This is a genomic window from Cryobacterium sp. Hh11 (genome assembly GCF_004404045.1).
Lineage (GTDB): Bacteria > Actinomycetota > Actinomycetes > Actinomycetales > Microbacteriaceae > Cryobacterium > Cryobacterium levicorallinum.
Window position 1 is genome coordinate 56390 of record NZ_SOHF01000011.1, and the last position, 57671, is coordinate 114060.

General features: G+C 65.1%; 50 protein-coding genes and 1 riboswitch (2 of these 51 running past the window's edge). Of the genes, 30 read left to right on the top strand and 20 right to left on the bottom strand.

The window, feature by feature from the left end:
* Window positions 1-1013: the 3' portion of a helix-turn-helix domain-containing protein gene (locus E3T46_RS03950; RefSeq protein ID WP_206751474.1), read on the top strand. The gene continues 679 nt to the left of window position 1, outside the view; 1013 of the gene's 1692 nt are visible here — the last part of the coding sequence; its start codon lies beyond the left edge, outside the window; it ends in the stop codon at window positions 1011-1013.
* Window positions 1014-1031: 18 nt separating this feature from the next.
* Here E3T46_RS03950 and E3T46_RS03955 read toward each other — a convergent pair whose 3' ends face one another.
* On the bottom strand, window positions 1032-2285 hold the full coding sequence (locus tag E3T46_RS03955; RefSeq protein ID WP_241980443.1) for an MFS transporter: 1254 nt from the start codon (window positions 2283-2285) through the stop codon (window positions 1032-1034).
* Between the two features lie 140 nt (window positions 2286-2425).
* On the opposite strand from E3T46_RS03955, the gene E3T46_RS03960 reads away from it, so the two are divergent.
* Both E3T46_RS03960 and E3T46_RS03965 read left to right on the top strand, forming a co-directional pair.
* On the top strand, window positions 2426-3097 hold the full coding sequence (locus E3T46_RS03960; protein WP_134441497.1) for a class I SAM-dependent methyltransferase: 672 nt from the start codon (window positions 2426-2428) through the stop codon (window positions 3095-3097).
* A 40-nt stretch (window positions 3098-3137) separates the two neighbouring features.
* Window positions 3138-4802, top strand: coding sequence for an ABC-F family ATP-binding cassette domain-containing protein (locus E3T46_RS03965; protein WP_134577551.1), 1665 nt, complete (start codon window positions 3138-3140; stop codon window positions 4800-4802).
* 18 nt (window positions 4803-4820) lie between these two features.
* Here E3T46_RS03965 and E3T46_RS03970 read toward each other — a convergent pair whose 3' ends face one another.
* On the bottom strand, window positions 4821-5762 hold the full coding sequence (locus E3T46_RS03970) for a Brp/Blh family beta-carotene 15,15'-dioxygenase (RefSeq protein WP_134577552.1): 942 nt from the start codon (window positions 5760-5762) through the stop codon (window positions 4821-4823).
* Window positions 5759-6967 (bottom strand): lycopene cyclase family protein, encoded by a 1209-nt coding sequence (locus E3T46_RS03975; RefSeq protein ID WP_134577553.1) that lies wholly within the window; start codon window positions 6965-6967, stop codon window positions 5759-5761. The genes E3T46_RS03970 and E3T46_RS03975 overlap by 4 nt, the downstream gene beginning before the upstream one ends.
* A gap of 234 nt (window positions 6968-7201) precedes the next feature.
* On the opposite strand from E3T46_RS03975, the gene E3T46_RS03980 reads away from it, so the two are divergent.
* On the top strand, window positions 7202-8020 hold the full coding sequence (locus tag E3T46_RS03980) for a bacteriorhodopsin-like (protein ID WP_241980444.1): 819 nt from the start codon (window positions 7202-7204) through the stop codon (window positions 8018-8020).
* Between the two features lie 100 nt (window positions 8021-8120).
* Here the strand turns inward: E3T46_RS03980 and E3T46_RS03985 are convergent, their stop codons facing one another.
* Window positions 8121-8492, bottom strand: a complete 372-nt coding sequence (locus E3T46_RS03985; protein ID WP_134577554.1) for a LysR family transcriptional regulator — start codon at window positions 8490-8492, stop codon at window positions 8121-8123.
* Between the two features lie 174 nt (window positions 8493-8666).
* Here E3T46_RS03985 and E3T46_RS03990 point away from each other — a divergent pair, with 174 nt between their 5' ends.
* From E3T46_RS03990 to gcvP, 5 genes are all read left to right on the top strand, one after another.
* Window positions 8667-9266, top strand: a complete 600-nt coding sequence (locus tag E3T46_RS03990) for an LON peptidase substrate-binding domain-containing protein (protein WP_092450307.1) — start codon at window positions 8667-8669, stop codon at window positions 9264-9266.
* 281 nt (window positions 9267-9547) lie between these two features.
* Entirely contained in the window at window positions 9548-10156 is a 609-nt protein-coding gene (locus E3T46_RS03995; RefSeq protein ID WP_134577555.1) for a DNA-3-methyladenine glycosylase I, read from the top strand.
* A gap of 33 nt (window positions 10157-10189) precedes the next feature.
* Window positions 10190-10285, top strand: a riboswitch (glycine riboswitch).
* A gap of 156 nt (window positions 10286-10441) precedes the next feature.
* Complete coding sequence (gene gcvT / locus E3T46_RS04000) at window positions 10442-11605, top strand: glycine cleavage system aminomethyltransferase GcvT (RefSeq protein ID WP_134577556.1); 1164 nt, start codon at window positions 10442-10444, stop codon at window positions 11603-11605.
* Window positions 11606-11631: 26 nt separating this feature from the next.
* Window positions 11632-12018 carry a glycine cleavage system protein GcvH gene (gene gcvH / locus E3T46_RS04005; RefSeq protein WP_092450303.1) on the top strand — a complete coding sequence of 129 codons (387 nt, stop codon included), beginning with the start codon at window positions 11632-11634 and terminating at the stop codon, window positions 12016-12018.
* Between the two features lie 7 nt (window positions 12019-12025).
* On the top strand, window positions 12026-14926 hold the full coding sequence (gene gcvP, locus E3T46_RS04010; RefSeq protein ID WP_134577557.1) for an aminomethyl-transferring glycine dehydrogenase: 2901 nt from the start codon (window positions 12026-12028) through the stop codon (window positions 14924-14926).
* Window positions 14927-14935: 9 nt separating this feature from the next.
* Here gcvP and E3T46_RS04015 read toward each other — a convergent pair whose 3' ends face one another.
* Window positions 14936-15727 (bottom strand): CPBP family intramembrane glutamic endopeptidase, encoded by a 792-nt coding sequence (locus E3T46_RS04015; RefSeq protein WP_092450299.1) that lies wholly within the window; start codon window positions 15725-15727, stop codon window positions 14936-14938.
* Window positions 15728-16049: 322 nt separating this feature from the next.
* On the opposite strand from E3T46_RS04015, the gene E3T46_RS04020 reads away from it, so the two are divergent.
* The 7 genes from E3T46_RS04020 (at window position 16050) to E3T46_RS04050 (ending at window position 26308) form a co-directional block, all read left to right on the top strand.
* Window positions 16050-17708 carry an ABC transporter substrate-binding protein gene (locus E3T46_RS04020; protein ID WP_241979009.1) on the top strand — a complete coding sequence of 553 codons (1659 nt, stop codon included), beginning with the start codon at window positions 16050-16052 and terminating at the stop codon, window positions 17706-17708.
* Window positions 17709-17853: 145 nt separating this feature from the next.
* Window positions 17854-18783: an ABC transporter permease gene (locus tag E3T46_RS04025; protein ID WP_134577558.1), complete on the top strand. Its 930-nt coding sequence runs from the start codon at window positions 17854-17856 to the stop codon at window positions 18781-18783.
* Window positions 18773-19720, top strand: a complete 948-nt coding sequence (locus E3T46_RS04030) for an ABC transporter permease (RefSeq protein ID WP_092450294.1) — start codon at window positions 18773-18775, stop codon at window positions 19718-19720. The genes E3T46_RS04025 and E3T46_RS04030 overlap by 11 nt, the downstream gene beginning before the upstream one ends.
* The gene (locus tag E3T46_RS04035; protein WP_134442004.1) at window positions 19717-21465 is read left to right on the top strand and encodes an ABC transporter ATP-binding protein; all 1749 of its coding nucleotides are present in this window, start codon (window positions 19717-19719) and stop codon (window positions 21463-21465) included. The genes E3T46_RS04030 and E3T46_RS04035 overlap by 4 nt, the downstream gene beginning before the upstream one ends.
* A gap of 330 nt (window positions 21466-21795) precedes the next feature.
* Window positions 21796-23583, top strand: a complete 1788-nt coding sequence (locus tag E3T46_RS04040) for an ABC transporter family substrate-binding protein (RefSeq protein ID WP_134442002.1) — start codon at window positions 21796-21798, stop codon at window positions 23581-23583.
* A 145-nt stretch (window positions 23584-23728) separates the two neighbouring features.
* Complete coding sequence (locus E3T46_RS04045) at window positions 23729-25261, top strand: ABC transporter permease (RefSeq protein ID WP_134442001.1); 1533 nt, start codon at window positions 23729-23731, stop codon at window positions 25259-25261.
* Window positions 25262-26308, top strand: a complete 1047-nt coding sequence (locus E3T46_RS04050) for an ABC transporter permease (protein ID WP_134441999.1) — start codon at window positions 25262-25264, stop codon at window positions 26306-26308. It begins immediately after the preceding gene.
* 29 nt (window positions 26309-26337) lie between these two features.
* On the opposite strand, the gene E3T46_RS04055 is transcribed toward E3T46_RS04050, so the two are convergent.
* Window positions 26338-26937: a PH domain-containing protein gene (locus E3T46_RS04055; RefSeq protein WP_134577559.1), complete on the bottom strand. Its 600-nt coding sequence runs from the start codon at window positions 26935-26937 to the stop codon at window positions 26338-26340.
* Between the two features lie 68 nt (window positions 26938-27005).
* Here E3T46_RS04055 and E3T46_RS04060 point away from each other — a divergent pair, with 68 nt between their 5' ends.
* Window positions 27006-28793, top strand: coding sequence for an ABC transporter ATP-binding protein (locus tag E3T46_RS04060; RefSeq protein WP_134577560.1), 1788 nt, complete (start codon window positions 27006-27008; stop codon window positions 28791-28793).
* Between the two features lie 133 nt (window positions 28794-28926).
* Window positions 28927-30837, top strand: a complete 1911-nt coding sequence (typA, locus tag E3T46_RS04065) for a translational GTPase TypA (RefSeq protein ID WP_092450276.1) — start codon at window positions 28927-28929, stop codon at window positions 30835-30837.
* Between the two features lie 190 nt (window positions 30838-31027).
* Here typA and efeB read toward each other — a convergent pair whose 3' ends face one another.
* From efeB to efeU, 4 genes are read right to left on the bottom strand one after another with little or no spacing between them, the layout of a single operon-like run.
* The gene (efeB, locus tag E3T46_RS04070; protein ID WP_134577561.1) at window positions 31028-32359 is read right to left on the bottom strand and encodes an iron uptake transporter deferrochelatase/peroxidase subunit; all 1332 of its coding nucleotides are present in this window, start codon (window positions 32357-32359) and stop codon (window positions 31028-31030) included.
* Window positions 32356-32940, bottom strand: a complete 585-nt coding sequence (locus E3T46_RS18805; RefSeq protein ID WP_347232605.1) for an EfeM/EfeO family lipoprotein — start codon at window positions 32938-32940, stop codon at window positions 32356-32358. Before E3T46_RS18805 ends, efeB begins: the two co-directional genes overlap by 4 nt.
* A 15-nt stretch (window positions 32941-32955) precedes the next feature.
* Window positions 32956-33525 (bottom strand): hypothetical protein, encoded by a 570-nt coding sequence (locus tag E3T46_RS18810; RefSeq protein ID WP_347232602.1) that lies wholly within the window; start codon window positions 33523-33525, stop codon window positions 32956-32958.
* 28 nt (window positions 33526-33553) lie between these two features.
* Complete coding sequence (gene efeU, locus E3T46_RS04080; protein WP_134441990.1) at window positions 33554-34423, bottom strand: iron uptake transporter permease EfeU; 870 nt, start codon at window positions 34421-34423, stop codon at window positions 33554-33556.
* A 150-nt stretch (window positions 34424-34573) separates the two neighbouring features.
* Here efeU and E3T46_RS04085 point away from each other — a divergent pair, with 150 nt between their 5' ends.
* The 4 genes from E3T46_RS04085 to E3T46_RS04100 all read left to right on the top strand — a co-directional run bounded on the left by E3T46_RS04085 (window position 34574) and on the right by E3T46_RS04100 (window position 38516).
* Window positions 34574-35551, top strand: a complete 978-nt coding sequence (locus E3T46_RS04085; protein WP_134577562.1) for a hypothetical protein — start codon at window positions 34574-34576, stop codon at window positions 35549-35551.
* A gap of 36 nt (window positions 35552-35587) precedes the next feature.
* On the top strand, window positions 35588-35911 hold the full coding sequence (fdxA, locus tag E3T46_RS04090; protein WP_134464104.1) for a ferredoxin: 324 nt from the start codon (window positions 35588-35590) through the stop codon (window positions 35909-35911).
* A 9-nt stretch (window positions 35912-35920) separates the two neighbouring features.
* A complete protein-coding gene (gene dapC, locus E3T46_RS04095; protein ID WP_277870915.1) occupies window positions 35921-37021 on the top strand; it encodes a succinyldiaminopimelate transaminase in 1101 nt (366 codons plus the stop codon).
* A gap of 208 nt (window positions 37022-37229) precedes the next feature.
* Window positions 37230-38516 carry a citrate synthase gene (locus E3T46_RS04100; RefSeq protein WP_134442015.1) on the top strand — a complete coding sequence of 429 codons (1287 nt, stop codon included), beginning with the start codon at window positions 37230-37232 and terminating at the stop codon, window positions 38514-38516.
* A gap of 328 nt (window positions 38517-38844) precedes the next feature.
* On the opposite strand, the gene E3T46_RS04105 is transcribed toward E3T46_RS04100, so the two are convergent.
* The 3 genes from E3T46_RS04105 to dapD form a co-directional block, all read right to left on the bottom strand.
* Entirely contained in the window at window positions 38845-39711 is an 867-nt protein-coding gene (locus E3T46_RS04105) for a hypothetical protein (RefSeq protein ID WP_134577563.1), read from the bottom strand.
* A gap of 693 nt (window positions 39712-40404) precedes the next feature.
* On the bottom strand, window positions 40405-43074 hold the full coding sequence (locus E3T46_RS04110; protein WP_198419099.1) for a penicillin acylase family protein: 2670 nt from the start codon (window positions 43072-43074) through the stop codon (window positions 40405-40407).
* A gap of 67 nt (window positions 43075-43141) precedes the next feature.
* Window positions 43142-44131, bottom strand: a complete 990-nt coding sequence (gene dapD / locus E3T46_RS04115) for a 2,3,4,5-tetrahydropyridine-2,6-dicarboxylate N-succinyltransferase (RefSeq protein ID WP_092450260.1) — start codon at window positions 44129-44131, stop codon at window positions 43142-43144.
* Window positions 44132-44148: 17 nt separating this feature from the next.
* Here dapD and dapE point away from each other — a divergent pair, with 17 nt between their 5' ends.
* The 3 genes from dapE to E3T46_RS04130 all read left to right on the top strand — a co-directional run bounded on the left by dapE (window position 44149) and on the right by E3T46_RS04130 (window position 46798).
* Window positions 44149-45261, top strand: a complete 1113-nt coding sequence (dapE, locus tag E3T46_RS04120) for a succinyl-diaminopimelate desuccinylase (protein ID WP_277870916.1) — start codon at window positions 44149-44151, stop codon at window positions 45259-45261.
* 15 nt (window positions 45262-45276) lie between these two features.
* Entirely contained in the window at window positions 45277-46539 is a 1263-nt protein-coding gene (locus E3T46_RS04125; protein ID WP_241980445.1) for a hypothetical protein, read from the top strand.
* A gap of 82 nt (window positions 46540-46621) precedes the next feature.
* Window positions 46622-46798 carry a DUF3117 domain-containing protein gene (locus tag E3T46_RS04130; RefSeq protein ID WP_092108645.1) on the top strand — a complete coding sequence of 59 codons (177 nt, stop codon included), beginning with the start codon at window positions 46622-46624 and terminating at the stop codon, window positions 46796-46798.
* Between the two features lie 67 nt (window positions 46799-46865).
* Here E3T46_RS04130 and E3T46_RS04135 read toward each other — a convergent pair whose 3' ends face one another.
* A complete protein-coding gene (locus tag E3T46_RS04135) occupies window positions 46866-47498 on the bottom strand; it encodes an O-methyltransferase (protein ID WP_092450256.1) in 633 nt (210 codons plus the stop codon).
* Between the two features lie 86 nt (window positions 47499-47584).
* On the opposite strand from E3T46_RS04135, the gene E3T46_RS04140 reads away from it, so the two are divergent.
* Together E3T46_RS04140 and ppk2 are read left to right on the top strand one after the other, a co-directional pair.
* Window positions 47585-47974: a sec-independent translocase gene (locus E3T46_RS04140; protein WP_092450254.1), complete on the top strand. Its 390-nt coding sequence runs from the start codon at window positions 47585-47587 to the stop codon at window positions 47972-47974.
* A 17-nt stretch (window positions 47975-47991) separates the two neighbouring features.
* Window positions 47992-48813 carry a polyphosphate kinase 2 gene (gene ppk2 / locus E3T46_RS04145; protein ID WP_134577564.1) on the top strand — a complete coding sequence of 274 codons (822 nt, stop codon included), beginning with the start codon at window positions 47992-47994 and terminating at the stop codon, window positions 48811-48813.
* A 28-nt stretch (window positions 48814-48841) separates the two neighbouring features.
* On the opposite strand, the gene E3T46_RS04150 is transcribed toward ppk2, so the two are convergent.
* From E3T46_RS04150 to E3T46_RS04160, 3 genes are read right to left on the bottom strand one after another with little or no spacing between them, the layout of a single operon-like run.
* Window positions 48842-50023: an Mrp/NBP35 family ATP-binding protein gene (locus E3T46_RS04150; protein WP_134577565.1), complete on the bottom strand. Its 1182-nt coding sequence runs from the start codon at window positions 50021-50023 to the stop codon at window positions 48842-48844.
* On the bottom strand, window positions 50020-50586 hold the full coding sequence (locus E3T46_RS04155; RefSeq protein ID WP_134577566.1) for a DUF1003 domain-containing protein: 567 nt from the start codon (window positions 50584-50586) through the stop codon (window positions 50020-50022). Before E3T46_RS04155 ends, E3T46_RS04150 begins: the two co-directional genes overlap by 4 nt.
* Entirely contained in the window at window positions 50573-51904 is a 1332-nt protein-coding gene (locus E3T46_RS04160; protein ID WP_092450442.1) for a CBS domain-containing protein, read from the bottom strand. The genes E3T46_RS04155 and E3T46_RS04160 overlap by 14 nt, the downstream gene beginning before the upstream one ends.
* Before the next feature lie 251 nt (window positions 51905-52155).
* Here E3T46_RS04160 and E3T46_RS04165 point away from each other — a divergent pair, with 251 nt between their 5' ends.
* Both E3T46_RS04165 and E3T46_RS04170 read left to right on the top strand, forming a co-directional pair.
* Window positions 52156-52683 (top strand): hypothetical protein, encoded by a 528-nt coding sequence (locus E3T46_RS04165; protein ID WP_134577567.1) that lies wholly within the window; start codon window positions 52156-52158, stop codon window positions 52681-52683.
* 48 nt (window positions 52684-52731) lie between these two features.
* Window positions 52732-53280, top strand: a complete 549-nt coding sequence (locus E3T46_RS04170) for a general stress protein (protein ID WP_134577568.1) — start codon at window positions 52732-52734, stop codon at window positions 53278-53280.
* Window positions 53281-53351: 71 nt separating this feature from the next.
* On the opposite strand, the gene E3T46_RS04175 is transcribed toward E3T46_RS04170, so the two are convergent.
* A complete protein-coding gene (locus E3T46_RS04175; protein ID WP_134577569.1) occupies window positions 53352-54896 on the bottom strand; it encodes an aminopeptidase P family protein in 1545 nt (514 codons plus the stop codon).
* Between the two features lie 87 nt (window positions 54897-54983).
* Window positions 54984-56030 (bottom strand): endonuclease/exonuclease/phosphatase family protein, encoded by a 1047-nt coding sequence (locus E3T46_RS04180; protein ID WP_134577570.1) that lies wholly within the window; start codon window positions 56028-56030, stop codon window positions 54984-54986.
* Window positions 56031-56117: 87 nt separating this feature from the next.
* Here E3T46_RS04180 and E3T46_RS04185 point away from each other — a divergent pair, with 87 nt between their 5' ends.
* Entirely contained in the window at window positions 56118-56987 is an 870-nt protein-coding gene (locus E3T46_RS04185; RefSeq protein ID WP_134472951.1) for a PHP domain-containing protein, read from the top strand.
* 112 nt (window positions 56988-57099) lie between these two features.
* Here E3T46_RS04185 and E3T46_RS04190 read toward each other — a convergent pair whose 3' ends face one another.
* Window positions 57100-57671, bottom strand: the final stretch of a protein-coding gene (locus tag E3T46_RS04190; protein ID WP_134577571.1) for a DEAD/DEAH box helicase. The gene runs 1006 nt beyond the window's last position; the window shows 572 of its 1578 coding nt (coding positions 1007-1578); its start codon lies beyond the right edge, outside the window; its stop codon occupies window positions 57100-57102.

Genomic DNA, 57671 nt, shown 5'->3' on the forward strand with positions numbered 1-57671 from the left:
TCGTGCATGTTCGGGGCAAACGTGTCGTGGTGGGCCCGGACGTCGCCGGCATCGTTGTGGTGGTCGAAATCGTCTCCGAGCCCGCACCGGTACCGGTGCCCGCATCGAGGCTGACCCTGCCGCCGCTGCGGAGGCACCGGTTGAAGAAACCCATTCCTGCTGACTCTTCGGCGATTCTGCACGATGCGGAATCCTTGCTCGGCAAACGCGCCTCGAGCGGAGTGGTCACCGCGCTCACCGCCGGCGCGCCCCTGCTCGTGCTGGGGGAGGCCGGCGGCGGCAAGGTGTCGCTGCTCGCCGAACTATATCGCCAGATTGTTCCGCTGGGTCGAAGCGTCGTATTCGGTGCCGAGCAGCTCAATCAGCACGGCGTACACTCGGCCATTAATAACGACCTGATCAGCGCCCTGGCCCGGCCAACGCTTTACGTCTTTCGCAATATCGATCGGTTCACCGAGGCAGCGACCGCCGAACTTGAGGCGTTTCTGGTGACCCGCGAAGCCGGTCCTGGCGGCCTGGCCGTCACCGTGTCGCAACCCGATCTTCAGGCTGACCTGGCCGCTGCCCGCCCGTACACGGCCCTACTGCAGCACTTCACAACCTCGGTCACGGTTGCGCCGCTGCGGCACCGCCAGGGAGACCTGCCCGACATCGTCACCCGGGTGCTCGCGCGACGGGCCGGTTTACGTCCGGCCACTGTGAGCGCCGGAGCGATGCGGGTGATCTCCCGCTATCCGTGGCCGGGCAATATTCGTCAGCTCGAAGAAGCGCTCGACACCGCCCTGCTCACGCGACCGGTCGGCGCCATCCAGGCCGAAGACCTGCCCGCCTACTGCCACGGCGGTGCACCGCGCCTGTTGTCGGCGATCGAAGCGGGGGAGCGTGACCTCATCGTCGGTGCCCTGCACAAAGCCGACGGCAATCGGATGCGCGCGGCCGAGTCCCTGGGAATAGCTCGGTCCTCCCTCTACCGCAAGCTAAAAACCTTCGGTATCACCGTCACCGACTCGTAGCCGGGCTGCGGCATCCGCTTACTGGCGGTGTGTGGCGCGCAGGCGAATCACAGACCAGACGACCACGACGGCGACGAGTGCCATGGCGCACAGTCCGAGTCCGGAGTAGCCGGCCAGCGCCAGGATCGGCCCGGCAATTGCGCCGCCGAGAGCTCCGGCCGCGTTCATCGAGAGGTCGGAGAAGCCCTGCAGCGAAGATCGATCCTCGATCTCGACGGCCTCGGCGACGAGCGCAGAGCCGGCGACAACGGATGCCGACCAGCCCAGGCCCAACAGCACCAGACTTACCGTCATCGTGCCCTGCGACCCGTCACTGAGCCAGGCCGCTCCCAGCGCCCCGAGCAGCAGGGCCTGCCCGCCGAGGATCACCCGAAGCCGGCCGAACCGGTCGGCGAGCGCCCCGAACGCCGGGGAGAGGGCGTACATGCCGGCCACATGCAGGCTTATCGTCAGCCCGACGATGGTCAGGGTCGCGCCGTGGTCCCGCAGGTGCACCGGCGCCATGGACATCAGGGCCACCATGGTCGCGTGGCTGAGCGCGATCACGACAACGGCATACCTGGCCGCTGTGTTGCCGCGCAGAATCGCCAGACCGCCCCTGGCCCGACGGATGCCCACGCTTGTCGTGCGCGCCGCCAGCGCGGTCAGCAGCGGGTCGGGTCGCAGCCCAAGCGCGTAGACGAAGGCGGCGGCGACCGTGGCGCCGAGCGAAAAGGCGAACGCCCCGGTCATCGCCGGAAGCCCGAGGGTGGCACCGAGCGCCTCGCCCGGTCCGAACAGATTCGGGCCGAGCACGGCGCCAATGGTGGTGGACCAGACCACGATGGACAGGTCCCGCGCTCGAAAGCGCTGGCTGGCCAGGTCGGTCGCTGCAAAGCGGGCCTGGAGGTTCGTTGCTGAGCCGGCGCCGAGCAGCATCAGGGCCAGCAGTAGCAGGGGGAAGTTGTCGACGGACACCGACACGATCGCGAGCACCGCACCCGCGCCGGCCATAAGCGAACCGGTCGCGAGCGACACGCGACGCCCGCGCGCCTGCGCCAGGCGGGCGAGCGGAACGGCCACGATCGCGGCCCCGAGGGTGCTCATGGTGGCGGCCATGCCCGACCAGGCGCTGGACCCCGAGAGTTCGGCGGCGAGTAGCGCGCCCAGCGACAGGGTTGCTCCCATGCCGATACCGCCCAGAATCTGCCCGGCGATGAGCACTCGCACGACGCGCTTCTGCAGGTTCGGTGCGGGTGACGAAGTCGTCGTGCGTGTGCTGGCGTGCTTCACTGTCTGTTCCCCCAGTTGGTCGCACCGTCGGGCGTGCGACTCGAGTGCTCGCGAGGCTCACTCTACCGAGCGGCCGACCGGTCTGATCGACGCCGGCCGCGAAAGTTGCGCCGTGCCGCCACACCGGGCATCGTGGGATCATGACGAATCCCGGCGAGCACACTGCCGCACTGCACGACGAGCCTTCACAGGATCCCGCAACCTTCTGGGAAAACCGCTATCGCGAAAGCGATCGTTCCTGGAGCGGGCGCGCGAACGCGGCGCTCGAACGCGAGGCCGCCGGCCTCGCGCCGGGCACGGCGCTCGACCTCGGCAGCGGGGAGGGTGGCGACGCCCTCTGGCTTGCCCAAAACGGATGGTCCGTCACCGCCGTCGACATCTCGCCGACCGCGCTCGCCCGCGGCCAGGCCGCCGCCGAAGGGGCTGGCCTCGCGGAACGCATCCGCTGGATCGCCGCCGACCTGGCCACCTGGCAGCCGGACGGCCCGTTCGACCTCGTCACGGCACACTTTCTGCAATCACCGGTCGAGCTGCCCCGCGAGGTCATCCTGCGCCGCGCCGCCGCAACGGTCGCCCCCGGCGGCGTGCTGCTCGTCGTGGGCCACGCCCAGTTTCCGCCGTGGTCGAAGCACAAGCCAGACGGCGTTCCGTTGCCGACCGCCGACGACGTGCTCGCCTCGCTCGAGCTGCTCGCCGAGCACTGGGAGATCGTCACCAAAGCTGCTGTTGAGCGGGAAGCCATCGGCCCGGACGGCCAGGTCGCCACCCTCGTGGACAGCGTGCTGACCCTCCGTCGCACCCACTCGATCTGAGCCGGTCGCCCTACGCCTGCGGCAATGAGAACATTGGGTAATGACCGGAACACTCGTGGCCAAGGGCCTGGCCGGCGGCTACGCGCACCGCACCCTCTTTGAATCGCTCGACCTGACCGTCGCCCCCGGTGATGTGATCGGCGTGGTCGGCGCCAACGGCGCGGGCAAATCCACCCTGTTGAACCTGCTGGCGGGGCTTACCGAGCCGCAAGCCGGCACCATCGCGCTCAGCCCAGCGGATGCCTTCGTCGGCGCGCTCCCGCAGGAACACGAACGGGTGCCCGGGGAAACCATCGCCGGCTACATCGGCCGGCGCACAGGCTGCGCCGAGGCGACCCGCGAAATGGATGCCGCGGCATCCGCTCTCGGAGCCGCTCAGCCGCGCGCCGGAGGGATCGACCCGGCCGACGCCTATTCGAGCGCGCTCGAGCGTTGGCTGGCCAGCGGTGCCGCCGACCTCGACGAGCGGCTGCCGATCGTGCTCGCCGACCTCGGCCTCACCCTCGGCAGCACACTCACCGCCGATAGCCTGATGACCGCGCTTTCCGGCGGCCAGGCTGCCAGGGTTGGCCTGGCCGCTCTGCTGCTCTCTCGCTTTGACATCGTGCTGCTCGATGAGCCGACGAATGATCTCGACCTCGACGGGCTCGAACGCCTCGAAACCTTCGTTACCGGGCTGCGCGGCGGCGTCGTGCTGGTCAGCCACGACCGCGAATTCCTCGCCCGCTGCGTCACCCGGGTGCTCGAACTCGACCTCGCGCAGGGCGCGAACCGGGTGTTCGGCGGCGGCTACGACTCCTACCTCGAGGAACGCGAAACCGCGCGCCGGCACAACCGTGAGAACTACGACGAGTTCGCCGCCAAGAAAGCCGACCTTGTCGGGCGGGCCAGAACTCAGCGGGAATGGTCGAGCCAGGGCGTGCGCAATGCCATGAAGAAGGCACCGGACAACGACAAGATCCGCCGCAAGGCTTCGGTCGAATCGAGCGAGAAGCAGGGCCAGAAGGTGCGGCAGATGGAGAGCCGTATTGCGCGCATGGAAGAAGTCGAGGAACCCCGCAAGGAATGGCAGCTCGAGTTCACCATCGGCGCCGCCCCGCGCTCGAGCGCCGTCGTGGCCACCCTCAATAACGCCGAATTCCGGCAGGGCGACTTCGTGCTCGGCCCGGTATCCCTGCAGATCAACGGCGGAGAACGCATCGGCATCACCGGCCCGAACGGCGCCGGTAAGTCCACCCTGCTGCGCGCTCTGCTGGGACGTCAGAAAGCGGATGCCGGCAGCGCTCACCTCGGCGCCAGCGTTGCGATCGGAGAAATCGACCAGGCCCGGGCGCTCCTGGCCGGCGCCCGGCCCCTGGCCGCGAGTTTCGAGCTACTCGTACCCGATCTGTCCCCGGCCGAAGTGCGCACCCTGCTGGCTAAGTTCGGCCTGAAAGCCGACCATGTGAACCGCCCGGTCGACGATCTGTCGCCGGGGGAGCGCACCCGGGCCGGGCTCGCGCTGCTGCAGGCGCGTGGTGTGAACCTGCTCGTGCTCGACGAGCCGACCAACCACCTCGACCTCGCGGCGATTGAGCAACTGGAACAGGCGCTCGACAGTTATGAAGGCACGCTGCTTCTGGTCACCCACGACCGGCGCATGCTGGCCAACGTGCGCACCGACCGGCACTGGAACGTCGAAGCGGGCCAGGTTCTCGAGGGCTGACGGTCACGTCCGAACAGCTCACGCGGGCAGGGCCATCAACTTCTTTTGGTGCCGCTTTTCGTGGGTGACCACGATCATGTGCGGCACGGTGAGGCCGGCCAGGCCGATGAACAACACTTGCAGAATCTGCTCCGGCATAGCGCCGCTGGGGCCGATGACGAACAGCAAAGCACCGGCCGCGAGGATCGGCACCACGGTATACACGACCACGATCAGGAGCGGTAGTCGCCCTCCGCCACGTTCTTCGGCAAACCCCGCCCTCAAATGCCGAAAGCTGTGCAGCGCACAGAAATACACCAAAAAGAACACCAGCGGTTCGCAGGCCAATGCGAGCACCGACGTGAGCACGATTTCCACGCTCTCATGCGGCCGATGCCGCATGGCGGCGACGGCCGCCACCAGCAGCCCGGCCAGAGCGAGCGGTGCCAGTTCTGCCTGCACGCCCGACACCATCGCGCCGTCGGCACCGGCAAGCACCACGTAGGCAGCGCCCACCTGATCCGGATGTGAGAAGGCCGGTACGCTCAGCAGTCCGAATCCGGCGAGAAAGCGTAGCCACAACCCACGATCAGCGTTCCAATCAGACCCGAAATGCAGCGCCGACACGATCAGGAACGCAACCAAGCTCAGCACCGGGGCGACCAGCCAGAGCAGCACGACACCGACCACAATCACGAGGTATACCGTGTTGAACGCAGCAAAACCCAGCGGGGTTCGCCAGACGCCGACGCGACGCGCGATCAATGGATCGAGGGCACCGTGCGGCAGACCCAGCACGGCGACGAGCACGCCGAGAAGTACGACCTGAAGCGTAGGTGAGAGCATCGGCAGGCCGAACTCGAGCATGGCCAGCGTGGTCAGCGCCAGACCGGAGAACACCACCGTTTCAATGGGGACGTGGCGGATCCGGGCCGTTGCGCGGGCGGTACCGACTCGGGGCGCGGCGACCTGCTCCATCATTGTGTCTCGCCCGAGCACACGGTCCCAGTGGGCGTGGCGACGAGTAAGGCCTGTGCAGCCGATGCAGACGTGAAGGCTGTGGGTGCGGCTACCTGGGCGATAAACGGGCTCCAGGGCAGGCTGAATATGATTTTGGCATAGTCTGCGGCCCGGGCGCCGTCACTGAGGAAACGCACCAGGGTGGCCGGCGGCACACCGCGGGCCAGGGCGAGAAAATACTCTGCAGTACGTTCCGGATGCGCGCGAACGGCCTGGAGAAAGATGCGGTCGAAGGTGCGACGCAGCCACGGTTCTTCGGGATGCCCCACCGCTTCCCGCCCCGCCAGGAGGCGATCCGTGCACACTTGCGCCCACCGTTGAATGCGCAAGAATCCATAGCCTGAGGCGGCTCGCAAGGCACCGCCCGCATTTCCGGCAAGCACCACCCCGGGTATCTCCGGCGCGGTCTGACGGCCCCGTCCCATGGCCAGCACCCCACCCTCGGTGCGCACCCGACGAACGTCATCCAGACCCAGGCCCGTTAAAACGTGGTCCAACTCACCGGCCAGAAGTTCCCGTTTGATCGGCGTTGTGCCGAAGCGGGTCCACTCCACGATGGCCCGGTTCGGACCCAATGGCAGCGCGTAAACGAAGCTCAGGCCTTCCTCATTGGCGGCAAGCGACCCCATCAATGTCACCTCGGTCGGGTCGAACGGATGCGGCCCGTCACACTCGAATTCAACGCCCACAAAACTTTGATAGAGCATCGCCGCAGCGGGCCGTGGTCGCGTATCGATCACCTGACGGGCCAGCAGTGTGCCGCCACTGGTTTCGACCCGCACACCGTCCGGCACCGCGCTCACCATTTCGGCGCGTACGCCGAGACGCAGGTCTACACGCGGCGACTGAGCGATGTCGGTCTGCGCGCTGGAATAGAAGTCGATGCCACGAATGTACTGGTATGACAATGCCGGAACCTCGTGCCGAACCGCGCTACCTTCGGCATCAGTAAAGGTCCACGTCGGCCAGCGTTGGGAAACCAAGTGCGAGAGTTCGTGTTGTTCTTGCTGCCAAAAGCACCAGCTGCGGTCGTCCTGGTACGCGGTGCGCGGTTCGACGACGACAACGCGCGGCCCGGCTGGCGCGCGCGCCAGCCGGGCCGCCAGGCTGAGCCCGGCCAGTCCCGCACCAAGCACCACAACGTCAACGTCTTCGAGAGAGTTCATTTGTGCTCTATTTCTCTTAACCACATGCTGAGGTGTGGTGCTTCTGTGGACCGATCGAGTCGGCTGCAACAGCTGAAGAAATCTACGGATGAATCACTACTACCTCTGAACGTCGATTTGGAGTAGGTTTCCTAATATACCTAGCTAGGTTACCTAAGTACGTGCTTTATCTCCCGTACCGTCAGCGATTCTCGAGCATCAGAGGCTATTTTGATACCTGATTCACTAACCCAAGTGCAGTACGACACCATCTACAATATTTTTTCCCTCGTGATTGCCTCGCAGCTTTTCACCTCTATCTTTCTGGTCATCAGCCTTCCGCGCGTATTGCCGAGGTATCGCCAGGCATTGACTGTCGCGGCGATCGTTTGTGGCATCGCGGCGTATCACTACTTCCGCATTTTCAATTCATTCACGGAAGCTTTCGTGACCGAGGCGGTCGGCGGCCGCGGTGATTATGTTCAGGTCGCAGGAGCGTCGTTCAACGAGGGATACCGCTACGTTGACTGGCTGCTGACGGTTCCGCTGCTTCTCCTTGAACTCGTGGCAGTTCTGGCGCTGGCCCGGAAGGTGCAGAGCAGCCTGCTCACCCGGCTCATTCCTGCTGCTGCCCTGATGATTGCCTTGGGCTACCCCGGCGAAATGGCGTCGGACAACCTCACCCGTGGCATCTTCGGTCTGCTTTCTTCTCTTCCCTTCGCGTATATCCTCTACGTGCTCTTCGTTGAACTGACCAAGTCGCTCGACCGCCAACCCGCCACGGTGCGTAAGACCATCAGCCTGCTGCGACTGCTCCTGCTGGCAACGTGGGGCGTCTACCCGATTGCCTATCTGCTGCCCGGACTGGGTATCGACGGGTCCGATGCATGGGTCGGACTCCAGATCGGCTACTCCGTAGCAGATATCCTGGCCAAATGTCTGTACGGCCTGATCATCTTCCGGATCGCGCGGATGAAGTCCTTCTCAGACGACCAGGCCTTTGCCGAGGTCGAACTGACTCTGGAGGAGGCGACTAGCCTCAAGCAGCCTATCGTTCAGAATCGGCGGAAATAGTCGACGAAGCCGTCGATATGAACGGGACCTGCCAGACCGGTAATCGGTCCTGCGGGTCCCGTTTTGGCCGCCACGTGCATTGCTAAACAAGCGTCGCGAATCAGCGCGACTGGCGCTTCTTCCCGAGCTTCGGCTGGCCCTTCACCGCGGGGGCGCGGCCCTTGCCCTTGTTGGCCTTGGCCTTACCGCCGCCACCTGAACCGCCTGACCGGCGCGAACCGCCGCTAGCCTGCGCGCCGCGCCCGGCGGCCTCGGTCAACTCGAGGCGGGCGTCGTCCAGGAAGGCAGCCCCGATCTCAGTGAGCGTCGTGCTCTCGGCGGCACGATCGAACAGTGCATAGCCGAGTTCGGCTTCGACTCGCTTTACCGAGGCGCTGAGGGTGTCGCGGGAGACGCCGAGTGTCTGCGCGGCGCGAGCGAAATCGGGTGCCTCAGCGGCGGCCACGAAATGTGCCAGCAGGGTGATGTCCACGTAAAGCCTCTCGTCCGCTGCGCGGGAGGCGAGCAGCCCTTCTAGGCTACGCGCCGAAACCGACCGAACCCACCGCTGCACGCACGGATGTCCGACCGCTGCACCCAACGAGTGTTCACCGCGAACACGTGCCTGGGGCTAGGCGCGGCGGCGTCAACGTGGTTCGCTGGGTGTATGACGACCCTGCCGATGTTCCCTCTGGGATCCGTGCTGTTCCCCTACATGCCGCTGCAACTGCGCGTGTTCGAGGAACGCTACCTCGTGATGCTGGCCCGGGTGCTCGATGCCGAGCCGGCCGAGTTCGGCATCGTGCTGATCGAACGCGGCCAGGAAGTGGGCGGCGGCGAACGTCGGTTCAGCGTCGGCACCGTCGCCCGGGTTACTCAGCTCGAAGCCCCCGAGGGTTACCTCGGGCTGGTGGTGCAGGGTGAGCGCAGAATCGAGGTGACCGAGTGGATGCCGGAGGACCCGCATCCGCTCGCGACGGTTCGTGCACTACCCGACCTGGAATGGGACGATGCGCTGCTGCCGCGCCGCGAACAGGCCGAGCAACTTGTGCGCCGCACCCTGTCACTCGCGAGCGAGTTCAGCGACCAGGAGTGGTCGCCCGATGTCGCGCTCTCGCACGACCCGACCGCCGCCGCCTGGCAGCTCGCCGCGATCGCCCCGGTCGGACCGCTCGATCAGATCGTGCTGCTGCGCTCGCCCACCATGGAAGCATTGCTCGACAACATCATCGAGCTGACCCAGGCCGCGGCTGCGACCTGGGCCTAGTGACTCACACGCCGATGTCGCGTTGGCGCAGGGCGATGGCTGCCGCCGCCGCCAGTAGGAGCGAGACGGCGTAGAACACGACGATCGTCGTCACGTTCGCCCCGGTGCTCAGCGGGCTGTCACCGAACGCCCAGAAGTACGGACTCAGGATGTGCAGCCACTCCAGGTTCGCACTCTGATTGCCGAGCGCATTGAAGACGTCTCCTTGGCTCTGGCTGCGACTTTAGTCCTCTCGCTCACCTCGGCCGCAGCCTGTGGCGAGTGGTGTTCTAATGGACTGGATGACAGAAATCCCACCAGCCTCCGGCGCCATCGTCGGTCCCGACGGCCTCGCCCGACCCCGGTGGGCTGCGGTCGACCCGATGCTCCGCGACTACTACGACACCGAGTGGGGTATTCCGGTGCGCTTTGAACACGCCCTGTTCGAGCGCATCAGCCTCGAGGCGTTCCAATCCGGGCTGTCCTGGGCGATCATTCTGCGCAAGCGCCCCGGTTTTCGTGCGGCATTCGCCGACTTCGACCCCGACCGGGTCGCTGCCTTCGACGAGGACGACGTCGAACGCCTGCTGAGCGACGCGGCGATCGTACGCAACCGCCTCAAGATTCGCGCGACGATCAGCAACGCCCAGGCCACCGTCGCGCTGCGCGAGCAGGGCGGACTGGTCGACTTCGTCTGGGGGTTCCAGCCGAACGAAACCCCGCAGCCGCGAACGCAGGCCGACGTGCCGACCAGCTCCGAGGCATCCGTTTCGCTCGCGAAAGCCCTCAAGAAGGTCGGCTTCGTCTTCGTCGGACCGACCACGATGTTCGCCCTGATGGAGGCGATCGGCATGATCGATACCCACCTGCTGGACAGCCATCGACGCGGAAGCAGCGGAGTGTGGGGCTAGGCTGAGCGCTACCACAACTGAATATCGGGCTATATGGACGGTGCGGGAGAGTTCGGCGCGACAGCGTGCGAACACCGAAGGAGCAATCCTCCCCGACAATCTCTCAGGTACTCGTACCGCATCGAACTGGCCACTCTGAAAAGTAGATTGTGCGTGCCTGGCAATCTCGCCCACGGTGAAAGTCAGCGCCCGCGCGCTGGTGAAGCTCTCAGGCACGAGCGACAGAGGGGGAGTTCCCACGCGGCTCAACGAGCCGTACACACCACCCTGTGACCCGGAGAACTCATGACCACGGCCGATTCCAGCACCCCCGACTCCACCGATTCACGAAATACCGAACGCTTCTCCCCGCTGCACCAGGCGCACGTCGATGCCGGTGCCAGCTTCACCGACTTCGCCGGCTGGCAGATGCCGGTGCGCTACTCCAGCGATCTCGCCGAGCACCACGCCGTGCGCAACGCGGCCGGCCTGTTCGACCTGTCCCACATGGCCGAAATTCTGGTCGAAGGCACGGATGCCGCCGCCTACCTCGACTACGCGCTGGCCGGCGAGCTCTCGGGTATCGAACTCTGGCAGGCCAAGTACAGCCTGCTGCTGGCCGAGAACGGCGGCATCATCGACGATCTCGTCGTCTACAGCCTCGATGAAACCAAGTTTCTGGTTGTGGCCAACGCGGGCAACCGATTCGCCGCGTTCGACGCGTTGCTCGCCCGTGCCGAAGGCTTCGACGTGAGCGTCGTCGACCAGAGCGACGACTACGCGCTGATCGCCGTGCAGGGTCCGAACGCCCTCGCCATTCTGCGCGCCACCGGCGGCGTCACCGACGTCGGCACCGACCTGCTGTTCATGAAGTATTACCGCATCACGGATGCCTTCTTCCGTGGCCAGCCGCTGCTGGTCGCCCGCACCGGGTACACCGGTGAAGACGGTTTCGAGCTCTACCTCGCGGCCGACCAGGCCCGTGAACTCTGGGACGCACTCGTGGTCGCCGGCGCCGACCGAGGCCTGGTGCCGGCTGGGCTGGCCAGCCGCGATACCCTCCGCCTCGAGGCTGGCATGCCACTTTACGGTCACGAATTGACCCTCAACACCTTCCCGGTCCAGGCTGGACTCGGCCGCGTCGTCAACCTGAAGAAGGAGAACGACTTCGTCGGCCGAGCGGCCAGCGTTGCGGGGCCGGAGGCTGGGGCATCCGTTTTGGTCGGTCTGATTGCCGCTGGCAAGCGTGCCGGACGCGCGGACTACGAGATCTTCCGCAGCGTCGACGCGGAAAACGCCGACGGCGTCATCACCAGCGGCGCCCTGTCGCCGACCCTCGGTTACCCGATCGCCATGGCCTACGTCAGCCCCGACCTCGCCCGTCTCGGCACCGAGGTCTATGTCGACGTGCGGGGTACCCGCATTCCGGCGACCGTCACCTCGCTCCCCTTCTATAAGCGCGTCAAGTAGACCCTCACCCTGCGAAAGGCAATCCCATGACAAACACATCTTCGCTTCAGCCGTCCGAACTTCAATACACCGCCGAGCACGAATGGGTTTTAGTCGACGGCAGCGTCGCGACCGTCGGCATCACCGCGTATGCCGCCGAAAAGCTCGGTGACGTCGTTTTCGTCGAACTGCCGGGCGTCGGCAGCACCGTCGCCAGCGGTACGGTCGTCGGCGAAATCGAATCGACCAAGTCGGTCGGTGAACTGTTCGCTCCGGTCAACGGCACCGTCACAGAAACCAACGACGCCGTCGTGGACAGCCCCGAACTGGTCAACAGCGACCCCTTCGGCGCGGGCTGGCTGATCAAGGTCGAATTCGAGACTCTCCCCACGCTGCTCAGCTTTGCCGAGTATTCCGCCCTGATCGGGGAGTAGACGCACTATGAGCCAGGCTTTCACTCAGCGTCACATCGGAACGGATGCCGACGCCCAGTCCCACATGCTCGCCACGCTCGGCTACGACTCGGTGGAACACCTCGTCTCCGCCGCCATGCCCGCGTCGATCCACGCCGACCTGTTTCGGCAGGACGGCGACAGCGCCCTGCCGCCCGCCGCAACCGAGAGCGAGGCCGTCGCGGAGTTGCGCGCCCTTGCCGGCCGCAACACGGTCAAACGCTCGATGATCGGTCAGGGCTACTACGATACGTTCACGCCCGCCGTGATCAAGCGCAACGTGTTCGAAAACCCCAGCTGGTACACCGCCTACACGCCGTACCAGCCGGAAATCTCGCAGGGCCGGCTCGAAGCCCTGATCAACTTTCAGACCATGATCGCCGACCTCACCGGGCTGACCACGGCCAACGCGTCGATGCTCGATGAGTCAACGGCCGTCGTCGAGGGCATGCTGCTCGCCCTGCGCGCGTCCAAGTCGGGCTCGCGCCGCTTCATCGTTGACACGGATGCCTTCCCCCAGACGCACGCGCTGCTCGCCAATCGCGCCGCCGTACTCGGCATCGAACTCGTCCAGGTTGACCTGAGCGAGCAGACCACGGCCGAGGATCTCGGCGACTATTTCGGTGTCTTCGTGCAGTACCCGTCCAGCTCCGGTCGCATCTGGAACCCCGAGGGCGTCATCGACCTGGCGCACGAACAGAAGGCGCTCGCCGTTGTGGCCGCTGACCTGCTCGCCCTCACCCTGCTGAAGTCGCCCGGCGACCTCGGCGCCGACGTCGCCGTCGGCACCAGCCAGCGTTTCGGTGTGCCGATGGGCTTCGGCGGACCGCACGCCGGCTACATGGCCGTGCGCAAGGGACTCGAACGCCAGCTGCCCGGCCGCCTGGTGGGAGTGAGCGTGGACGCCACCGGCCACCCCGCCTACCGCCTCGCCCTGCAGGTACGCGAACAGCATATTCGCCGCGACAAAGCCACCTCGAACATCTGCACCGCCCAGGTGCTGCTCGCCGTCATGGCCGGCATGTATGCCGTCTATCACGGGCCCGAGGGCCTGAAAACGATCGCCACCCGGGTGCACGAGCGAGCCGGTGCCCTCGTCGCCGCCCTGCGCGCGATCGACGTCGACGTGCTCACCGACGCGTTCTTTGACACGTTCCAGATCAACGTGCCGGCGGGCGCCGCCGAGGTCGTCGCGAAGGCAGCCGCGAGCGGCTACAACCTGCACCAGGTCGATGAGAACATCATCAGCGTGTCGGTGGATGAGACCACCACGCTTGCCGACCTCTCTTATATCGTCGGAGCGTTCGGCGGCCGCTCGGCATTCGGCCACGTCGACTTCGACGCCGTGCAGCACGGGCTGCCGACCGATCTCGAACGCACCAGCGATTTCCTCACCCACCCGGTGTTCAACACTCACCGCTCCGAGACCAGCATGATGCGTTACCTCAAGCGCCTCGCCGACTACGATTATGCGCTCGATCGCGGCATGATCCCGCTTGGCTCCTGCACCATGAAGCTCAACGCGGCGAGCGAGATGGAGGCCGTCAGCTGGCCCGAATTCGCCGGGATCCACCCGTTCGCACCGCGCGCCGACGTCGAGGGCTACCTGCACCTGGTGCGCCAGCTCGAAACCTGGCTGACGGATGTCACCGGTTACGATTCTGTGTCGCTCCAGCCGAACGCCGGCAGCCAGGGCGAACTGGCCGGGCTGCTCGCCATTCGCGGCTACCACCAGTCCAATGGGGAGAGTGCCCGCACAGTCTGCCTGATCCCGTCGAGCGCGCACGGCACCAACGCGGCATCCGCTGCCCTGGCCGGCATGCGTGTCGTGGTCGTGGCCTGCGACGAGCTCGGCAACGTTGACCTCGCCGATCTGCACGCCAAGATCGCCGAGCACGCCGCCGATCTGGCCGCGCTCATGATCACCTACCCGTCCACCCACGGCGTGTATGAGCACGAGGTCGCCACCATTTGTGCGGCCGTGCACGCGGCCGGTGGCCAGGTTTATGTCGACGGAGCCAACCTCAACGCGCTGCTCGGATTCGCCCGGTACGGCGATTTCGGCGGCGATGTCTCGCACCTGAACCTGCACAAAACCTTCTGCATCCCGCACGGCGGCGGTGGGCCGGGCGTCGGCCCGGTTGCGGCCAAGGCGCACCTCGCGGCGTTCCTGCCGGGGCATCCGCTTGCCCAGAGTGACGAGCATTACCTGCTCGGCAGCGGGGGAGCCTCGGCCACCGTCGTGCACGCCGGCGGACCGGTCTCGGCCGCGCCCTACGGCAGCCCGAGCATCCTGCCCATCTCCTGGGCGTATGTGCGCATGATGGGCATCGATGGCCTCAAGCAGGCTACCGGCGCCGCAGTGCTCGCGGCCAATTACGTCGCCAAGCGCCTGGAGAACAGCTACCCGCTGCTCTATTCCGGCGAAAACGGCCTGGTCGCGCACGAGTGCATCCTCGACCTGCGTCCGCTCACCGCGGCCACGGGGATCAGCGTGGACGACGTGGCCAAACGCCTCGTCGACTACGGCTTCCACTCGCCGACGATGAGTTTTCCGGTCGCCGGCACGCTCATGGTCGAGCCCACCGAGAGTGAAGACCTCGGCGAAATCGACCGCTTCTGCGACGCCATGATCGCGATCAAGGCTGAAGCGGATGCCGTCGCCGCCGGCCGCTGGCCCGCCGACGACAACCCGTTGCACAACGCTCCGCACACCGCGCAGTCCGTGATCGAGGGGGAGTGGGAGCATCCCTACGACCGGGCAACGGCGGTGTATCCGCTGGCGTCGCTCGTGCGCAACAAATACTGGCCTTCGGTCCGTCGCATCGACAACGCCTACGGCGACCGCAACCTGGTCTGTGCCTGCCCGCCGCCCGAAGCCTTCGAGTAGGGGACGGGGCTAGCTGGCCGGGGCGAGCAGTCCCGGCCACCAGGCCAGCGCGAGCGGGTACCCGACGAACGAGAGAATGTCGAGCAGCCAGTGCGTCACCACGAGCGGCATGGTGCGCCCCCAGCGGGTGTAGCACCAGCCGAACACGACTCCCATGGCCACGTTGCCGAAGAACGGTCCGACGCCCTGGTACAGGTGGTAGCTGCCACGCAGCACGGCTGAGCTCAGAATGATCGTCCAGGTCGACCAGCCGAGCTCACGCAGCCGGGTGAACAGGTAGCCGACCACGATGATCTCCTCGACCAGCGCCGCCTTCAGTGCGGCGAACACGAGAATGGGGATGGTCCACCAGAACGTGTCGAGCGGTGAGGGCACGACGGCCACGGTGAAGCCGAAGGCGCGCCCGGCCAGGTAGAGCGCGAGCCCCGGAATACCGATCACCAGCAGCAGCCCGAACCCGCCGAGTACGTCCTTACCTGGCCGGGTCAGGTCGAAGCCGAGCCGGGTGAACGGGTTCTGCCCGGGCTTCCAGAGCAGAAACAGCACCAGCGCTACCGCTGCGAGACCGAACGCGATGCCGAGAAACTGGTAGGTGAAGTCGAGCCACTCCCGCGGCGACTGCGAGCCATTGATCGTCGCTGACTGGTCGGCGAGCGGTGTCACATCGGTGAGCCGGGCCACGATCGACACGATCGAGTAAACGGCCGACGCCCCGAGCGACAGCGCGAGCACTATGCCGATCTCCCAATACAACGGTGAATTTCCGAGCCGGGAACGGTGCGGGGCGGATGCTGGCGGCATGGCCCTATCCTGCCACCCCGGCATCCGCAGACGCTCGCGTCACGATCGCGGGGGAAGCATCCGTTCGAAACCCGCCCCGCAACATATGTGCAAAATGACAGTATGTGACGCTCAATAGTTGTCAGATAGATTGCGCGTCTGTAAAATTTTTCACCGTATTGCCCAATCTGGATAAGTAACAAACTAGGGTCGTAACAACCCCCCAATATTGAGCCGGTGCTTTCGCGGCCAAAATTAGGTTGACTCTACTGGCGCGTGACCCGGTCAAGAGCTGTGTCAGGCGCCCTTTTGTGCATAGGAGCAAAAATTGAAAATCAGGAGAATGGGCATTGTTGCCATCGCTCTCGCCTCGACCGGAGCCCTCGTGCTCTCGGGTTGCGCTGGAGAATCGACGACATCGGCTGACGGCACCGCGATCATCACGACGAACGGCAGCGAGCCGCAGATGTCGCTGATCCCGACCAACACCACCGAGGTGGGCGGCGGAAAGATCATCACGTCCATCTTCGCCGGTCTGGTCTCGTACTCGGCCGACGGCGAGATTCAGAACGAGGTCGCCGAGTCAATCGAGTCCGACGACGCCACGACCTGGACCGTCACGCTGAAAGATGACTGGACTTTCACCAACGACGAGCCCGTCACGGCATCGTCCTTCGTTGATGCCTGGAACTATGGCGCGCTGTCCACCAACGCGCAGGGTTCCTCCTACTTCTTCGACAACATCGTCGGCTACTCCGACGTCTCCAACATGATCGACGACCCGACCGGCGCGACCGACGAGGACGGCAACGTTCTTCGCGTTGCCTCGCCGCTCGCCGAGACCATGTCCGGCCTGACGGTCGTCGACGACACCACGTTCACCGTGGAGCTCGCCGGAACCGAGGCCGACTGGCCGCTCCGCCTCGGCTACACGGCCTACTCGCCGCTGCCCGAGGTTGCTTTCGAAGACATGGATGCCTTTGGTCAGAACCCGATCGGCAACGGCCCGTACGAGCTCGCGAGCGAGAACGCCTGGGAGCACGAGGTGCAGATCGAACTCGTCACCAACCCGGACTACGCGGGTGTGCGCACCCCCGCCAATGATGGATTAACCATCATCTTCTATGCCTCCTTCGATGCCGCTTACGCGGCCGTGCAGGGCGGCGACCTCGACGTGCTCGATGCCATCCCCGAATCCGCCCTCGCGAGCTACGAGTCGGACTTCCCGGATACCTTCATCAATGAGCCCGCCGCGGTATTCCAGGCCTTCAACATGCCGTACTACCTCGAGCACTGGTCCGGCGATGAGGGCAAGCTGCGTCGCGCCGCCGTCTCCATGGCCATTGACCGCGCCGAGATCACCGACGTCGTCTTCCAGAACACCCGCACCCCCGCCACCGACTTCACCTCCCCGGTTATCGATGGCTACTCCGATTCCCTCGCGGGTTCCGAAGTGCTCGAATTCAACCCCGAAGAGGCCGTCGCACTCTGGGCCGAAGCCGATGCCATCTCGCCGTACACCGGCACCTTTGACATCGCGTACAACGCCGACGGACCCCACCAGGTCTGGGTCGACGCCGTCGTCAACAGCGTCAAGAACACCCTCGGCATCGACGCAGTCGGCAAGCCGTACCCGACCTTCGGCGCTGCACTTGAAGACCGTGACGCTCAGGCACTGACCGGCGCTACTCGCGCCGGATGGCAGGCCGACTACCCGTCGCTGTACAACTTCCTTGCGCCGCTGTACCAGACCGGTGCCGGCTCGAACTACGAGGGCTACAGCAGCGAGGCATTCGACACGCTCCTGAAGGAAGGCGCCGCGGCATCCAGCGTTGAAGAAGCCACCGCCAAGTACGTCGAGGCTCAGGAAGTCCTGCTGCAGGACCTCCCGACCATCCCGCTGTGGTACCAGAACACCTCCGGCGTCTGGTCTGACACGGTGAGCAACGTTGAGTTCGGCTGGGATTCCGTGCCGCTCTACCACGCGATCACCAAGAACTAATAGTTCGTTCCTAGTTCGTCGTTACGAGAGGCCCGGGGGTCATTCCCCGGGCCTCTCGAGTTCCCCTTAATGATTGCGAATCTTTCATGCACTCGACTTCACCCGTGCCAATCAGCACCGTGTCAACTGCGCCGACGGGTAGCTGATGCTCTGGTATACCGGCAAACGTCTGCTCCAGATGATCCCCGTGTTCTTCGGCGCCACGTTCCTCATCTACTTCATGGTGTTCTCCCTCCCCGGAGATCCCATTGCTGCCCTCTACGGCGAACGTCCCCCGTCGGACGCCGTCATTGCCCAAATTCGCGCCGAGTACAACCTCGACAAGCCGTTCTTCGTGCAATACCTGCTCTATATTGGTAACTTCTTCCAAGGTGACCTCGGAACGACCTATTCCGGTCGCTCCGTCTCCGACGTGATGGCCTCCGCGTTCCCGATCACGGCCCGACTGGCCATGCTCGCTCTCGCCTTCGAAGCCTTCTTCGGCATCCTCGTCGGCCTCATCGCCGGGCTCCGCAAGGGCAAGCTTTTCGATGCCAGCGCCCTCGTCGTGAGTCTGCTGCTGATCAGCGTGCCGACCTTTGTGATCGGCTTCGTGCTGCAGTTCGTCTTCGGCGTGCAACTGGGCTGGGCCCGCACGACCGTCAGTGGTGCTGCGCCGATCGGCGAACTGATTTTGCCAGCGCTGGTGCTGGCATCCGTTTCGTTTGCCTATATTGTGCGCCTCACCCGGGCGAGCGTGTCCGACAACCTCAACGCCGACTTTGTGCGCACCGCCACAGCGAAGGGGCTGTCCCGCCCCCGCGTCGTGACCGTGCACGTGCTGCGCAACTCGCTCGTACCAGTGATCACCTTTCTCGGTGTCGACATCGGCTCGCTCATGGTCGGTGCCATCGTCACCGAGGGAATCTTCAATATCAACGGGGTCGGTGGAACCGTCTTCAAGGCCATTCGCCTCGGCGAAGGACCGACCGTGGTGTCGTTCATCGCCGTCATGGTAGTGATCTTCGTGCTCGCCAACCTGCTCGTCGATCTGCTGTACGCAGCTCTGGACCCAAGGATCCGTTATGCCAAGTAAGAACCAGGGCGCGCAGCCGCACTTCGTTGCAGCGCTCGAAGACACCCCGCTCGTAGCCATCGACCACCTCGACGAGACCGCGAAAGCGCGCAGCACCTGGGCGGATGCCTGGGACGCGATGCGTCGTCGGCCCGCCTTCTGGATTTCCTCCGGACTCATCCTGCTCATCGTTCTGGTGGCGCTGGTTCCCGGATGGTTCTCGTCGGTGTCGCCGACCCAGTGCCAGTTGTCGGACAGCAACGGGGGACCGCAGTCGGGGCATCCGCTCGGCTTCACCTTCCAGGGCTGCGACGTCTATGCCCGAATCATCTTCGGCACCAGCGCCTCGGTAACCGTCGGCATGTTGGCTGCGGCGATCGTGACTCTGTTCGGCCTCATCGTCGGCGCCCTCGCCGGCTACTACGGCGGTTTCCTCGACGCCATCGTCTCGCGCATCGGCGACATCTTCTTCGCCGTTCCGACCGTGCTCGGCGCCATCGTGCTGCTCTCGGTGCTGCCCGACCGCACCCCGGTGGTCATCGCGCTCGTCATCTCGATCTTCGCCTGGCCGCAGGTCGCCCGCATCATGCGCGGCGCCGTGCTGACCGCGCGAAACTCGGACTACGTGGTGGCGTCGGTCGCACTCGGCGTGTCCAAGTTCAAGATTCTGGTGCGCCACGTGGTTCCCAACGCCATCGCCCCCGTGATCGTCATCGCGACGGTCTCACTCGGCACGTTCATCGTTGCCGAAGCCACGCTCTCGTTCCTCGGTATCGGCCTCGGGCCGGGCACAATGTCGTGGGGACGCGATATCGGCGAAGCGCAGACATCCATTCGTACGAGCCCGCAGGTGCTGCTGTATCCCTCGATCGCGCTCTCCCTGACCGTGCTGGCGTTCCTCATGCTCGGTGACGTGCTCCGCGACGCGCTCGACCCCCAAGCGAGGGCACGCCGATGACCCAGTTAGTGACCGAAACCGTGAACCAGACTCCTTCCGCCGACTCCGAACCGCTCCTGGAGATCCGCGATCTCGAGGTCGGCTTCCGCACCCAGCGCGGCATCGTGCCCGCCGTGCGCGGCGTCAGCTTCACGCTCTACCCCGGCCAGACCCTCGCGATCGTGGGGGAGTCCGGTTCGGGCAAGACCACGACGGCGCAGGCGATCATCAAGCTGCTGGCCGGCACCGGCCAGGTGACCGGCGGCCAGATCCTGTTCGAGGGTCGCGACCTGACCACCCTGAACGCCACCGAGATGCAAATCGTGCGCGGCCGCGAGATCGGCTACGTTCCGCAGGACCCGATGAGCAACCTCAACCCGGTGTGGAACATCGGGTTTCAGGTGTCCGAAGCCATCAAGGCCAACAGCGGCCTACGCGGCAAGCCACTGAAGGCGCGCACCATTGAAGTGCTGCAGGAGGCGGGTCTGGCGGATGCCGCTGACCGGCTCAAGCAGTATCCGCACCAATTCTCCGGCGGCATGCGTCAGCGTGTGCTCATCGGCATTGGGCTGTCGGCTCGGCCGAAACTGCTCATCGCCGACGAGCCGACCAGTGCGCTGGATGTCACCGTGCAGCGCCAGATCCTCGACCACCTCGCCACCCTCACCCGGGACTACGGCACGAGCGTTCTGTTCATCACCCACGACCTCGGCCTCGCGGCCGAGCGGGCCGAACAGCTCGTGGTGATGTACAAGGGCAAGATCGTCGAGTCCGGGCCGTCGCAGGAGATCCTCGCCAACCCGCAGCATCCGTACACCCAGCGTCTGGTGGCGGCCGCTCCGAGCCTCGCCTCGCGGCGCATTCAGGCGAAGAAGAATGAGGATGCCCCGGCGACCGAAATCTTCTCGGCCGGCGGCACGGACACCGCGCTGATTCGGCGCGCCACCGACCGTGAACTGGCAGCGTCGGGCAAAGACCTCATCTCGGTCGAGGGCATCACCAAGATGTACCGCATCCGTAAGTCCGGGCTGCGTTTCGACGAGCTGCTCGCCGTGAACGAGGTGTCGTTCGGGGTGAAGAAGGGCACCACCACGGCGATCGTGGGGGAGTCCGGTTCGGGCAAGTCCACCGTGGCCAAGCTCATTCTGCAGCTGGAGAGCCTCACCAGCGGGCGGATTGAATTCGAGGGGCGCGACGTTGCCGGGTTGAAAGGCAAGGAGCTGCTGAACTTCCGCCGCCGCGTGCAGCCCGTGTTCCAGGACCCGTACGGTTCGCTCGACCCGCAGTACAACGTGGGAAACACCATCGCCGAGCCGCTGCTCGCGCACAAAGTGGGCACCAAACGGGAACGGCAGAAGCGCGTGCTGCAGCTCCTCGATCAGGTGTCCCTGCCCGCGTCGACCCAGTTTCGGTACCCGAGCGAACTCTCTGGCGGCCAGCGCCAACGCATCGCGATTGCCCGCGCCTTGGCGTTGAAGCCCGACGTGCTCGTGCTCGACGAGGCCGTCTCCGCGCTCGATGTGCTCGTGCAGGGTCAGATCCTGAACCTGCTCACCGAGCTGCAGACGGAGCTTGGCCTGACCTACCTGTTCATTACGCACGACCTCGCCGTGGTGCGCCTAGTCGCCGACAATGTCTGCGTCATGCAGAAAGGGCGCATCGTCGAGGCGGCATCGACCGACGACGTGTTCGACAACCCGCGTGAGGTGTACACGCAGGAACTGCTGGCGGCAATCCCCGGAGCAAACTTCGAGTTCGGGCGGTAGCTGATCGGTGTGCACGATGCGGGCCCGACGGGGATCGATCCCCGTCGGGCCCGCAGTGTTGTGGGGGCGCCGTATCGGCCAGAGCGGTCCCCGCCGTTACTGCCAATCGGCGAATTTTTTACCGTAAACGGGTGAATCTTAGCTTGACGGGCGTGTGAGCGCAGGTTTCATGCAAAATTCCCGACTTGGACGAAAAACAATGGTTCCTTTTCATAACAGTTCGAGCATTTGCTTGTCACCGCCGTTGATACCTCTCTAGGGTCGAGTCAAACCACGATCGACTCGCGGCCCCTCGCCGTGGACCGACAATCACTTCGCTCAGGAGGAATCTTGTCCATTAGAGGAAAACTGTTCAGGAAAAAGCTCATCGGGGTCGCCGTTCTCGGTGTATCTGCCCTCGTCTTGACCGCCTGCACCACTACCGGCAGCACCGCCACCAACACGGATGCCGCGGCTAGCGGTGGTACCGTCACGGTCGCGGTGGTCAACGACTTCACGTCCTTCAATGGTCAGACTCCACAGTCCAACCTCGACACCAACGGACAAGTCGGTTACCTCATGGGCAACTACGCGTCGGCTTTCTCCTACGTTGACAACGAGTTCAATATCGTGCGCGAAGAGAAATTCGGCACCTTTGAGAAGACCAGTGACGACCCGCAGACGGTCACGTACACGCTCAATCCTGAGAACAAATGGTCAGACGGAGAGCCCGTGACCGCCGATGATATGGTGCTCGCTTGGGCTATCGGTGCCGGCTACTACAACGACTCGACCGTCGATGAGGCCACCGGAGAAGTCGCCACCGGCACCACGTATTTTGAGATCGCTGCCAGCACCGCCGGCCTCGACACCACGGCATTCCCCGAGGTCAGCGAGGATAACCTTTCGATGACCCTGGTCTACGACACTCCCTACGTCGACTGGGAGCTGGTCAACCCGATCGCCCAACCCGCCCACATTGTGGCCAAGAAGGCCGGGCTCGGCTCGGCCACCGAACTGACCGAACTGCTCAAGGGCCTTCCGAAGGGCGACCCGGCGTCCCCGGTCGACCCCAACGCCACGTTGAAGGCCGCGGCTGACTTTGTGAACACTGGCTACGACGTGACGGCGTTCCCGACCGACCCCGACCTCCTCGTGTCGAGCGGTCCCCTGGTGCCGACGGGCTGGACCCCCGGCCAGTCGTTCACGATGGAGCGCAACGAGTTCTATGTCGGTGGGATGCTGCCGAAGATCGACAAGCTGATCTTGCGCGTCATTCCTGACGCGAACGCCCAGGTGACGGCATTGCAGAACGGTGAAGTCGACATCATCAACCCGCAGGCATCCGCTGACACGCTGACTGCCCTTGAGAACACCGGTGCCGACGTCCTCACCGGCGACCAGGTCTCTTATGACCACCTCGACCTGCGTTTCGACCAGCCGGTCTTCGCCGACATCAAGGTGCGCCAAGCATTCCTCAAAACGGTCCCGCGCCAGCAGATCCTCGACTCCATCGTGACGCCGGTCAACGCCGACGCCAAGGTGCTGAACTCGCAGATCTGGGTTCCGGCCAACGAGCCCTATGACGATTCGGTGGCCAACAATGGCTCGAGCGCTTATGACGAGGTTGACATTGAGGGCGCGAAGGAGCTCCTCGCCGGTGCCACCCCCTCGGTGCGCATTCTTTACAACACCAACAACCCCAACCGGGTCGATGAGTTCCAGGCCATTCAGGAATCAGCCGCCAAGGCTGGGATCACGGTTGTCGATGCGGGTTCACCCGACTGGAGTTCCCTGCTCGAGGGCGGTGACTATGACGCCTCCATCTTCGGCTGGATCAGCCCCGGCGTCGGCTCTGCCGGCATCGCACAGATTTTCTCGACCGACGGCGGTGGAAACTACAACCAGTACGAGGGCACCAACGATGACGCCATCCTGTCCCAGACGACTCTCGATCCCGATGAACTGATCGCCATCGAGAAGCGCATGGACAAGCAGATGTTCACGGATGCCTATGGACTGCCGCTGTTCCAGCTGCCCGGCGTGTTCGGAGTCTCCAAGCGCGTGAGCGGCGTGGAGTACATGGGCAACCAGACCGGTCCGTTCTGGAACTTCTGGGAATGGTCCGTCAGTAAATAGCTAGGTCGAATGTCCTAGCCCGATCGCGAGTTGGGCTCCTGGGTTTGCTCAGGAGCCCAACTCGCGGGTTTGGCGGCATCCGTTCTGAGTCACATTGTGGCAGTCCAGCAGTCCGAACCAACTCCTACAGTGAGGTAGCCCCGGCATGGTGAGCTTCATCCTGAGACGAATTCTCGTTTCCATTCTCATCTTGATCGCCGCATCGTTTCTGATGTACGTCATGGTCGGCTATTCGGCGCAACCGCTGCAAGATCTGGAAGGCAGCAACTCTCCCAATAAACAGCAGCTGATCGATGCCCGGGTTGCGCTTCTCGACCTCGACGTGCCGCCGCCTCTTCGCTGGGTGCTCTGGCTCGGCGGCGTCGCCAAGTGCGCGATCCCCTTCGCCAATGCCTGCGACCTGGGGTCGACGATCTCGAACGCCCAGGTCGTCGATATTCTTCCCAACGCTTTGGCCGCCACCGTGCAGCTGGTCACTTTCGCCCTTGTGCTAGCTATTTTGCTCGGTGTCACGATCGGCATCATCACCGCGCTGCGTCAGTACAGTGGCCTCGACAACACCGTCACCTTCGTCAGCTTCTTCCTGTACTCGTTGCCCGTATTCCTGGTCGCCGTGCTCCTGAAAGAGTTCATCGCCATCGGCTTCAACGACTTTCTCCGTGATCCTGTTATCGGCGCTGGAGCACTGGTGGTGATCGGCCTCGTCGTCGGTGCCATCTGGCAGTCACTGCTCGGCGGTGACCGCCGGCGTCGACTGGTGGTTTTCCTGGTGTCGGGGCTGGCTACGTCCGGGGTGCTGCTCCTGATGAGCGCGACGGGCTGGTTTATGAATCCGGGCCTGGGGCCGATCCCGGTCATCCTGCTGGTCGCGGCGATCGCCCTCGGCGCTGCGACCCTGCTGGCCGGACTGCGCAACCGTCGGGCACTGATTACCGCCGGTATCAACGCTGCGGTCGCTATCGCAGCGTATTTTGTGCTCCAGCCCCTATTCGACGTTTCGAGCGCCGGAACGCTGTTCATTCTCGCACTCGCCACGATCGCGTTCGGGTTGGTCAGCGGCTTTCTGGCCGGTGGCTATGATCGCGGCCAGAATATGCGCGTCGGTCTCGTTACCGCGCTCTTTTCCGGCGCGGTCGTGCTGGTTGACCGGTTCATGCAGTCCTGGGGTGCCCTCCTGACGGCGACCAACGGGCGCCCGATCGCCACCGTGGGTTCAAAGACTCCGGGACTGTCCGGGGACGTGTGGCTCGCTGGCCTCGACACGTTTGTCCACCTCACCCTGCCAATTATTGCCCTCTTGCTGATTTCCTTCGCCGGGTACACCCGGTATTCCCGCGCGGGCATGCTCGAGGTGCTCAGCCTCGACTACATCCGTACCGCGCGCGCCAAGGGGCTTCCGGAGCGCACGGTGATCGTGCGGCACGCGTTCCGGAACATGCTCATCCCGCTGACGACTCTCGTCGCTTTTGATGTCGGGGCCCTGCTCGGTGGCGCAATCATCACCGAACGGATCTTCGCCATTCCCGGCATGGGCAGCCTGTTCAACGCCGGCTTGTTTCGGGGTGACCTCAATCCGGTGATGGGCTATTTTCTCATCGTCGCCGCGATGGCGATCACCTTCAATTTTCTGGCCGACATGGCCTATGCCGGGCTCGACCCGAGAGTGAGGATCCGTTAAATGTCCACACCAATTGGTTCGGGGCCTACCCCGTCGCCCACCGAAATCCCTGCCGACGAACTCGCCGCGGCGAGTTCGGTACCCGAGAGTCAAGGCCGCCTGATTTGGCGCCGATTTATCGGCAACAAGGTCGCCGTGGCGTCGATCATCATTCTTCTCGTCATCATCTTGTTCTCCTTTTCTGCTATCGGCATTGGTCCGATTTCCGGCTGGTGGAAGTTCGGGTTTAAAGAACTCAACCCGCAGATGAACGGGGGCGACCCCACGCTCTCGCTCGTGCCGCAGTTTCTCGGAGGCGACGGTGTTTCCCTCGGGGAACATCCGTTCGGTCAAGACCGCATCGGCAAGGACTACTTCGCCATGACCATGCGGGGTATTCAGAACTCCGCGCTCGTCATGGTCGTTCTGGGCCTCATCGCGACCGTTCTGGGCGTGGTGGTCGGGGCCGTCGCCGGCTATTACCGCGGCATGGTCGATGCCGTGTTGATGCGCATCACGGACGTCTTCATCGTGATTCCCGCGCTCGTGATCGGCTCGGTCGTGGGCCAATGGTTCGGCAGCCTGGGTGCCCCGGTTCTGGCGATCATGCTGGGGTTCTTCTCCTGGATGGGCATTGCCCGGCTGGTGCGCGGTGAGTTCCTGTCACTGCGCGAACGTGAGTTCGTCGAGGCAGCCCGGGTCGCCGGGGCGTCCGACGCGCGCATCATTTTCAAGCACATCCTTCCTAATGCCATGGGCGTGGTCATCGTGTCGGCGACGCTCATTATGGCCTCGGCCATTCTGCTCGAGACAGCGCTGAGCTTTCTTGGCTACGGCATCCGCTCTCCCGACGTATCGCTGGGACTGCTGATCAGCTCCAACCAGTCGGCGTTCCAGACTCGGCCGTGGCTGTTCTGGTGGCCCGGTGCGTTCATCGTGTCACTGGCGCTGCTGGTCAACTTTGTCGGCGATGGTTTGCGCGATGCTTTCGACCCGCGCCACCGCAGGTTCAAGCTCAGCAAGATGCGCGAAACCCAGCCCGAACCGGAACTGGAGCGCGAACCGTGATGCCGATCACGGGCACACCGGTGCTGCGCTCAGGCCAGAAGAAGAGCCACAATGGATGCCGCAGTGACGGCTGCAAGCACGCCCGCACGACCCCAAGCCCAGACGACCGTAACGGGAGTCCGGGCCGCGAGGCCGCCATCGACCCGGCCACTCTTTTTCAGCGCGTCCCAGCGCGAGCGCACCAGTTGCGCCGCCTCGCCGGACTCACTCCCCGGCAGGTCGCCGGGCCGCGGGGAGCCGCTGACATAGGGCACGGGGTCGGTGGTTTTGCGGCGGCCGGCACTGGTCAGGCTCCGACCAGGAGCCGGGGCGCAGAAGACCGCGAACTTCTTTCCGGGCGTGTACAGGGTGAGTGCAAACTTGGTATCGACGTGCACGAGAGCCGCCCACGGCACCACGATGGTGCGCAGCGGATTGCGAATGGTCACGGCGGTATCACTCACCCGCAGGTCGGGCCGCCAGAGTACCTCCCAGACGAACAGCATCACGAACAGGGCCGGAACGACCAGAGCGCGGTTCGACGCGGTCGGCAGCAGGAACAGGCTCAGCGCGCTCAGTGCGGCCACCGCGGCGAAGATGGCGGCGATGACGCGATTGAACCGCGAGTAGAAGACATCCGGGTCTGGCATGCAGCCATGCTGCCAGATTTTGGTGGCAGCCACCGTACGAGCAGCAGGATCGACGAAAGCAGGACTTCATGACCGACCAGGTGACGCCCCCATCCTCCGGTCCGGTGCTGCAGGTCAGCGACCTCACCGTGCACTTCGGCGTGGACAATGTCTGGGTACCGGCCGCGCTCAAACTGAACTACTCGATCGAGCGTGGCAAGGTGCTCGCCATTGTCGGCGAGTCTGGCTCGGGCAAGAGTGCGAGCTCCATGGCCATTCTGGATCTGCTGCCCGAGAACAGCCGCATTTCCGGCAGTGTCAAGCTCAGCGGCCGCGAACTCATGGGGCTGAAGCCCGCGCAGATGCACAAGGTGCGCGGCGGTCAGATCGCCATGATCTTCCAGGAGCCGATGACGGCGCTCAACCCGGTCTATACGATCGGATTTCAGATCATTGAAACCCTGCGGGCCCACTTCGGCATGTCGCCCTCCCAGGCCAAGACGCGCGCTCTGGAACTGCTTGACATGGTCGAGCTGCCAGATCCGCTGAAAGCCTTCAACTCCTATCCGCACCAACTGTCTGGCGGGCAACGCCAGCGGGCCATGATCGCCCAGTCGATCTCCTGCGATCCGCAACTGCTCATCGCCGATGAGCCAACGACCGCCCTCGACGTGACGGTGCAGGCCGAGATTCTCGACCTCCTCCGCAGCCTGCGCGATCGCCTCGACAGCGCCATCCTGCTGATCACCCATGACATGGGCGTCGTGGCCGACCTGGCCGACGACATCGCCGTCATGCGTCGCGGTGTCATCGTCGAGCGCGGCACGGTCGACCAGATCTTCAACGAACCGACCCACCCGTACACGATCGCCCTGCTCCAGGCCGTTCCGCACCTCGGGCAGCGCGGAGACGACGCGATCGATATGACCGCGGCGCTCGCCATCGGCACCGACATCGTCGTCGACGCGGTCCTGGCCGCGCGCATCGAGGTCAATGAGCGTCTGGCGAATGAGGCGGCGACCGCTGCGCGACGTGACAGCCGCGAGGTGGTCGTCAAGTTCGACGATGTGGTCATCGAGTATCCCAAGCACGGTCGCGTCGCGGCGTTCCGCGCCGTCGATAAGGTCAACCTGTTCGTGCGTCAGGGGGAGGTGCTCGGGCTGGTGGGGGAGTCCGGCTCCGGCAAGACCACGCTCGGCCGCGCAGCGATCGCACTGCTGCCCATTACGGAAGGCCAGCTGCACGTGGCCGGCCAGGATATCTCGAAGGCCAGCCGCGACGAGATTCGCCGACTGCATAAGAGTGTTGGAATCGTATTTCAGGACCCGTCCTCCTCGCTGAACCCGCGGATGCCTATCGGTGACAGCATCGGAGAACCGCTCAAGCTGGCGAAGGGACTCAAGGGGGCGGCCCTGAGCGCACAGGTCGAGCGGCTGCTCGACAGCGTTGAGCTTCCGCGCGCCTACCGCAGCCGGTTTCCGCACGAACTTTCCGGCGGGCAGAAGCAGCGCGTCGGCATCGCCCGCGCACTCTCGCTTGAACCCAAGGTGCTCATTGCCGATGAGCCGACCAGTGCCCTCGACGTGTCGGTGCAGGCGCGCGTACTCGACTTGATTCAGTCGCTGCAGAAGCAGATGAATTTCGCCTGCCTGTTCATCACGCACGACCTCGCCGTCATCGACGTGCTCGCCGATCGCATCGCGGTGATGCACCACGGTCGCATCGTGGAAACCGGCACGCGAGATGAGATTCTGCGCTACCCGAAGGACCCGTATACCCAGCGTCTGCTGGCCGCCGTGCCGATCCCGGATCCTACCGAACAGCGTGCCCGGCGGGAGCTGCGCCGCGAGTTGCTGGCCGCGGGCAACGACGTCTAGCTGTGTGAGCCCCACCAGTTGGGGCCAAATAATACGGTAGGATAGTACTTTGGGTCACATTATGACCCCTGGTATCCATTCTTCGTCGCGCGCGAGACTCTGCGGCACTCATTCTTCGTAAGGATCTATTTTTATGGCGATTGCTACACGCAATAACCTCCGAAATGTTGCAATCGTTGCTCACGTTGACCACGGTAAGACAACGCTGGTTGACGCGATGCTCAAGCAGACCGACTCCTTTGCAGACCACTCACACGTTGAAGAGCGCGCGATGGACTCGAATGAACTCGAGCGCGAAAAGGGCATCACGATTCTCGCCAAGAACACGGCGGTCTCGTACAAGGGCATCCACGCCACCGAGGGGCCCATCACCATCAACGTGATCGACACCCCGGGCCACGCTGACTTCGGTGGTGAGGTCGAACGTGGCCTGTCCATGGTCGACGGTGTTGTTCTGCTGGTTGACGCTTCCGAGGGCCCGCTGCCGCAGACCCGCTTCGTGCTCCGCAAGGCGCTGGAGGCCAAGCTTCCCGTCATCCTCCTGGTCAACAAGACCGACCGTCCCGACGCGCGCATCGATGAGGTCGTGGCCGAAAGCCAGGACCTGCTCATCGGCCTCGCGAGCGACATGGCCGACGACTTTCCCGACCTCGACCTCGACGCCGTCCTCGACGTGCCCGTCGTCTACGCGTCCGGTCGTAACGGTGCTGCCAGCTGGAACAAGCCCGAAGACGGTACGCTGCCCGACAACGATGACCTCGAGCCGCTGTTCGATGCGATCCTCAAGCACATTCCGGCACCGACCTACGATGACACGCACCCGCTTCAGGCGCACGTCACCAACCTCGACGCCTCGCCGTTCCTCGGCCGCCTCGCGCTGCTGCGCATCTTCCAGGGCACCATTAAGAAGGGCCAGACCGTGGCCTGGGTGCAGCAGGACGGCACCGTCAGCAACGTGAAGATCACCGAGCTGCTCATCACCAAGGCGCTGGACCGCTACCCGACCGAGAGCGCCGGCCCCGGCGACATCGTGGCCGTGGCCGGTATCGAGAACATCACCATTGGTGAGACCCTCGCCGACCCCGACGACGTGCGCCCGTTGCCGACCATTACGGTTGACGACCCGGCCATCTCGATGACCATCGGAACCAACACCTCGCCGCTCATGGGCAAGGTCAAGGGCCACAAGCTCACCGCTCGCATGGTCAAGGACCGCCTCGACCGCGAACTCGTCGGTAACGTCTCGCTCAAGGTCGTCGACATCGGACGCCCGGACGCCTGGGAGGTGCAGGGTCGTGGAGAACTGGCCCTCGCCATCCTGGTCGAGCAGATGCGTCGCGAGGGCTTCGAGCTCACCGTCGGCAAGCCGCAGGTAGTTGTGAAGCGCGTCGACGGCAAGGTACACGAGCCCTTCGAGCACCTCACCATTGACGCTCCGGAAGAGTACCTCGGCGCCATCACGCAGCTGCTCGCCGCCCGCAAGGGTCGCATGGAGAACATGGCGAACCACGGCACCGGCTGGGTTCGCATGGAATTCATCGTTCCATCGCGCGGCCTGATCGGCTTCCGCACGCAGTTCCTCACCGACACGCGCGGTACCGGTATCGCCAACGCGATCCTGCACGGCTACGAGCCCTGGGCTGGCACCATCAACACCCGCACGAACGGTTCCATCGTGGCCGACCGTTCGGGAGCGGTCACCCCGTTCGCGATCATCAACCTGCAGGAGCGCATGTCGTTCTTCGTGCAGCCGACCTCCGAGGTCTACGAAGGCATGGTCATCGGTGAGAACTCGCGCGCCGACGACATGGACGTGAACATCACCAAGGAAAAGAAACTGACCAACATGCGTCAGTCCAGCTCCGACACGTTCGAGTCGATGACACCGCCCAAGCAGCTCTCGCTCGAGCAGTGCCTCGAATTCGCCCGTGAAGACGAGTGCGTCGAGGTCACCCCCGCCGCCGTGCGTATTCGCAAGGTCGAGCTCACCGCATCCGCTCGCTCGCGCCAGGTTTCGCGCGTGAAGAAGATGGACGCGAACTAACTCGCACCTGCTTTCTCGCAGAAGCCCCCGCAGCCTCGGCTGCGGGGGCTTCCCGCATTAATCCTCGCCGACGCGTGAATCTCGGCCCCAAGAATCGCTCAAATGGCCCCGAAACTCACGGCTTGGTTGAGAACCCACTCTTTGCGTCATTGCATTTTTGCGTCTTTGAATCTCTTGGCTTTGAGTCCTTTTAGGCGAACAGAGCCGCGCCCACGTAGCTCCTTGCGCTTGCCCCGGCCGGCACCGCGAACAGCGCGCTCCCGACGTGCCGAATGTACTCGTTGAGCGCATCGTGCTTGGCCAGGTTGAGCTGCACCGCGGTGAACTGTGCCGGAGAGCGCTGAAAGCTGATGAAGAAAAGACCGGCGTCGAGCCGCCCCAGGTCATCGTTGCCGTCGACGAAGTTGTAGCCACGACGCAGCAGCTTCATGCCGTGGTTCTGGGTCGGATGCGCGAGCCGCACGTGGGCTGCAGCACCGATGAGCGGCTCATTCTCGCGGCCGGCCAGAGTGAAATCTGGCTCGCTGAACTCGGTTCCGCCGGACAGCGGAGCACCGGCACCCTTGGTGCGGCCGAACACAGCCTCCTGCTCGCGAAGAATCGTGCGATCCCAGGTTTCAATGGTCATCCGGATGCGCCGCGCCACCAGGTAGGAGCCGCCGGCCAGCCAGGCGGGTCCGTCGTCCGCGGACACCCAGACCTGGTCGGTGACGACCGCGGGCTCCTCGGCCTTAATGTTGGCGGTACCGTCCTTGAATCCGAACAGGTTGCGCGGGGTGGCCTGGGCCGTTGATGTCGATGAGGTGCGTCCGAATCCGAGCTGGGACCAGCGCAGGGCCGCCCGGCCGAAGGCGATGCGGGACAGATTGCGAATGGCGTGCACGGCCACCTGCGGATCATTGGAACAGGCCTGGATGCACAGGTCTCCGTCGCTGCGCCCGACATCGAGGTCGTCCCCGGGAAAGTGCGGAAGCGGCGTCAGATTGGCCGGGCGGCGGGCGACGATGCCGAAGCGATCGACGCCATCCGCTGTTTCAAACAGGGTCGGACCGAAGCCGAACGTGATCGTGAGGCCGGCCGTGGGCAGCCCCTGCGCCTCACCGGTGTCCTCGGGTGGGGCATCGTAGGGGCCGCTGACGGCGCCGTACTCGCCGATATCCGCTCCGGCGCACATCGCGGCCGCCGCGACCGTCCAGTCCTGGAGCAGCTCGATCAGCTCGGCTCGCGTCACGCCCACCGAGACGTCGAACGCGGCAAAGTGCAGGCGATCCTGGGCGGGCGTGACAATGCCGGCCTGGTGGTTGCCATAGAACGGGTAGACCGCCGAAGCGGATGCCTCACCCGGCGACGCCGACGCCGCCAGCGCTACCCGGTCCCCGGCTGCGCCCAGCCCGATGCCGGCGACGCTGGCGCCGGCGAGGCCGAGTAGCCCGCGCCGGGAGAGGCCTCGTGCGGTGCCGGCCGGTTCGGTGGACCCGGCTTCGCTGGATTCTGCCCGCTTAGAACGGGTCCAGCCCGTCACAACACGAGCGCGGCCGTGAGCTGGTTGAGCGGCTCGCCGAGCGCGTTGACCTGGTCGGCGAGGGCGCGAATCTCGGCCGGAGTGAGGTCGGTGTAGAGCCTGAAGCCCTCATCAATGCGTTGGGCGTCGAGCAGTGTCTGCAGCGAATCGAACTCGGTGTCGAGCGAAGCGGCCAGGTCGGCATCCGTTTTGAGCAGTACCGGTCGCACCCCGTCGTAAAGCACTTTGGCGCCGTCGACGTTGGCCTGGAAATCCCAGAGGTCGGTGTGCGACCAGGCTTCTTCCTCGCCGGTGACCTTGCCGGTGGCGACCTCGTCGAGCAGGCCGATGGCCCCGTTGGTCTGCTGCGACAGGGTGAACGTGAGGCCCTGCACCTTCTCGTGCAGGGTGGCGGTGTCGGCGACGAGCTGTTCGGTGAGTGCCGCACGCTTTTCGGCGGTGTAGGCCACGAAACCCGCCTCAGCGTCGTGCGGCCAGAGATCCTTCTCGATGGCGTGCCAGCCGGTCCAGTTTTGGCCCGCTTCGAGGTCAGCTTCGCGCAGGTCGAGCTTGGGGTCGAGGTCGCCGAACGATTCGGCGATGGTTTCGACGCGTTCCTAGTGCACCCGGGTGGAGGCGTACAGGCTGCGGGCGGTGTCGTCGTCCCCGGCTGAATAGGCGGCGGCGAACGCGTCGGTGCCGGTGACGAGCTGGTCGATCTGGTCGCTGACGTAGGAGGCGTAGTTGGTGTTCGAGGTGTCGATCTGGGTGACGAGGTCGACGTCGTCGGTGGCGGCGGCATCCGTTTTGGTGGCGGTGAACTCGGCCTTGCCGACGCCGTCGCCGGTCATGCCCGGTTTGCAGGCGGTGAAGTAGCTGCCCTCGGTGAGCTGCACGACCAGGTCGCGGGTGAGTCCTGGACCGATATTCTCCGCCTCACCCACGATGCGCAGGCCGTCTGCGGCCAGCAGGTAGAACTCGGTCACCTGGTCACCGGAATTGGTAACCGAGAAACGGATGCTGCCGGCCGGCGCCTCGTTCGCGCTCACCGCGCAGTCGGTCGCGCTGCTGTCCACCGTGAGCGCGGTGTGGGTGGCCGCGGGGCTGTTGGCGACGCAGCCGCTCAGCAGGCCGATACCGAGAACGCCGAGGCCGAGCAGGCTGGCGGAACGTAAGACACGGGGCATGGAGATCCTTTGAGCTGGGCGAGAAGAGTTAGTGCGCGGCGACGGGCGTGGTCGCCGGTGCGGTTGGTAGAGCCAGGGCCGGGCGGGCGCTCGGGCGGCCGTGACGGCTCTTTCTGATGAACACCGTCAGGGTGGGCACGGCATAGGCCAGCCAGGCGAACATCTCCAGCCAGGTGGTGGCGGGGGAGAAGTTCAGGGTGCCCTTGAGCAGCGTGCCGTACCAGCTGTCCGGGGGCACGGCGGCGCTCACATTGAAGGCGAGGGCGTGCAGCCCGGGCAGTAGGCCGGCCTCCTGCAGGTCGTGCACGCCGTAGGAAAGCACACCAGCCGCCACGACGATGAGGATGGCGCCGGTATAGGTGAAGAACTTCGCCAGGTTGATCTTGAGCATGCCGGCGTAGATCAGAGCGCCGAGGCCGATTGCCGTCAGGATACCGAGCGCCGCACCGAACAACGGCAGGGTCGTGGCGCCGGTGGCCTGCACGGCCGCCCAGATGAACAGGGCCGTTTCGATGCCCTCCCGGCCGACGGCAAGGAATGCCACGAGCACGAGTCCGAGGCCTGCACCGACGAGGTGTTTGTCGATGTTGCCCTGCAGGTGGCCCTTGAGATCGCGTGCGGTGCGCAGCATCCAGAACACCATCCAGGTCACCAGCCCGGTCGCGACGATCGAGAGCACGCCGCCGATGGTCTCCTGTGCGGTGAACGACAGGCCGTAGGTGCCGAAGGTCAGCAGCGCGCCGATGCCAAGGGCGAGCAGTACGGCCAGGGCCACACCGAGCCAGATGCGCGGCAGCACGTCACGTCGACCGATTTTCACGACGTAGGCGATGAGAATTGTCACGATCAGCGCGGCCTCAAGGCCTTCGCGCAGGCCGATCAGGTAGTTTGCGAGCACAGGGGTTCCTCGTCGGGTTCGGGCGTCGATTTTGGTAAGGCTAACCTTACCGAATTTGACTCTAGCCCGTGGATCGTGACCGTGTCTAGTTACGATTGGATTCTGAGCCCGTAATCAATAGCCAGCAGAGCAGAAACGGTGCGTGCGCCCATGGTCATGTCCGGCAGCGGTGAGCGGATCCTGTTCGTGCATGACCGACCGGGCGACGAATCCGCGCTGACCGGCGGCACGATTGCCCGATTGCGCGCCGACGGGGCGAGGGTCGTCGTGCTCTACGCCACAACGCTGACCGAAACGGATGCCGCAGCGGTGCAGGCCGCGCTGGCCGCGCTTAGCGCGCGCAGCTGGCATGAGCTGCCGCGCGGGCTGGAGCCCAGCAGCGCTCTGCACAACGAAATCGATGAACTCGGTGCGACCGCCCTGGTCGTCGGCGCCGTTGACGATGTTCTGCGCGACGCCGCGACCGTGGCCGCACACGCGGCCGGCCTGCCCGTGTTTCTGGCCCGCACGGTGCGACAGTCGCCCGGCCAGCGCCTCGTGGCGATCGACGTGGGCGCTCAGCTCGAGCAGAAGCTGCGGGCGCTGGCGCATTTTCCCGCGCGCTGGAACGTCACCGACCACAGGCGCGCCCTGGTCGACGGCACGACCGACGTGATCACCGACACCGAAACGTTTCTGCAAACGAATGCCCCTCACCCCGCCCCGCCGCAGCTCGCCTCCCGGCCCGCTCGCCTCACTCTGGCGAACCGATCGCTGGCCGGCCTCGGCGGCCTGCTCGTGGGCATCCTCTTTGGTGTGTTGGGAACCATCGCGCACCAGGCCACGCTCACGCTGTTCGGCATCGCGCTGCCGATCGGACTGACGATCGCGTTCGTGGCGATCGCTGCGCTGTTGCTCGGCCTGCGCCTCGTGATCGGCGACCGGTTCGTCGTCGGGCTGGCCGCTACCGGGCTGCTGGTGACCATTTTCGTGCTGTCGCTGCGCGGTTCCGGGGGGTCGGTGCTCGTGCCTGCGGGTTTGCCGGGAACCTTGTGGACCGTGGTTCCGGCATTGATCGCGGCCTTTGTGCTGGCCTGGCCGAAGCTGCCGCCGCGCCTCCGGGCGCCGCACCAGGGCGGTGGGGCGTAGAATCAGGAGTCCGCTCTCGAAGGGAATCCCAAGCCTGTGACGTATGTGATCGCTCTTCCGTGCGTCGATGTGAAAGATCGTGCCTGCATCGACGAATGCCCGGTGGACTGCATTTATGAGGGCGAACGCTCCCTCTATATTCACCCGGATGAGTGCGTCGACTGTGGTGCCTGCGAACCGGTCTGCCCGGTCGAGGCCATTTACTACGAGGACGACTTGCCCGAACAGTGGGCCGACTATTACAAGGCCAACGTCGAATTCTTCGACGACATCGGCTCTCCGGGCGGCGCGGCCAAGGTCGGCGTGCTCGCCAAGGACCACCCCGTCATCTCCGCGCTGCCGCCGCAGGTTCAGCACTAAGCGGTCTTCGTGCTGAAGCCGCTCCCGGATTACCCCTGGGACCAGATGGTGCCGTTTGCCGCTCAGGCCCGGCAACACCCCGATGGAATCGTCGACCTGTCGATAGGTTCGCCGGTCGATGCAACGCCCCACGTGGTGCAGCAGTCGCTGCGCGCGGCGACGGATGCCCACGCCTACCCGCAGACCGTCGGCACGCCTGCCCTGCAGCAGGCGATCATCGCCTGGTATGCCCGGCGCCGCGGGGTGACCGGCCTGGAGTCGAACAACGTGCTGCCCACGATCGGTTCCAAGGAACTCGTCGCGCTCATGCCGTTCATGCTCGGCGTCGGCGAGGGTGACACGATCGTGCATCCGCTTGCCGCCTACCCGACCTACGCGATCGGCGCCGCGATCGCGGGCGCCACGCCCCTGGCCGCCGACGACCCTGCCGAATGGCCGGACTCGACCAAGTTGATCTGGCTGAACAGCCCGGGCAACCCTGATGGGCGGGTACTCTCGGTTGACGAGCTGCGCGCCGCCGTCGACCGCGCGCGCGAACTCGACGCCGTGATCGTGAACGATGAGTGCTACGCCGAACTCGGCTGGGACGCCCCGTATGACACCGAACCGATCCCGAGCATTCTCGACCCCCGCGTCATCGAGGGCGATCAGCGCAAGGTCGTCGCGATCTATTCCCTGAGCAAACAGTCCAACATGGCCGGGTACCGTGCGGCCTTCGCTGCCGGTGACAGCGACGTGCTGGGCCGGGTGCTCACCGTGCGCAAGCACGCCGGACTCATGCTGCCGGCACCGCTGCAGGCTGCCATGATCGCTGCCCTCGGCGACGACGAGCACGTCGCCGCGCAAAAGGAACGCTATCGAGCGCGCCGCGCTGTGCTCCGGCCGGCGCTCGAACAGGCCGGTTTTCGAATCGACCGCAGCGAAGCCGGCCTGTATCTGTGGGCGACCGAGGGCCGACCAGCCTGGCAATCCATCGAACGGATGGCCTCCCTCGGGATCCTCGCCGGCCCCGGCCCGTTCTATGGTGACGTCTACCCGGAGCACATACGGTTCTCGCTGACCGCGACCGACGAACGCATCGCCGCAGCTGCCGCTCGCTTGCGCGCCTGACCTGTGGATGATCACCAACGAACCGCCCGAACTCTTAGCTGATGCAACAGTAGGCGGCCGGGCGGATTAGGCTGTAGTCGCGGCGGAGTCGACCACGGCAGTAAGTTAAAGTGCCGACTCAGTGACGCGTCGCCACATTTCATCCGTCAGTGAGACCCGAGGAGGTTCCGTGACCGACGTTGCGCAGCACATTACAACCGGCGAACCGATGAGCGCTGACCCCAACAAGGTCACGCTTACCTTTCCCGGCGGCAGCGCAGAGTTCCCGATCCTGACCAGCGTGGACGGCGTGTCGAGCATCGACATCTCAACCCTGACCAAGAAGACCGGCCTCACCACGCTGGACTACGGCTTCGTGAACACGGCGGCCACCCGCTCCGCGATCACCTACATCGACGGCGATGCCGGCATCCTGCGCTATCGCGGGTATCCGATCGAACAGATCGCCAAGAACTCGAACTTTCTCGAGACGGCCTGGCTGCTCATCTACGGTGAGCTGCCCAGCGCGAGTGAACTCGCAAACTTTGACGATCGCATCCGTCACCACACTCTTCTGCACGAAGACATGCGCCGCTTCTTCGACTCCCTGCCGCACAAGGCCCACCCGATGAGCGTTCTCGCGTCCGGTGTCTCGGCACTGTCGACGTTCTATCAGGACTCGCTCGACCCGAAGGATCCGGAGCAGGTCGAGATCTCGACCATCCGTCTGCTGGCCAAGCTGCCGGTCATGGCCGCCTACGCGCACAAGAAGAGCATTGGGCAGGCGTTTCTCTACCCCGATAACTCGCTGAGCTTCGTCGACAACTTTCTCAAGCTCAACTTCGGCAATATGGCCGAACCGTACGAGGTCAACCCGGTCGTCAGCAAGGCGCTTGAACGCCTGCTCATGCTGCACGAAGACCACGAGCAGAACGCGAGCACCTCGACGGTGCGCCTGGTCGGTTCGACCGAGGCCAACCTGTTCGCGTCCGTTTCGGCCGGCATCAACGCCCTGTTCGGTCCGCTGCACGGTGGCGCCAACGAAGCAGTGCTCGCGATGCTCGGCGAGATCCAGGCATCCGGTCAGGGCGTCGAGAAGTACGTCGAACGCGTCAAGAACAAAGAGCACGGCGTGAAGCTGATGGGCTTCGGCCACCGGGTCTACAAGAACTACGACCCGCGCGCCACCCTGGTCAAGGAGAGCGCCCACGAGGTGCTCGCGGCTCTCGGCGTCAAGGACGACCTGCTCGACATCGCGCAGGAACTCGAGCACATTGCGCTGAGCGACGACTACTTCAAGGAACGTCGTCTGTACCCCAACGTCGACTTCTACACCGGCGTCATCTACAAGGCGATGGGCTTTCCGACCCGCATGTTCACCGTGCTCTTCGCGATCGGTCGGTTGCCTGGCTGGGTCGCGCACTGGCGTGAAATGAACGAGGATCCGGCCACCAAGATCGGTCGCCCGCAGCAGCTCTACGTGGGCTCCCCGGCCCGGGACTACCCGCGCCGTTAGCGGGTCGGCTGTTTGCCGCCGCGCTGTCCGATCTCAAGTCGTCACCAAGTGGGTTGCGGTGGCTTCTCGCCGTCGCTGTGCGCCTGCCTAACCGCCCGACGTGCGTGAGGTGCCACTTTTGGCCCCTTGACCGGGTGAGTTCGAAGGTGAGGTGCCACTTTTGGCCCCTTGCGACCTCGCCATGGGGCAAAAGATGGCGTGTCGCAAGAACGATGGGACCAGAGTTCGCGTCTCGGGCGTCTCGGGCGTCTCGTGCGGCCAGAGTTGGCCGGGACAGTTTCGGCGAGCATCCGCTGCACGGTCAGGCGGGGGAGGCGCGCCGCTGTGGTCAGCAGCCGGGGCCGTGGGGGTTGGTGAGGCAGTCTTCGGCGACGAGTACGGTGGATTCGTTTGCGGCCATGACGGTGAATGGGGCTGAGGGCATGGTTATGGTGCCGTCGACGGGGCGCCAGCCTTGGTCGCCGAAGCTGTAGTCGGCGTGGTAGTTGATGGTGAGGACGATGGAGTAGGTGCCCTTGGCCGTGTACTTGTGGCTGGTGTCGGTGGTGGTGAATTCGGCAAGTCCGAGGGCTTCCCAGCTGGCGCCTCCGTTCGGGGAGATGGCGGTGTTTCCGTCGCCGAAGTTCCAGTGGTAGCTGATCGGGGTGAACATGACTTGCGCGGGTTGGCCGAGGAGGATTCCTTCGCTGATGTGGGTGGATGCGCCGGTCCAGAAGTTGGCGGCGAGTCCGATGATGGCCCAGCCGTTGGGTTCCATGCCTGTTGGGGCGGTCGGCGCGGGGAAGTTCTGCAGGTCGGAGATGCGGACGATGGTCGCGGCGGAGCAGAGTGGGCAGGCTGCCGTGGGTGCGGCGATGGTGGGTAGGAGCTGGGGGTGTCGTTCCACTATGTCGCTGAGGCCGCCGGTGTTGCAGGGAACCCATTGGCTGGGTTCCGTCGTCGATTTGTGGCTCACGCACATGGCCGGTCGTTTCAGGTCGCGCGCCGAGCCAGTCCCACGGCCTGAGGCAGAGCGCTTGCCGCCTGCGTTTTGGCCATCCGTTTTGCTGGTGTAGCCCGCCAAGAGGTCAACCCCATTTCCATGCGCTATGCCGTCGGAATCCGGTGGTGATTCGAGGGGAACTCCGAGCTCCACGGTCGCGATCAGGCGGGCCTTCTCTTGAGCAGTTGCCGGAGCAACAAACATTTGGGGCATGGCAATAGCCGAGAGGCTGGCCAGGATTAGCAGAAGTCTGATCCGGACCATATTTCCGATTTCTCGAGGAGAAGTTGGCTATTTTCATTATTCTGAACGAGTGTCACGACGAGTGGATATCGTGTGGGCCTGTCTGGTGGCGCTACCGAATTGCCATTGGCGCCAACTACTTCGCCATGGGAAACGTCTAAACACATGTATAGGTTTATTGACCCTGCCTGGAGATTTGCGGATTGAACAGTCATGGAGTCAAAACCAATATCGCCGACGAGGTGGACTCCGCGAGCCGTCAATCTTTCATAAGTCGCGATTTCTCCTGGAAGCATGTCTTCGGTAACGAATGGCTCTATTCGATTCGGGTCGGCACCACCTTCGCGCGAAATTGTGTTGGCCATTGCCTGATACGACGAATAGAACGAAGTCGCGGCAGCGAGGGCTTCGTCGTTCGAAGCGAAGATCGGGGGAGCTTCAGCGGGAGCGGCCGTAGCTTTCGCGACGGGTGATGCCGTGTTGGGCGGGACGGGAGCGGCCAGGCATCCGTTCAGCGTGCCGGCAAGGAAAAGTACGGCAGCGGTGAGCACAGCTCTGTGCACGGGGCGGCGTCGCGGCGGGTTACGCATGGGGTCACCATAGACCGGATTGCTACAACACCGTCAAAGTTCTCCACAGGCTGGTGTTCAGGCCAGAATCAGGCTACGCGGCGGGCTCGAGGGTGAGCGTGTCGGCCGCGTCGTCGTTGATGGCGGCGGGGGTGAACAGCCACGGGCGCGTCTCATGGTCGCGCCAGAGCGGTGCTTGATCGGTGTAGTTGGAATGAAAGGCGTGACCGGATGCCCCGGTGAGATTGATCCAGGTGGAGTCGTCGAAGTTCTCCAGGCTGATCACCTGCCGCATCGACGGCACCCAGTCGACCTGGTAGCCCTGGGTGGCATCCCAGCCGACGGCGTTCACGACGGCGGATCCGCCCGCCAACTCGTAGGGTCCGCGGTTGAACAGCCACTCCAGCGGGGCGATCCCCGACTCACCGAAGCTCGCGTTCTTGAGGTCGAGCGTGTGGATGCTGCCCCACTGCCAGTCGGTCGGGTCGGATCCCATCAGATCGGCACTCTCGGCGGCGGCGCTCGTCATGACCCGCCGCAACATGCTCTCCTGGCCGACGGTGCCATAGGTGGGGTTGGACCACCACGGCGAGTCAGGCTGGCCGAGCAGGCTCGTCACGACGGAGAACGCTCGGTCACCACCGGTGAGGTGGGCGCCGTCATCGACCTTTCCGGTGAACATGTCCTTCAGCAACGTGCGCCAGATCACGTTGAAGTAGGCGGCCGCCGCGCTGTCGGCATCCACCTGGTAGTCCCAACCATCGAGCAGCTGCTGCGCCTCAGCTGCTGAACCGGTAAGGCGCACCTCCTGTAGCCGAGGCACCAGCGCAGCCGCGATCGCACTGTAGTTGTCGCCCTGAATGTCGCTCATTAGCTCCGCGGTGAGCGGAGTTCCGACCGCGATGAGTTCTTGCAGTCGAGCGGTGATCTGGTTTGCCCGGTATCCGAGATCCCAGTCGGCGGTCAGCAGGTTCGGGGAGCCCGGGTCGGCGGCGGCGTTATTGGCCGTGACGATGTATCCGCTCGGCGGATTGAACGTACTCGGCAGCGCATCAAAGGGGATGTAGCCGGTCCAGCCGTATTCACTGGTCCAGCCCGGCACCGGGAGGGTGCCGTTACCGCTGGCTCGAATGGGGATGAGCCCGGGAGCCTGATAGCCGATATTGCCCTCGACGTCGGCGTAGGTCAGGTTTTGCGCCGGAACCTCAAACAGTTCAGCGGCCGCCCGAAAGCTGGTCCAGTCGGTCGCCTGGTTGAGTGCGAAAATAGCGGATGCCGTTCGCCCCGGTGTCAGCGCGGTCCACTGCAGGGACAGCTCATACGTCGTTAGGTCAACACCGCTGGCCTCGGCGTCGGACTCTGCCCCGGAGGAAGCGGTCGGCAGCCCAGCCGCTTTCGGATAGTCGCTGGCGATGCGTTGGTACGTGGTGCCGTCGAATCCGCTGAGTAACGGTCCGTGTTCGGTCGAGCGAATCTCGATCTTCACGTCATCGCCGCCGGCCACCGAGATCTTCTCGTCGCGCAGCAGGAGCGGCTTCGCCGCGCCGTCGAATTCGTAGCTGTCGCCGGTGATTTTTTCAATGTAGAGGTCGGCGACGTCGGGTCCGAGGTTGGTGAAACCCCAGGCGATGCGCTCGGTGTGACCGATGATGACGCCGGGCAAACCGGAGAAGCTGTATCCGGCGACGTCGAACGGGCAGTCGGCGGTGATCGACTGGCAGCGCAGCCCGACCTGGTACCAGACCGAGGGCAGCGCCGGCCCGAGGTGCGGGTCGTTGGCCAACAGTGGCATGCCGGTGTTGGTGAGGGAGCCGGCGACGACCCAGGAGTTGGAACCGATCTCGCCGCCGGCCGGCCCGAGCAGCTCCGGAATTGCCCCGAGTACGGCGCGCAACTCGGTGAGCGCCCCCGCGTAAGAGTCGACGGACGCGGACTCGACGGTCGAATCGAGGCCGGTGCTGGCGGACGGCTCAGCCGTTGGTTCACCGGCCGGCTCGGCCGGCTCGGCAGCCTCCGGCGCCCCGGCCGACGGAACGACGACTGTCTGGCTGCCGGTGATGGTCGGGTGTGCTCCCGCGGGGTACTCGGGGTGCAGCTGGTTCACCTCGGTCGGGGTGAGCGTCGTCGACAGCAGTGCCCGGTCGATCTCATCATCCAGGTTGGAACGCAGGTCCCAGGCCATTGCCTTGAGCCAGGCGACCGAATCCGCCGGAGTCCACGGTTCGACCTCATACCCGGGGTTCTGCAGGCCCAAAACGGCATACTCCAGCGACAGATCGGCGCCGTCGTGGGTGTCGAGGTAGGCGTTCACCCCGTCGGCGTAGGACTGGTAATAGCCGAGCGCGACCGGGTCGAGCAGTGCTACCTCCTGTTCGGCGACGGCTCGCCAGCCGAGCGTCCGCACAAACGTGTCGGTGCCCACCTGGCTCTCGCCGAACAGCTCCGACAATCGGCCGCTGGTCACGTGCCGGCGAAAATCCATCTCCCAGAAGCGGTCCTGGGCGTGCACGTAGCCCTCGGCCAGAAACAGGTCGGCCGCGGTCTTCGCCGTGATTTGAGGTATCCCGGCTTCGTCACGAGTCACGGTCACCGGGTTCGACAATCCCTCGATGTCGACGGTGCCCGACAGCGTCGGAAACGACCGTGTCACCGTCCACACCCCGAGCCCGGCCATGACCAGGACGAGGCTGAGCACCACACCGAGCGCGATCAGCAACCGCCTAATGCGGCGATGGCCCTTGCTGCGCGGTGCGTCGGTGCCCACATCACTCCCTCGCGTGTTGCCCTTACCCGGATGCTAGCGGAACCCGCCGACATCCGCTCTGCAGCTGCTACGCGTGCAGCGCGGCGTTCAGCGTGATGCCGCTGCCGCTGCGGGCGAGGACCTCGACGGCGCCGGAGATGGAATTGCGGCGAAAGAGCAGGTTCGGCACGCCGGAAAGCTCCACGGCCTTCACCGTCGGCCGCGCGCCGTCGTCCCCGACCGGCTCGCCGATCAGAATCACCTTGGTGCCGGCCGTGACGTAGAGCCCGGCCTCGACGACGCTGTCGTCGCCGATGGCGATGCCGACCCCGGAGTTGGCGCCGAGCAGGGCGCGGGCACCGATCGAAATGCGCTGGGTGCCGCCGCCAGAGAGCGTGCCCATAATGGATGCCCCGCCACCGATATCGGCGCCGTCACCGACCACGACACCCTGCGAAATACGGCCCTCGACCATCGAGGAGCCGAGGGTTCCGGCGTTGAAGTTGACGAAGCCCTCGTGCATCACGGTGGTGCCGGGAGCGAGGTGCGCGCCGAGCCGCACGCGGGAGGCATCCGCTATTCTCACGCCGGCCGGTACGACGTAGTCGAGCAGCGGCGGAAACTTGTCGACGCCGCTGGCCTGGATGCCGGCGCGCTGCAGGGCCGGGCGAAGCCGGGCGAAGTCGACCGGCAGCATGGGGCCGGCGTTGGTCCAGACCACGGTGGGCAGGTGCGCGAAGATACCGTCGAGGTTAATGCTGTTCGGCAGAACGAGCAGGTGGGAGAGCAGGTGCAGCCGCAGATAGGCATCCGAGGTGCTGGCTGGGGCCGCGTCAAGGGTGATCTCAACGGTGACGGCTTCGAGGCGCACCGCGCGACGCACGTCGTCACCGGCTGCCTCGCTGAGTTCGGCCGGAATAATCCAGCGATCGCGGCCGGTCGGCAGGGCGCCGAGGGCCGGGGTCGGAAACCAGGTGTCGAGCACGGTGCCGTCGGTGGCGACAGAAGCGAGACCATACCCCCACGCCTGGGTCGGAGTGGCGTCAGAAGGGGCGTTTTTGGTCAGAACGGAGGGCATACCTCTAGATTAGTAGGGTGACTTCTAGACTTCCGGCCCCAGCAAAATTCACCGTGCTTGACCTGACGGCAACGTCGATCGAACTGACCAGACAAATTTGCGATATGGAGTCGGTCTCCGGCAATGAGACCGCCCTGGCCGATGCGATCGTCGCCGCGCTGGAGGGCTTCGACCACCTCGAAATCATTCGCGACGGCGACACCGTCGTCGCTCGCACCAACCTGAATCGTGCCCAGCGGGTCGTTATCGCCGGCCACATCGACACCGTGCCGCTCAACGACAACCTGCCGACCCGCTACGAGACCATCGACGGCGTCGACTACCTGTGGGGTCGCGGCACCGTCGACATGAAGGCGGGGGTGGCCGTGCAGCTCAAGCTCGCCGCCGAACTGAGCGACCCCGGAGTCGACGTGACTTGGATGTGGTACGACCACGAAGAGGTCTCCGATGAGCTCAACGGCCTCGGCCGTCTGGCCCGCAATCGTCCCGACCTGTTCCGGGGCGACTTCGCTATTCTCGGCGAACCGACCAAGAGCCAGATCGAGGGCGGTTGCAACGGCAACCTGCGGGTCGAGATCCGCACGTTCGGACTGCGCTCGCACTCCGCGCGCAGCTGGGTCGGCGAGAACGCCATCCACAAGGCCGCACCCATCCTGAACATTTTAGCCGGGTATCAGGCCCGCGAGGTTGAGGTTGAGGGCCTGGTCTACCGCGAAGGACTCAACGCGGTCGGCATCACCGGCGGTGTCGCCGGCAATATCATCCCGGACGAGTGCATGGTGCACGTCAACTACCGTTTCGCGCCGAGCCGCAGCGGCGATGAGGCCGTCGCCCACCTGCGCGAGCTGTTCGCCGGCTACGATCTGACGGTCGTGGACCGGGCCGAGGGCGCGCGCCCCGGCCTCGACGCCCCGCTCGCCCGCGAATTCCTCGCTGCCGTCGGCGGCGTGGCCACGCCCAAATACGGTTGGACCGACGTCGCGCGCTTCTCCGCCCTCGGCGTTCCGGCCGTCAACTACGGCCCCGGCGACCCGCTGAAGGCGCACGCCGACGACGAGCGCGTGGCCGTAGAAGAGATCACGGCCTGCGAGATCGGACTGCGCGCCTGGCTGAGCGCATCCGTTCGCTAACGCAGCGACAGAACGATGACTGAGCGGACGCTGCGCTCCCGCAACCAAACCACCCGCAGCCCAGACCCCCGCCGCCCGCCCGCCCGCCGGCTGCCCGCTGCGTGGCAGGCCCGCTATCGGCTGACGCCGTGGTGGGGCAAGGTGATCGTGGTCTGGGCGCTGTCGCGCGTGGTCACGACGAGCCTGGTCCTCATTCTGGCGAGCGTGCAGGGCCCCAACGCCTGGACCGGCGCGAGCCCGAAATACACCGACTTCGCCAATATGTGGGACGGCAACTGGTACAACATCGTCGCCGTTGTCGGCTACCCGAGTGTGCTGCCGGAAACCTCGACCGGCCAGATCGGCGAGAACGCCTGGGCGTTCATGCCGGGGTACCCGGTACTGGCGCGCCTGCTTATGGAACTGACCGGGTTATCCTGGGCGCCGGTGGCGGTGTTCGTCTCGGTCGCCTTCAGCCTCGGCACCGCGCTGCTGTTCTACCGGCTGATGGCCCGGGTTCAGTCGCCGGCCACGGCCCTGTTCGCGGTCGTTCTGTTCTGTGCCGCCCCGCTGTCGCCCATGCTGCAGTTCGCCTACGCCGAGTCGATGTACCTCTTCTTTCTGACCCTCGCGCTCTACCTGCTGCTCGAACGCCGCTACTGGCTGCTGTTTCCGGTGATCGCGGTGATGGCCCTGACCCGGCCGAGCGGGCTGGCCTTCGCGCTCGCGCTCGGGCTGCACGTGATCTATCGGTTCGTCACGCGCGCGCGTGATCCTTTTGCGCCTCGAGAGCGGATGCTGGCGGCATCCGTTACCCTGTTCAGCGCTCTGATGGGACTGGCCTGGCCGCTCGCTGCGTGGGCGGCGACCGGCGACCTGATGGCCTATACCGACACGGAACTGGCTTGGCGAGCACCGTACATCGGCTATCAGGAGCTCGTGCCGTTCACGGCCTGGTTCCAGAGCGGCGTCTGGTGGCTCGGCAGCCCGTTGGGTATCGTCGTGGTGACCGCCCTGATTCTGGCCTTCGCGCTACTGCTGTTCACCCCCGCCGTGCGACGCCTCGGCGTTGACCTGCGGCTGTGGCTGGCGAGTTACGCCCTGTACCTGCTTGCGGTGTTCTTTCCGCAGTCCAGCACGTTTCGGCTGCTCATGCCGATGTTTCCGCTGCTCGGCGCGGCCGCGATGCCGCGTAACCGGGCCTATCGCGTGGCGATCGTTCTGGTCTGCGTGGCCGGGCAGTGGGGCTGGCTGCTGATCTGCTGGGGTGTCGACGGCTACGACTGGACACCGCCTTAAACGACCGCGATCAGGCCCTAATTTACGTCTCGGGCCGAGATAGTCGATAATGGATATACAAAGACGAATGGAAGGGGAGTTCATGGCGGCCATGAAGCCACGAACCGGAGACGGTCCAATGGAGGCGGTAAAAGAGGGGCGCCTGATCATCGTGCGTGTACCGCTCGAAGGTGGGGGTCGGCTCGTTGTATCAGTCAACGACGCCGAGGCCAAGGAACTTCACGATGCACTCGCAGGGGTTGTCGCTGCGGCGAAGTAGCGTTCCTCTAGTTCGAAACAGAAAAGAACGGCTGCTCGCGCAGCCGTTCTTTTCTATGTGCGGTCGGTTAAGCGCTCAGCTTGGTGATCTGCAGCAGCCCATCGCCGACGGGGGAGAGCGCGCTGATCACGGCACTCGACCCGGCGATCTCGGTCAGCAGCGTGCGAAAACCGGTGGCCACGTCGTCGCGCTGCGCCGGGTCGGCGACGCGGCCGCGCCACAGGGCGTGCGCCACGAGTACGGTTCCGCCCGGGCGGGCCAGGCGCAGGCCGTGTTCAACGTATTCGATGACCGACTGCGGGTCGGCGTCAACGAACACAATGTCGTAAGAATTCTCGTTCATGCGGGGCAGCACCTCACCGGCCTTGCCTGTGATCAGGCGAACCCGGTTGGCCGGAATCTTCGCCTCGGCGAAATTGGCTTTGGCGTGCTGTAGATGATCAACTTCGGTATCGATCGAGGTCAGGGTAGCGCCGGGCGCGCCGGTGAGCAGCCAGATCCCCGACACTCCGGCCCCGGTACCGACCTCGAGGATACTGCGGGCCCCGGTGGCGGCGGCGATCACGGCGGACTGTGCGCCCACCGAGGGGGCAATCGCGTCGATCCCGAGTTCGAGGGATTGTTGACGCGCGCGCGCGATGGCTTCGGATTCGACGACACAGTCGTCGGAGAACTTCCAGTTCAATTCAATGTCAGACACAAATAACTCCAGTAGATGATTAGCTCAAGACTAGGGCCGAGGTGGACTGGTCCATGGATGCCCCGCCGGGCAGATATTCTAGGGACATGTTTGGGCTGACGTTCGAAAAGATTCTGCTGATCGGGATCATCGCTGTCTTCTTGCTTGGCCCAGACAAGTTGCCGCACTACGCCGCCCAGCTTGCTCGCCTGGTACGCCAGCTGCGCGACATGGCCAATGGTGCCAAAGATCGCATGCGCGACGAGATGGGTCCGGAGTTCGACGATCTGGACTGGAAAAAACTCGACCCACGCCAGTACGATCCCCGCCGCATCATCCGAGAAGCCCTCGCCGATGAAGACCCGGTCAAGGAGCAATCCGCGTCAATTTCCCGGGCCGAGCCGAACCCCGACGGCGCCTATTTGAAACGCAAACGTGCCAGGGAAGCCGCCCTGGCCGCGCTCGAGCCGGCCCCGTTCGACTCTGAGGCGACGTAACGCTCCAAGGAGAACCGATGAGCGAGTTGAAGCAGCCCAAGCGAGTAAAAAAGTCCATCTACGAGACCGAACTCGCCCGGCTGCAGGCCGAACTGGTCACGATGCAGCAGTGGGTGAAGGCATCCGGTGCCCGCATCGTGGTGATCTTCGAGGGCCGCGATGCTGCCGGCAAGGGTTCGGCGATCAAGCGCATCACCGAATATCTCAACCCCCGGGTGGCGCGCATCGTCGCGCTGCCGATGCCGACCGAGCGCCAGCGCGGCCAGTGGTATTTTCAGCGCTACATCGAGCACCTGCCCTCGACCGGAGAGATCGTGCTGATGGACCGCTCCTGGTACAACCGGGCTGGCGTCGAGCGGGTGATGGGCTACTGCACTTCCGATGAATACCGTCGGTTTCTACACCAGGCACCCCTGTTCGAACGGATGCTGGTCGAAGACGGAATTTTGCTGGTCAAGTACTGGTTCTCGGTGTCTGACCTGGAGCAGGAACGACGGTTTCGCTCCCGGCTGAAGGACCCGATGCGGCGTTGGAAGCTCTCCGAAACGGATGTGCTGTCGATCACCCAGTGGGTCGAGTATTCCAAGGCGAAGGATGAGATGTTCGTGCACACCGACATCGCCGAAGCGCCCTGGTGGGTGGTTGAGAGCGAGGACAAGCGGGCCAGCCGGTTGAACGTGATCAGCCATCTGCTCTCGCTCGTGCCGTACGAGAAAACGGACCCGCCGAAGGTGCACATTCCGCCCAGGCCGCCGGCTTCGGACTATGAACGGCCGCCGCGGGAGGAGAACCACCAGGTTCCCGACCATGCCGCGACGCTGGTGAAGCCGAAGGAATAAGGATTCCCGGGCGGTTTCACCGGGCCGGCTAGCGCGGTGTGAGGCCCAGGCTGAGGCCGGCCAGTCCGCGGGCCCGCGTCTTCATGCGGTGCGCGAGCTCCAGAATGGCGCGAGCGGCCGGGTCGTCGGGCGCGCCGAGCACGACCGGGAGCCCGGCATCACCGCCGCTGCGCAGGGCCAGGCTCAGCGGAACCTGCGCTAGCACCGGCACCGGCGCGGGCTGCCCGACGGAGAGGCGCCTGGCGACCTCGTCACCGCCGCCCGAACCGAACAGCTCGAGCAAGCTGCCGTCGGGCTGCACCATCGCCGACATGTTCTCGATCACGCCGTAGACGCTCTGCCCGGTCTGGCGGGCCACGACGCCGCTGCGTTCGGCCACATCGGCCGCTGCGGACTGCGGCGTGGTCACGACGATGACCTCGGCGTGGGGGAGCAGCTGGCCGACCGTGATGGCGACGTCGCCGGTGCCCGGTGGCAGGTCGAGCAGCAGCACGTCGAGGTCGCCGAAGTACACATCGGTGAGAAACTGCTTGATCGTGCGGTGCAGCATCGGTCCGCGCCAGGCGACCGCGGCCGACGCGTCGTCGATGAACATGCCGATCGAGATGACCTTCACGTCGTGCGCGATCGGCGGCAAAATCATGTCGCCGACCTGGGTTGGTTTGACCGCGAGGCCGTCGTGCACCAGGCCGAGCAGGCCGGGAATGCTGAAGCCGTGCACGTCGGCGTCGACGATTCCCACTCGCAGGCCTTCGCCGGCCAGCGCCACGGCCAGGTTCGCGGTGACGGTGGACTTGCCGACGCCGCCCTTGCCGCTCGTGATCGCGTAAACGCGGGTGAGCGACTCCGGGCCGAACTGCACACTGCGTGCCACCTGGCCGCCGCGCAGCTTCTCAGTCAGCGCGGTGCGTTGCTCGCGGGTCATGATCGCCACCTCGACGCTCGCGCGCCCCGGCCCGGACACCGACTCGGCGGCGGCGAGAACATCGCTCTCGATGCGCTGGGCGGCCGGACAACCGGCAATGGTCAAACGGATGCCGACGCTCACCTGACCGTCATCACTCACGCTCACCCCGGACACCATGTCGAGGTCGGTGATGGGCTTGCGAATCTCGGGGTCGGTCACCCGGGCTAGGGCGGTGAAGACGCGGGAGCGGATGCTGTCGGGCTCTGGAGTCAGAGGGGCCGGAGGAAAAGGTGCAGAAGTCATGCGGTGGGGCGGCTTTCGTCGGCGCTGTCTGGGGCTGCTCGTTCGTCGCTGCGCTCATCACTGCGCTCATCCAGATGCTCGAGCAACGCACGCAGTTCCGCGCGGATGAAGTCTTTCGAGGCCATGTCCTTGATGGCGATGCGCAGCGCTACGACCTCACGGGCGAGATATTCGGTGTCAGCGAGGGTGCGTTCTGACCGCTGGCGGTCCTGCTCGAACTGCACCCGGTCACGGTCGTCCTGACGGTTCTGCGCGAGCAGAATCATCGGCGCGGCATACGAGGCCTGCATCGAGAGCACGAGGGTCAGGGCGATGAAGCCGAGCGCGACGGAGTCGAATCGCCAGGCAACCGGGGCGAGCGTGTTCCAGGAGATCCAGGCGACGGCGAACAGGGTGAGTCCGAGCAAAAACCAGGGGGTTCCCATACCGCGGGCGATGGCCTCGGTGAACCGGCCGAACCGGTCCCGGCTGTGGCCGCCGTTGCGCCCGAGACCCACGAGGTTGCCGGTTCGCAGCCCCTTGGGCGCATCGAGGCGCAGGTCGGCGCGATTATTGCGGGCCACGAGTCGTCCTTTGCGCTCCAGGGAGCGGGATGCTGCCGGTTCTCAGCTCGCTGCGGGCGGCGGCGCGGCGACGCACATCATCATTGCCGTCGTGGCTGCGCCAGTCGTCGGGCAGCAGGTAGTCGAGCACGTCATCAATCGTCACCACCCCGACCAGTCGGTAATTCTCATCGACCACGGGCACCGACACAAGGTCGTAGCTTGCCAAAATACGGCTGACTTCGGCGGCCGACGTGTCGGCGGTCACCGGATCCAGACCCGCGTCGAGCAGCGTGCCGAGCCGCTCGTGGGGCGGGTAGCGCAGCATCCGCTGAAAATGCACCATGCCCAGAAAACGACCGGTGGGAGCTTCGTAGGGGGGCAGGGTCACGCAGATCGCCGCACCGAGTGCCGGGGCAAGATCATGACGACGGATGCGCGCGAGCCCCTCGGCGACGGTGGCATCGGCCGAGACGATGATCGGCTCGGTCGTCATGAGGCCGCCGGCCGTGTCGGGAGCGTAGGAGAGCAGAAACCGCACGTCTTCGGCTTCTTCGGGCTCCATTAGGTCGAGCAGCTGCTCGCCGCGCTCCTCGGGCAGCTGGGCGATGAGGTCGGCCGCATCGTCGGGCTGCATCTGATCGAGCACATCGGCGGCGCGGGCGTCGCCGAGGCTGGTCAGAATGCCGACCTGATCGGTCTCTGGCATCTCCTCGAGCACGTCGGCGAGGCGATCGTCGGGCAGCTCGCCGGCCACCTCGAACATGCGCTCACGCGGCAGGTCGAGCAGAGTATTGGCGAGGTCGGCCGGTTTCAAATCGGAATAGGTCGCGATGAGGTGTTCGGCGGACTGCGCCTGGCCTTCGGTCGCTTTCTCGCGCACCTCTGCCCAGGTTGCAAAGGTCGTGACGCCCTTGACGAAGGGGGAGGCGCTGGTCTTGGGGCGACGCACGAACAGCTGGCTGATCGCCCAGTCGGCCTCCGTGCCCTCCTTGATCGCGACGTCTTCAATGGTGGCGTCGCCCGAGCCGTCGGTGAAGAGCACCTTGCGGCCGAGGAGTTCAGCGATGACGCGCACCTCGCCGCCGCGCTGCTCATAGCGGCGAACATTGATGAGGCCGGTCGTGATGATCTGGCCGCTGCCGATGCTGGTGACCCGGTTGATCGACACGAAGACGCGTCGTTTACCGGGGATCTCCACGATCAGGCCGACGACGCTGGGCGGGTCGTTTTTTCGATACACCACGAGAACATCGCGCACCTTGCCCACGCGGTCGCCCGCGGGGTCGAAAACGGTGCACCCGGCCAGTCGGGCGACAAAAACTCTGGTGGCACTCACAATATAAATGTAGGCCACTGGCCCGACATTGGTGGCCCGGCACGACTTCCCGTGTCGGCCACCAGCCCGACGATGGTGACCAGGCACGAATTGCTGGCACGGAATAGGGTTGCGCTCATGACCGTTTGCGAACTTGCCCATGATTCCCGACAAAAGTTCACTGCGCGGTGCTCGGCCGGGCCCGCTTTCCGGGCGCAGGGCGAACGTTGAGCTTTCCGGCGAAGGACGGTATTCCGCCGGCGAGGCGAGCCGTGCAATTGATCTGGAGCGGAGTGGCACCCGACTACGGCAAAGTCAAATACAGCGCCGCCGCCGGCCGGGCGCTCACCGGTCTCCTGAACGCAGCGCACGACATCCTCGCCTATCGGCAATTATCGGTCAAGGCCGAATCAATCCACCTGGTCTCCGGCGACCGGATGAGCTACCTGAAATTTGCGGTCGCAACCGATCGCACCGCAGACAATGCCGTCTCGCTGTCCCACCTCCTGGCGGTCAACGCTGAGGAGGCACGGGGTCTCGGCGACCTGATCGGCGGGAACCCGCCGTTTCGCTCGCTCCGAATCGTCATCCTCTCTTTGGAGGGCGACTTCGCCATCAACCGGCTCGACCTGGACCCCGAAAGCCCGGGCGGTGTCTCGTGGTACGGCCCGTTCGACCGCGAGCTCTTCAAGGACATTGCTCTGGGCTTTGCGCTCTTCGTCACCCACATGGTGGCCAATGTCTTTGACGACGACGACGGTGCGGAGACGTTCGCCGAGTCCATTGAATGGATTACCTGAGGTGGCACGATCGGGCATGTCAACAGGTCTGCGTGAAAGAATATCGAAATGAGCAACCAGAGTCTGTTTCCCCGGCGTCGCCCAGTTTTGCCTCCCGTGTTGCCGCGCGGAGAGGTACTCGCGACGTACAACACCTACGCCGATGCGCAGAGTGCGGTCGACACGCTCGCCAAGGCGGACTTTCCGGTGAAGCAGCTGGCGATTGTCGGCAACGACCTCAAGAGTGTCGAGCGAGTGACCGGCAAACTCACCTACGGCCGGGTCGCGCTCGCTGGCGCGGCATCCGGTGCCTGGTTGGGAATCTTCTTCGGGATTCTGTTCTTTTTGTTCTCGCCGACCGGATCGAGCCTACCGTTCGTCTTCGCCGCCCTGATCATGGGTGCCGGATTCGGCATGCTGCTCGGCATTGCGAGCTACGCGATCAACCGCCGCCGCCGCGACTTCACCTCGACCATGCAGGTCATCGCGACCAACTACCAGATCATCGTCGACGTCGAACTGGTCAACCGGGCCCGCAACCTGCTCTCGGGATTCCGCGAGGCCGAGCCAACAGCGCCTGCTGCGCCCCCGGTAGATCCTCCAATCCCCTCCGAATAGTCACGCGAGAGCGCAAAAAGTGCCCGATTGGGACTCCCAATCGGGCACTTTTTGCGCTCTCGCGAACCTGTTTAGCTTTGCTTCGCGGCGATCCAGGCTTCAACTTCATTCGCGGTGCGGGGAATAGCGGCGGAGAGGTTTTCGGCTCCGGTGGCGGTCACCAGGATGTCGTCTTCGATGCGCACGCCGATGCCGCGGAATTCGGCCGGCACCGTGAGGTCGTCGGGCTGAAAGTACAGGCCGGGTTCGATCGTGAAGACCATGCCCGGTTCGAGCACGCCGTCCATATACATGTCGCGGCGTGCCTGCGCGCAGTCGTGCACGTCGATGCCGAGGTGGTGGCTGGTGCCGTGCACCATGTAACGGCGGTGTTGGCCGTTGTCCGGAAGAAGTGCCTCCTCCGCGGTGACCGGGAGCATTCCCCACTCCGCGGTGCGCCTCGCGATGACCTGCATCGCGGCGGCGTGCACGTCGCGAAAGATGGCACCGGGGCGAACGACGGCAAGGGCGGCATCCGCTGCCTCGCGCACGGTTTCGTAGACCTGGCGCTGGATGTCGCTGTAGACGCCATTCACCGGGAGGGTGCGGGTAATGTCGGCGGTGTAGTAGCTGTCGAGTTCGACGCCGGCGTCGATGAGAATGAGGTCACCGGCGGCGACAACGCCGTCATTGCGGGTCCAGTGCAGAATGCAGGCGTGCGGGCCCGAAGCGGCGATGGTGTCGTAGCCGACCGTGTTGCCGTCGCTGCGGGCGCGGGTGTTGAACACACCCTCGACAAGGCGTTCGCCGCGGGCGTGCTGGCTGGAGCGGGGGAGGTCGGCGATGACGTCGTCGAATCCGCGGGCGGTGGCGGCGACAGCGAGGCGCATTTGCGCGATCTCCCAGGCGTCCTTGACGAGGCGCAGTTCGGACAGATCCCGGGCCAGGCCAGCGTCGGGCTCATGCTCGGCATTGATCTCGATGCTGAACGGAGAGTCGGTGGCGTTGCTGCTGAGCACCCGCTCGGCGGCGAAACGCAGGCGGGCCTCGTCGACCTGCTCGGTGAAGGTCGGGTCGGCTTCACGCAACACGAGGGTTTCGCTGTCGACCGCCTTCAGCACTGCGGCGAGGTCGGCGATGCCGCGCACCGTAACGGCGAGGTCGCTGGCGACCTGGGCGACGGATGGACGCGGTCCGATCCAGAATTCGCCGATGTCGGGGTTGGCGTAGAACTCGTCGGAGTCGCGGCCGGCCCGCTCGCGAAAGTACAGGGTCGCGTCGTGGCCGACAGCGGCCGCTGGTTCCAGCACGAGCACAGCACCGGGTTCGCTGTCGCTGCCCCAGCCTGTGAGGTGGGCGAAGGCCGAGTGGGCGCGGAAGGCGTAGTCAGTGTCGTTGGAGCGCTGCTTGAGGCGGCCGGCCGGAATGATCAGTCGCTGGCCCGGGTACTGCGCGGATAGCCGGGCGCGACGTGCGGCGGCGAACGGTGCCTGCTCGCGAGCTGGCGGCAGAACGTCGGTGCGTTCGGCCCATCCGCTCGCGATGAAAGCTTTGAAGCCGGTAGACCCGGGAGTGGTCGAACGGTTCTCGTTCGAACGCGCGGCAGGAATAAGTGCGGGAGCAGTAGTATCAGCCATTCCCCCATTCTCACACCGCACTCTGGGCGGCGCCCGATCGGGTGCTGCAGATGCTGCGACGAGCGGATGCTGCGCGGCTGTCCGAAACTAACTGGCCGGCGTCAGCGTCGCCACGATCGGTCGGTGATCGCTTCCGGCCTCGTCCAGTGACTCGATCACCTGCAGGTCCAAGACCCGCCAGTTCGGGGTGGCCATCACGTGATCGATCGGGCTGCCGAGCAGCGCGGGCATCGCGGTCGGCCACGTGCCGACGGATGCCGCACCGACCGACAGGGCAGCATCCGAGCAGTTGCCGAGAACCGAGCCGCCGACGCTCGCGCGCCCCGCCATGTGGTCGAGCGTGGAATTGAAGTCGCCCGCCATGATCACGTCGTCGCCCAGGCACTGGGTGGCGAGCCAGTCGAGATCGCTGCGCCAGTTCGACATCTCATACTGAATCGGTGCAACGGCATGCACCGCCACAATGGTCGGGCCGGTCCCGTCGACCGGTTCGGCCACCACGGTCGGCAGCACGTTGGTGTTGCCGGGCGGCCCGGATCCGGCCGCGTTGGTGACCGTGTAGTCGCCCAGGTCGGGGCTGATCAGCACGGTGGTGGAGCGGGCCTTGGAGACCAGATCGAAGGCCAGGGTGTGCACCCACATTGGGCGGCCGGCGTCGCGCATTGCTTCGGCGATTAGAATGCCGGTTTCTTCCGTCGTTTCGGGCAGGGTCACGACGTCGGCGTTTTGGGCCAGCGCTTGCGCGGCGATGACCGCGGCGCCGGGAGCGTCTCCGAGCGTGTTCCAACTGAGTACGGTGACGGAGTCGGCATCCGCTTCGGCGCCGAGCTGACCGTGGGTGGGCGAAACCGTGGTCGTGAAACCGCGGGAGGCCAGAATGCCGACGTTGGCGATACCGAACAGGGCGAGCAGCACCATGGCCATTCCCAATGTTCGACGCAGCGGGCGCATAAACCGTAGTACCCCGAGCAGGACGAGCCCGACGACCGCGCCGATGACGGCCACGGCGCGAAAGGACACCAGATGGGCGACGACCCAGCTGTTGTGCAGGCCGAACGCCTGCGGCCAGGTCACCACCAGCAGGATGACGGCGGCACCGATCAGAATCAGTGCCCGAAGGAGTCTGGAGAACATTGTTCTGAACCCTAGATCAGTATTCTGGGGAATCCCCAGTGCCGGGTCAGCAATGAACGGGCGCAGGTGTCCAACTAGCATGGGAGCATGGCAGTCGCGCGGCAATTTCGGGGTCCGATCGACCTTCACGCACACTCGAGCGTGTCGGACGGCACCGAGACTCCGGCGGAGCTCGTGCACGCCGCAGCCGTGGCGGGGCTCGGCACGATCGCCCTCACCGACCACGATTCGACGGTCGGCTGGGCCGAGGCTTCCGCGGCCGCACGCACCGAGCACCTGACACTTATTCCGGGAATGGAATTCAGCACCCGCGTGCGGTACGCCAGTGTGCACCTTTTGGCATATCTTTTTGACCCTGACGATTCGGCGCTGCTGGCGGAGATGACCCGCGTGCGCGCAGCCCGGCTCAGCCGGGCCGAGCAGATGGTCGCCCGCATCGGCGCGGACTACGACCTGAGCTGGGACGATGTGCTCGCCCAGACCACCCCTGAGGCCACGGTCGGCCGGCCACATATCGCCGATGCCCTCGTGGCCCGCGGGCACGCCCTCAATCGCAGCGCGGCCTTCGCCGACATTCTGCACTGGAAGGCCGGCTACTTTCAGCCGCACTACGCTCCCGATCCGGTGCGAGCGATCGAGCTCGTGCGCGCCGCCGGGGGAGTGCCGGTTATCGCCCACCCCGCCACCCGTGGCATCGGCGACGTCGTCGCTGAATCCAGCTTGAAGACGATGGTTGAGGCCGGACTGTTCGGGCTTGAACTGGAGCATCGCGAGAATAATCCGGAACCCACCAAACGGCTGTACGAGCTCGCCGCCAAATTCGGGCTGTCCGTCACCGGTTCGAGCGACTATCACGGCACCGGCAAGCCCAACCTGCTCGGCGAGAACACCACCGCCCCCGACGTTCTCGACCGCATCATCGCCGAGGGCCGCGGCGCGGCTCCGGTTTACGGTTGATCCCCTGAAGCGGATGCCGCAGCATTGAACGCAAACGCGCCCGACCCCCAAGGCTGCCGAAGCCGAAGCGAGGGCAGCCCGGGTGCCGGGCGCGATCGGTGCTGAGCAGCTATTAGATCGCGCTGCCGGTCTGCGGTGAGCGACGACGGGTGCGGCTGCGACGCAGCGGGGCGTTGTTGCCGTCGTGGTGCTCGGCTCCGCCGCCATCGTGCGTGCCGGCGGCCGGAGTTGCCGCCGGGGCGTCCGGGTTCGTGCTGGAGCCGACGCGGGTGCGTGACCGGGCGGGGCGACTGGCGTCGTCGGCAACCGGACTCGTCGCTGACCGGTCAGAACCGGTGCGCGCAGAGTCACCACGGCCGGAGCCACGACCGCCCTCGGAGCGCCCGCTCTCCGAGCGACCAGAGCGTGCCGCGCCGGATCGGCTGCCCGCTCCGGCGGAACGCGACCCGCCGGTACGTCCGGCCCCGCCGGTGCGAGCGTCACCCGCGGTGACCTCCTTCACCGGGGTGGCGCGCAGGCGGCCCTTGGAGCCGGCTGGAATGTTCAGGTCGGTGTAGAGGTGCGGTGACGAGGAGTAGGTTTCCATCGGTTCCGGCTGGCCGAAGTCCAGGGCCTTGTTGATGAGCGACCACTTGTGCAGGTCGTCCCAGTCGACGAAGGTCACGGCGATTCCGGTCTTGCCGG

What these genes read in the sequence shown, in the direction of transcription:
- E3T46_RS03990 (WP_092450307.1), top strand. Translation starts at nt 8,667, where the DNA reads ATGACGACCCTGCCGATGTTCCCTCTGGGATCCGTGCTGTTCCCCTAC.
- E3T46_RS04125 (WP_241980445.1), top strand. Translation starts at nt 45,277, where the DNA reads ATGACTGAGCGGACGCTGCGCTCCCGCAACCAAACCACCCGCAGCCCA.
- E3T46_RS18810 (WP_347232602.1), bottom strand. Translation starts at nt 33,525, where the DNA reads ATGCCCCGTGTCTTACGTTCCGCCAGCCTGCTCGGCCTCGGCGTTCTC.
- E3T46_RS04085 (WP_134577562.1), top strand. Translation starts at nt 34,574, where the DNA reads ATGGTCATGTCCGGCAGCGGTGAGCGGATCCTGTTCGTGCATGACCGA.
- E3T46_RS04150 (WP_134577565.1), bottom strand. Translation starts at nt 50,023, where the DNA reads ATGACTTCTGCACCTTTTCCTCCGGCCCCTCTGACTCCAGAGCCCGAC.
- E3T46_RS03960 (WP_134441497.1), top strand. Translation starts at nt 2,426, where the DNA reads ATGACGAATCCCGGCGAGCACACTGCCGCACTGCACGACGAGCCTTCA.
- E3T46_RS04055 (WP_134577559.1), bottom strand. Translation starts at nt 26,937, where the DNA reads ATGCCAGACCCGGATGTCTTCTACTCGCGGTTCAATCGCGTCATCGCC.
- E3T46_RS03995 (WP_134577555.1), top strand. Translation starts at nt 9,548, where the DNA reads ATGACAGAAATCCCACCAGCCTCCGGCGCCATCGTCGGTCCCGACGGC.
- gcvT (WP_134577556.1), top strand. Translation starts at nt 10,442, where the DNA reads ATGACCACGGCCGATTCCAGCACCCCCGACTCCACCGATTCACGAAAT.
- gcvH (WP_092450303.1), top strand. Translation starts at nt 11,632, where the DNA reads ATGACAAACACATCTTCGCTTCAGCCGTCCGAACTTCAATACACCGCC.
- E3T46_RS04170 (WP_134577568.1), top strand. Translation starts at nt 52,732, where the DNA reads ATGAGCAACCAGAGTCTGTTTCCCCGGCGTCGCCCAGTTTTGCCTCCC.
- ppk2 (WP_134577564.1), top strand. Translation starts at nt 47,992, where the DNA reads ATGAGCGAGTTGAAGCAGCCCAAGCGAGTAAAAAAGTCCATCTACGAG.
- E3T46_RS03965 (WP_134577551.1), top strand. Translation starts at nt 3,138, where the DNA reads ATGACCGGAACACTCGTGGCCAAGGGCCTGGCCGGCGGCTACGCGCAC.
- E3T46_RS04035 (WP_134442004.1), top strand. Translation starts at nt 19,717, where the DNA reads ATGACCCAGTTAGTGACCGAAACCGTGAACCAGACTCCTTCCGCCGAC.
- E3T46_RS04185 (WP_134472951.1), top strand. Translation starts at nt 56,118, where the DNA reads ATGGCAGTCGCGCGGCAATTTCGGGGTCCGATCGACCTTCACGCACAC.
- E3T46_RS04130 (WP_092108645.1), top strand. Translation starts at nt 46,622, where the DNA reads ATGGCGGCCATGAAGCCACGAACCGGAGACGGTCCAATGGAGGCGGTA.
- E3T46_RS03970 (WP_134577552.1), bottom strand. Translation starts at nt 5,762, where the DNA reads ATGATGGAGCAGGTCGCCGCGCCCCGAGTCGGTACCGCCCGCGCAACG.
- E3T46_RS04140 (WP_092450254.1), top strand. Translation starts at nt 47,585, where the DNA reads ATGTTTGGGCTGACGTTCGAAAAGATTCTGCTGATCGGGATCATCGCT.
- E3T46_RS03975 (WP_134577553.1), bottom strand. Translation starts at nt 6,967, where the DNA reads ATGAACTCTCTCGAAGACGTTGACGTTGTGGTGCTTGGTGCGGGACTG.
- E3T46_RS04180 (WP_134577570.1), bottom strand. Translation starts at nt 56,030, where the DNA reads ATGTTCTCCAGACTCCTTCGGGCACTGATTCTGATCGGTGCCGCCGTC.
- dapD (WP_092450260.1), bottom strand. Translation starts at nt 44,131, where the DNA reads ATGCCCTCCGTTCTGACCAAAAACGCCCCTTCTGACGCCACTCCGACC.
- E3T46_RS04030 (WP_092450294.1), top strand. Translation starts at nt 18,773, where the DNA reads ATGCCAAGTAAGAACCAGGGCGCGCAGCCGCACTTCGTTGCAGCGCTC.
- E3T46_RS04060 (WP_134577560.1), top strand. Translation starts at nt 27,006, where the DNA reads ATGACCGACCAGGTGACGCCCCCATCCTCCGGTCCGGTGCTGCAGGTC.
- gcvP (WP_134577557.1), top strand. Translation starts at nt 12,026, where the DNA reads ATGAGCCAGGCTTTCACTCAGCGTCACATCGGAACGGATGCCGACGCC.
- E3T46_RS04105 (WP_134577563.1), bottom strand. Translation starts at nt 39,711, where the DNA reads ATGCCCCAAATGTTTGTTGCTCCGGCAACTGCTCAAGAGAAGGCCCGC.
- E3T46_RS04020 (WP_241979009.1), top strand. Translation starts at nt 16,050, where the DNA reads ATGGGCATTGTTGCCATCGCTCTCGCCTCGACCGGAGCCCTCGTGCTC.
- E3T46_RS04100 (WP_134442015.1), top strand. Translation starts at nt 37,230, where the DNA reads ATGAGCGCTGACCCCAACAAGGTCACGCTTACCTTTCCCGGCGGCAGC.
- E3T46_RS04015 (WP_092450299.1), bottom strand. Translation starts at nt 15,727, where the DNA reads ATGCCGCCAGCATCCGCCCCGCACCGTTCCCGGCTCGGAAATTCACCG.
- E3T46_RS04175 (WP_134577569.1), bottom strand. Translation starts at nt 54,896, where the DNA reads ATGGCTGATACTACTGCTCCCGCACTTATTCCTGCCGCGCGTTCGAAC.
- E3T46_RS04050 (WP_134441999.1), top strand. Translation starts at nt 25,262, where the DNA reads ATGTCCACACCAATTGGTTCGGGGCCTACCCCGTCGCCCACCGAAATC.
- E3T46_RS04025 (WP_134577558.1), top strand. Translation starts at nt 17,854, where the DNA reads ATGCTCTGGTATACCGGCAAACGTCTGCTCCAGATGATCCCCGTGTTC.
- typA (WP_092450276.1), top strand. Translation starts at nt 28,927, where the DNA reads ATGGCGATTGCTACACGCAATAACCTCCGAAATGTTGCAATCGTTGCT.
- E3T46_RS04045 (WP_134442001.1), top strand. Translation starts at nt 23,729, where the DNA reads ATGGTGAGCTTCATCCTGAGACGAATTCTCGTTTCCATTCTCATCTTG.